Consider the following 57,459-nt stretch of genomic DNA (forward strand, 5'->3'; position numbering starts at 1 on the left):
CTTCGCCAAACCTGATCTGAGGAAGCGTTGCGCATGCTCACCGTCTTTACCGTTTGTGCAAACATCCTGATCTACGGACTTCTGGGCTGGGCCATCGTGCGCTGGTTGGGCCACCGAGGCCATGCTCGTATAGCCGGACTCTTTCTCGCTCTCGGTTTCGCCCTTGGGAGTTTCGGAGGAAATGCGGCTGCGGAGCCCGAGAACGTTCTCCAACTCCGCGCGCTTGGTTCAGTTGTAGGGTTGGGTGCCCTGTCAGCATTGATGTTCTACCGGCGTCGCCGCACTACCCGATAACGTCTACCGAACGGCTGCTCACCTCCCCCTTCGCGACGTTGGCGACCGGCAAAGTAGACCCCAAAGCTGTATGGACCCGAAGCGCCCAAAGTCGGTCATTCCAGACCGATCTTTCAATCCCAAACCCTGCCACTCCGCTCATGCAAAAATCAAATGTTTTGCTCTAGCACTTTGCCATATCCGTCAACTATGTGTTGACCTTGTATCGTCAATGTAAGATTGACGGATCGTCAACAGGAAATTGACGGAGGGTATCATTCAGATTAATGAGCAGCAGGCCGTCAGAGAGCAAACGGCCGCTATCGTACTGAACTGGGCAGCGGGCCGTCAGCCTCCTTTTACCGGTGAGACCGCAGAGGGGTTTGCGAAAGCTATCACGGTAGCGCACCTGGTTGCAGACGAGGGAAGGATCAGCCTTCATCGCTGGATCGATGCAGCACGGCGAACTGGGCTGAGTTGGACGGATATCGGAAACGCCCTTGGCATCTCAAAACAGGCTGCCCAGCAGCGGTTCAAGTCCGCCGAAATGGGGGACGAACTAGCGAGCGGAGAAGGTGAGGAAATTGTTCGTCTTGGGGCAACCGCCTTTAACGAGATGAGCATCCTGCGCGAGGAAGGTGGGAAGGGTAATGAACTGGTCCGTACTGGCGCTCTCGCACTGGTATTTCGGCCAACTACCCACCTGTGGGAATATCGACGTAAAATTGGCAAAGCGTCGATAACTGCGGAGATGAAGAGGGCAGGATGGATATACGTATCTAGCTGGATGCCATTTCACTACTTTAAGCGATCGGTACCTGCGGAGTAATTTTTATAGGCCGCTTCTCGATGATGGTTCGAGAAGCGGCCTCAGTTTGAGCCCATAATGCAAACCCGCAGAGTTTTGCATAAAATATCTATGATATGGGATGCCGTGCGGATCGTTTTAGCCAGCGGCCCATCCGCCTTCTGGCAGCTGTTTCTGCCATTCTTCTTCTTTCGGCCAGCTGCCTGCCAGTCCCTGCCAGTTTTTAGCATACATGACGGTCGTAGGTATTGGCTCGCCGTCTAGAGACGCGCTGCATCGAAGTTTGGTGCTGGTGCTTCTCAGCCACACTTTCAGTTCACCGTCGCCGAATGACGTGAGCCACGGCTCTTGGTATTTTGCGAGAATCGCATCCTGCCGCTGCTGGCGTGGACTTGCTCACCGTTCACCAGCATCCGTTCCTGGCCCCACAACGTCCAGCTGAAGGCGTTATCTACCTGGATTACGGTGTTGCCGATCTGAAACTCCCAGCGTTGGCCGATCAGCCTCATTTGTCGCTTCTCCTCAACCAACGTTTTTGACAGCCAAGGCCAGAATAGGTGAGAACTTGGCGACAAGCTGCAACGTGAGCCTGAGCTTGTCCATCGACCAAAGAGCGGCAGAAACGACGCAACCTGCCGATTCAAAAACCTAATGCGTTTCCCGTGGGCATCCGACGTCGAGTTTCCCAAGGTGAAGTCCAAAAAGCGGTCGGACCGCTCACCACCAGTTTAAGTCGCACAGGTGGCTGATCTAGACGCTCAAAAACTGCAGTTCATCCGGATGAACGAATGTCCGAAAGTAGGAGGCGGGAAAGGGCACTTGAATGTCCACAAGTGGGTCAGAAGCGCAATGTGAGCAATGCGCCCGAAACTAAAGGGCCAGACAAATCACCTAGGAGCTCATCTCAAGATTATCATACCACCAAGCTGAGCAGCAACGTGAACAAAAGCCCGAAAACTCCGACCAGCGTTTCCATCGCCGACCAGGATCGGAACGTCTCGGCCAGGCTCAGGCCGAAATATTCCTTGAACATCCAGAACCCCGAGTCATTGACGTGGCTGAACATCAGGCTGCCCGCGCCGATCGCGAGCACCATCAGGTTGGGATCGACGCCGTGCGCGGCAATCAGCGGCTGGACGATGCCGGCCGCCGTCAGGCCGGCGACCGTGGCGGACCCCAGCGCCACCCGGATCACCATCGCGAGGCCCCAGCCCAGTACCAGCGGCGCAAGGCTCAGTCCGCTCAACCAGGCGGCCAGTGCAACGTCCGCGCCAGCATCGACGAACACCTGCTTCAGCGCGCCCGCGCCGGCGACGATCAGCAGGATGCCGGCGATGTCCTTCACCGCCTCTCCACTGCCCGTCGACAGCCGCGCCAGCGACGTGCCCCGCACGACGCCGAGGATCAGCATCGCGGCTAGCACGGAGATTAGCATCGTCACGACTGGGTTGCCGCCGAACGCGACCCAGCCCTTTGTAACCGGCGGGAGCGCGGGCAGCGTCATCAGGACGGTTGCGACTGCGAGCAGCATGACCGGCAACAGCGCGATCGCGAAGCTGGCGCTCGCGCTCGGCAGTTCCACGACGGCCTCCGGCGTATCGGCGGCGGGGCGGGGATGCGCCGTCATGCCGCGCAGGCTGCGGGCGAACAGCGGTCCGGCGATCAGCAGCGTCGGTATCCCGACCGCGAGGCCATAAATCAGCGTCAACCCGATATCCGCGCCGAACATCCCCACCAGTGCGGTCGGCGAGGGATGCGGCGGCAGGAAGCCGTGCGCGATCGACAGTCCGGACAGCATCGGCACGGCGAGATACACGGTCGGCATGCCCGAACGGCGTGCGACCGACAGGATCAGCGGCACCATCAGGACGAAGCCGACATTGTAGAATAGGGGTATGCCGACGATGAACCCCGCCAGCGCGAGCGCCAGCGTGATCGGCCCGCGCCCGACAGCATGGATCAACGTATCGGCGATGCGCTGCGCCGCGCCGCTGTCCGCGACGATCCTGCCGAACATCGCGCCGAGGCACAGGATTGCGGTCAGCGGCCCCAGCATGTCGGCGACTCCGCGGGTCAGCGATCCTGCAACGTGGTCGAGCGGCAGGCCGAGCAGCATCGCCGCCGCCAGTGCCGCGATCAGGAACGCGACGAACGGGTGCAGCTTTACCACCGAGATGAGCAGCACGAGCAGGCCGACGACAAGCGCCACCGCGAGGATGGTCATGGCGTGTCTCCTGCACGGGCAAAGGGGTCTTCTGCTGGCTCAGGCGACCGTCGCGGTCCTACGGCAGCGGGGGCGGGGCTCTCGTCGACGAGCGCGTACGCGACGATATCTTCGGCGCCGTAAGCCAGATACTGGTCGTGCGACCATCGCAGGTCGCCGGCGCGCGCGAACTTCCGGGGACCATAACGGCAGCGGACCGCGACTGCCGCATCATCGGCTACCGGACATCGTCCCCCGTTCCAGGGGTGCCAGGAGTCCGCGATGTCGGTGTCGTCAATGGCCATCCTCTATCCCGCGCGATCGTCGTCGGGCGCTTGTCGGGCCCGATGTGCCGTAAATCAACTCAGCCGAGATACCGTCCGGCCCAGCCCAAGCCGGCGACAGTCTCCGTCGCGGGCGCATATTCGCACCCGATCCATCCCGTGTAGCCAAGCGTGTCGATCTGTTCGAGGAGCCACGGAAAGTTCAGTTCGCCGGTTCCTGGCTCGTGCCGCCCCGGATTGTCGGCGATCTGGATATGGCCGATGCGCGGCAGCAGGCGCTCGATCGCGCGGGCCACGTCGCCCTCCATGATCTGCATGTGATACACGTCGTAGAGTAATTTGACGTGGTCGCGACCTACTGCGTCCATCACGTCCAGAACGGCGGCCGTGGTGTCGTAGAAATAGTTCGAGATATCGATCCGCGTGTTGATCGGCTCGAGCACGAGCGTGATACCGTCGCCCGCGACCATGTCGGCCGCGATCCGGACGTTGTCGATCAGGGTGCGGGTCCAGACCTCCCGGTCCGCGCCGGGGGCGATCTTGCCCGCCATGACGTGGAGTGTCCGGCATCCGGTCGCGCGCGCATAGGCCAGCGCCGTATCGATGCTCTGGCGGAACTCCTCGACGCATGTCGGGTCGGCCGCGATGCCGCGCTCGCCAGCTGCCCAGTCACCCGGCGGAAGGTTGAACAATGCTACCGTCAGGCCGTGTCGCAGAGCAGCTGCCGCCACCGCCTCGGCGGGCTCGCCATAGGGCGACACGCATTCGATCGCCTTGAAACCGGCCTTGGCGGCGGCGGCGAACCGGTCGAGGAACGGCAGGTCGGTGAACAACATGGTCAGGTTGGCGGCGAGGCGGGTCATGCGTGGTCCTCCGATGGCAGCACGAGCACCGCCCTGAAATCATTGACGTTGGTGCGGGTGGGGCCGGTGACGAGCAGATCGCCGATCGTTGCGAACAGCGTGCCGCTGTCATGCGCGGCCAGATACGTGTGGGCATCGAGACCGATCGCTGCGCACCGGTCTATCGTATCGGGGGCGATCAGCGCGCCGGCGGCCTTGCTGGCGCCATCCTCGCCGTCGGTGTCGCCTGCCAGCGCCCAGACGTCGGGCCGTCCCTCGATCGAACACGCCAGTGCAAGCGCGAATTCGGTATTGCGTCCGCCTCGCCCAGGGGTCTTTCCCGCCAGCGTCACGGTGGTCTCGCCGCCGGACAACAGGACGGTCGGCGTGGGTACCCCGCGGCGTACGAGCGCGGCCATCTCCTGGCCCAGCGCCTGGCTTTCACCCTCCAGGTCATCGCCGAGCAGGATGGGATGAAGACCCAGCGCTCGGGCAGCGTCCGCGGCTGCGTCGAGGGCGGCAGCCGGCGTTCCGATCAGGCGGGCATCATGGTCGCCACTGAAGAGTATGGTTGGCTCCACAGTGAGCAGCCGGGCGGACACCGCCGCCGGAAGCTGGTCGCCGAGCAATGCCACGACATGGCGCAGGTCCATGTCGGCGGTGGGATCGGGGATCGACGGACCCGATGCGATCGCCGCCATGTCGTCTCCGGGGATATCGCTGATCCCGAGTGTCACGACGCGGGCCGGATGTGCCGCGGCCAGCAGCTTGCCGCCCTTGATCGCGGACAGGCGGCGGCGAACGACGTTCATGGTGCGGATGTCGAGCCCGGAGGCGAGCAGCAGGCGGCTGACCTTCTGCTTGTCCGCCAGCGTGATGCCCGGTGCCGGCAGCGCCATGACCGACGATCCACCGCCCGATATCAGAACGAGCACCAGATCCTCGGGCAGCAGCCCGACGACCGCTGCTAAAATTTCGCGCGCGGCGGCCTCGCTGGCGGCATCGGGTACCGGGTGCGCCGCCTCGCGTACCATGATGCGTCCGGCGGGCATGCCGTAGCCGTACGGCACGACAACGATGCCCGACAGGTTGACGTCGGGCCAGGCCGCATCGACCGCCGCCGCCATCGACGCGGCTGCCTTGCCTGCCCCGACGACGATGCAACGTCCCTGCGGTTTTGGTGGCAGATGTTGCGCCAGCACGCGGGCGGGGTCCGCACTCGCCACCGCCACGTCGAAGAGATGGCGCAGCGCGTCGCGAGCGGTCTGGTCGGTCCACGGGCTCAGCTTGGCGATCGGTTCCGCCATCACGCCAAATCCACCGCGACGACTTCGTGTATCTTGATCTGCGGCACCTCGACGATCAGGCGATCGCCCTCCCGCCGGAACGTCGCGTCGCGTTCGGCTTCGAGCAGGCGCACGCGGCGCGGGGTGGTGCCGCGCGGCAGTTGCAAGGTCACCTGATAGGGGCCGGCCGGCAGCACTTCGCGCATATAGCCACGCATCGCCATCGGGTTGGTCAGGTTGACGAGATGTGCCGCCAGCGAACCCCGTTGTCGCCAATAGCTGATGTCGAGCAGTCCGGGGCCCGTCACCGCCATCGGCTGCGGCCCATCCGCCGCCCAGACGACCGCGTTGCGCAACAGCGCGAGATGGTCACCGGTCGAGTTTTCCCAGAACGTCCGATCGAGATCGAACGGAAAATAGACGACCCGGCCTTTGCCGAACCGGCGCGCATACACCATCGGCTCGTCGGTCGTCCGTGTCGCGGTATAGACCTTCTCCATCGGCAGGTCGGGATAGCTCGGGACCAGCGTGAACGCGGCGGGCAGGCTGGCGCCGCGGGGCCGGACGTGCACGCGCTTGGTGCCGGCGATGATGCGCGGCGTATCGTCCAGTCCGACGGTCAGCGGACCCGGTCCGCGCACAGTCAGATAACTGTTCTGGACGCGGCGATCGATCGTGCCGTCGAAGTCGCAGCCGAACAGGTCGGCGAGGCCGAAGTTCGCGCGGCGCTTGCCCCATTCGTCGTACAGCGCGGTTTCGTGGGTCGCGACGATCGCGCCGCCGCGCGCGACATAGCCGCGTAGCGCCTCGCATTGTGCGGTCGAAAGCGCCGCGATGTTGGGCAGCACGATCACCTTGTACCGATCGATCGCCTCGGGCTCGAGCAGCCGTTCGTCGACGAACGCGAAGGGCACGCGCGCTTCCACCAGCGCCTGGTAAAAGCCGTTGGTGGCATCGTCGGAACTGCCGCGCAGCGACTGTGCGTCCTGCGGCCCGCCCGAGCCGCCGTCGGCACGCTGCACCTCCTCGACATAATAGGTGTTGGTCTGCGACGAATGCAGCATCGCGACCTGCGCGAGATTGTCGGTGTTGCGGAAATACGCCTCGTGGCGGGCATGCCAGGCATAGGATTCGGCCACCGCCGGCACCCAGCGCTTGTCGAACACCTCCGCCTTGAATTTGGTCATCCACGGCCGGAAGCCGTGCGCCAGACCGTCGTGAAGGTAGGCGCGGATCTCGGTCGGCGCCTGCACCGAATCCATGAAGCGATAGGGGGTCGCCGTCTCGCCCACCGCGAAGATGCCGCTCATCGGCCGGTCGGGCATTAGGCAGGCGGTTTCCTTGGCGCTGCGGCCGTTCAACCACGCCGGCGCGTTGCCGCTGCGCGCCTGGCGATCCGCGAACAACGCGCGCGCGGTGCGGCGCAGGCGACGCGGATCGAGCCGTCCCCAGGTTCCGGGGGTGAAGAACGCCTGCGGATTGACCGCGGTAACGGTCCGTCCCCACAGCGCCAGCTGCTCGTACCGGACCTCGTCGTCCCAGACGAGATAGGCGCGCACCACCGGGTCGCTAACGTCGCGGAGCGCGGTGGGAAGCGCAAAGCCGCTCGCCGACTTGAATTTGGTCTTGCAGACGGCGCAGTGGCACAGCCCGGCGCCGCCCGCCCAGCGATTGCCGAACAGTCCGTCGACCGGATAGGTGGTGACGATCTCGTGCAGCACCTGCGGCATCCAGTCGAACGTGACCGGGCCATTGGGGCAGGTGAGATACAGATCGCGGTCGGTCGGATGGCGCTTGGGCTGGCCGGCGGCATCGCGCGCCACCCATTCGGGATGCGCGGCCAGCGCGTCGGCGCGCATCGCATGCGGATCGACGCGGCCGAGCACGCGGATGCCCATCGCCTTGCAGGCGTGGACCAGATCGCCGAACATGTCGCCGGTGCTTAGATACGGGCTGCGATAATGATAGGGCACCTTGGTCGGGTAGAAGGCGGTGACCCCGCCCGCGCTCAGGCACACGCCCTGCGTGCTGGTGCGTTTAAGGAAATCGAGCCAGAAACCGATGTCGTAGCGACCGGGATCGTCCTCGGTCGCGCAGATCTGGACCCAGCGCATCGGGCCCCATTCCCATCCTTCGCCCGTCGCAGTCTTGGTCGCCTGTCCGAACGCGACGCCAGGGAGGACCGCCGCGACGCCGAGCGCTGCCGCGCCGATCACGGTACGGCGGTCGATACCGTCCAGGCGCTCCGGCTGATTGCCGACCATTGCATCTCCTCCCATGGCGTATTCTTCTATTGGATAATCTTTATTACCACGACATGCGGCGGCTCTTCAAGCTGATTTAGCAGACGATCAGGAGGGTAATTAGAATATGCAATTACAACGGTCTCAATCCATTGCTCAAATCGAGGTAATGCATTTTTGGCTATATATACTTTCCAATTGAACTAATGGTCATCGCGCCCTAGGATCGCGCGATCGACGCCAGAAGGCGCAGCAGGAGAGGAGGACGAATGTTCCGCCAGTTAGTCACCCCGGTCGCCGATAATCTGGCGCTATCGTTCCTGGCCGCCGCTCTGCCCATCGTGGTCGTGCTCGTACTCCTCGGGATCGTACGGCGTCCTGCCTGGCAGGCGTCCATCGCCGGTGTCCTGGTCGCGCTCGTGCTGGCGGTGACGGTGTGGCGGCTGCCCGCCGGAATGGCGCTGAACAGTATTGTCGCCGGCGCGACGTTCGCGGCATGGCCGGTGATGTGGATCGTGCTCAACGCGCTTCTCCTCTACAACATCGCGGTGGTCACCGGCAGTTTCGAGGCGTTCCGTGCCTGGATGGTCCAGCATCTGCCCAACGACCGACGGGTGGCGCTGGTCGTGGTCGGCTTCTCGTTCGGGTGCCTGCTGGAAGGGGTCGCGGGCTTCGGCACGCCGATCGCGATTACCAGCGCGCTCCTGGTCGCGCTCGGCTTTCCGGCGATCGAGGCGATCGTCTTTACCCTCATGTTCAACACCGCACCGGTCGCGTTCGGCGCGCTGGGCTCGCCGATCATCACGCTGGGGGCCGTGACGCAGCTGAACGACGTCGCGCTCGGTGCGATGGTGGGCCGGCAGCTGCCGTTGATCGCCCTGTTCCTGCCGTTCTACGTGATCGCGGTCTATGGCGGCGTGCGGGCCGTGCGCGGCGTGTGGCCCGTCCTGCTGGTCGCGGGCGGATCGTTTGCGACGATGCAGTTCCTGTCGGCGAACTTCCTTGGCTATGCGCTGACCGACGTCCTGTCGTCGCTCTCGTCGCTGGTCTGCACGCTGATTTTCGTGAAGGTCTGGCGGATCAAGCCCGATCCCGCGTTCGCGCTGCGCGGCCCAGCCACGGCATCCTTAGGCGCGACATCGTCAGAAATGGCATCGAGCGCGACGGCCGCGCCCGCCGTTCCCGGCAACAGCCTGAAGGGCTGGCTGCCATGGCTGGTGCTGTCGGTCACCGTCATCCTGTGGGTGCACCTGAAGGTGAACCTGATCGGCGAGATCAAGGTGGCGTGGCCGGGGCTGCACGAGGCAATCTTCATCACGACCTATGGCAAGCCCTATGCCGCGATCTGGGCGTTCCAGCCGCTCGCCACCGGCACCGCGATCCTGGTCGCCACGATCATCACCGCGCTGCTGCTCCGGTTGACGCCTGCCCAGCTGGTGACGGCGATCCGGCAGACGCTCCGCCAGATCCGGCTGCCGCTCGCGACAACGATGACGATCGTCGGCCTTGCCTATCTGATGAACTATTCGGGTATGGCCTATACGCTCGGCGTCGGGGTCGCGTCAGTCGGACCGCTGTTTCCGTTCCTGTCCGCGTTCCTCGGCTGGCTAGCGGTGTTCCTGTCGGGCAGCGACACGTCGGGCAATGCCCTGTTCGGCAACCTTCAGGTTGTCGCTGCGCGCCAGCTCGATCTGAACCCGGTGCTGATGGCGGCGACCAACGCGTCGGGCGGCGTGCTCGGCAAGATGATCTCGCCGCAGAACATCTCGACCGGCACCAGCACCACCGACTGTCGCGGACAGGAAGGCGCGATCCTGGCGCGGACGTTCAAGCACAGCGTGTTCCTGACGCTGGTGCTCGGGGTGATCGTCATGCTGCAGCAATATGTCTTCCCCGGCATCATCCCGTCATGAGGCGCAGATGGCATGTGCTTGTGTCGGCGGTGACCGTGGCCACGCTTGCCGGGTGCACGACTGACGGGGCCGATCGCACGTATCTCGGGCCCTTCATGGCCGCCGAGCGCGCCGCCACGCCGTTCGATCCGATAACCGCGCGCCGGCCGACGACGGATTTCGCCAGCGCTTACCGCGTCCAGCACCGCTATGTCCGCCACCGACTCCGGGCTGGCGATACCGTGGCAGGCTATAAGGGCGGCCTGATGTCGCACGCATCGCTGAAGGCGCGGAACGTCGCCGAGCCGCTGGTGGGCGTCTTGTTCGCCTCGGGCCGGGCCGACGACGGCGCGACCATTTCGCTGTGCGGATACCGCAAGGCGTCGTTCGAGCTGAAGCTGGGCTATCTGCTGCCTTCGTCCTCGGCGGACCACAGCCGGGGCGTCACGGTCTTGCCGGTGATCGACCTGCCAGACATCGCCTACCGCGATCCCGATCAATACAGCGCAATCGACATGGTGGCCGCGAACGTGTCGGCGGCGCGCTACGTGCGCGGGGCGATGCGCGATGCCGATGGCGTCGATCTCGACGGCGTCCGCGTATCGCTGACGCGCGATGGGCAGCCGATCGCGTCCGGGCTCAGCGACCAGTCGCTCGGCGGCCAGCGGCAGAGCCTCGACACGGTGGTGACGCTGGCGCGAAGGACCGGACGCGCTGCACGTGCGAGGGACCTGATCGTGACGGGCAAGATCGGCGATCGCGGCTGGCTGCTGCCGGGACGGTATGCAGCGGATTACGGCCCGCTTGGTACGGTCCGCTTCACCGTCGTTGCGTGCGTCGTCCGCGGATAGGCGGCAGCCCCTGATCCTCCCCCGCAAGGGGGAGGTGGCGCCGAAGGCGTCGGAGGGGGAGGACACGGAACAGAGGTTTCGCTTTCCGCCCCCTCCGTCAGGCTGGGGCCTGCCACCTCCCCCTGGCGGGGAGGATCGTTCGCCTGTCGCTTCAGGCGTCGCGGCCGCGGGACCGTGGGGGGGCGACGATGTCGCTGCGCGCCAGCCGGCGGATGCTGGCCTCGAGGCGACGTTCGGCATCGTAGATCTCGCGCTGGGTGCGCATCGCCGTCGTCATGTGCAGCCGGGATGCCTCGCGCGCGCCGGCGACGTCGCGCGCCATGATCGCGTCGTAGATCGCCTGATGCTCGTGCAGCTGCGAATCCTTCTGCCGGCGATGCTCGTACAGGTTCTTGCGGTTCAGATAGACGTTCGAGCGCAGGATGCCTTCGATGCTGCGCATGAAGTGCAGCATCATCAGGTTGTGGCTGGCTTCGTAGATCGCGAAGTGGAATTCCGCATCGGTTCGGGCGATCTCGTCGACGTCCTGCGCCTCGTGTGCGACCACCATCGCCTCGAAACAGGAGCGGATGGCGTCGCGATCGACATCCGACGCACGCTCGGCCGCAAACGCCGCGGCGGCGGCCTCGATCTCGGACCGGAGTTCTAGGCAGTCGATCCGCGCCTCGGGCGTGTCCATCAACTGCGCGAGCGGATCGCGCAGGCTGCGGCCGATATCCTCGCTGACATGCGCCACGCCCTGGGCATTGGTGGTCAGCAGGCCCGCCGCGATCAGCTTGTCGAGCGCCTCGCGCAGCGACGGCCGCGACACGTCGAGCTTGGCGGACAGTTCGCGCTCCGACAGCAGACGCTCGCCGGGGCGAAGCGACCCCTCGAGGATCATCTGCTGGACGTGCTCGGCGATCGCGTCCGCGAGCTTTGCCGGCCTGATCGATGGTGCATTCATGAAAGGGGATCCGACATCATGCCATCATATAGCGTGCCCCGTGTCCGCCCGGAAGTACGGGCCGCACCGGTCATACCGGAATCAGCACCGCTTCGAATGCACCCACCGGCGGGAGATCGAACCAGCTTCGACCGGCATCGCCGGGACGCGCGCGGATCGTCTGGCCGCCGACCAGCGCACGCGCCTCGCCCGCCCGCGACCCGAGCACGCCGATACTCAGGCCGTGCAGCGGTGGCGGCGAGACGTACGTGCCGTTGCGCTGCCCCGCATAGTTGACGACGGTGACGAGCGAGGTGCCGTCGTCGCGGCGCATGACCATCAGTTCGGCGGGACCGGCGCCGGTCAGGGCGAAGCGCTGCGGGGGCGCGTAACGGGCGATGATGGCGGCGATCAGTTCGCGGTGCGCGGCCAGGCCGTCGCGGTGATAGTGCCAGCCCATGAACCACGGGATGTGGACCGTCTGCCCCTTGCCATGCGCGCGCACCGACACGCCCGGATCGGTGCGCGCGGCGACGCCCGGAATGGCATAGCTGAATTCGGGCGGGCCAAAGCGCTGGTCGGGAGCAAAGCGCATTAGCGTCTCCGCGTCACGCCGCGCCGCGCCACCGAAATAGAGGCCATCGAGCGGCACTCGACCGGCGATTTTCAGGATGCTCTTGGCGGGGTCGAGCGTCCAGCCCGCGATCGTCCGTGCCGCCGCGTAGCGCGCCAGCGGGAACGAGGCGAGGGGCATCTCTGTGCGTGCGTCGCCGCGGTCGTCGAACCCGGCGAACAGGCCGGTGGTGACCAGCACGCCACCATCCTGCACGAACCGATCGAGTGCCGCCGCTTCGCCATCCGACACGACCATGACGTTGGGCGCGACGATGACGTCGAACTCCCGGTGCAGCTTGGCGGCATCGGCCGCATTTCGGGGCTGGCGGACGAACCGGAACGGGATGCGTGCGTCAACCAGCGCCGTATAGAGCCCGCGAAACTCGTCGCTCTGGTATTTTGCGTACGGCGTCATGCCGGCCAGCCGACCGGTCGCGCCCGACTGATAGATCCCGACGCGCGCCGACTCCGCCATGCCGGCATAGCTGTCGGCGTTCGCGGCGCGCCATCTGAAGAGGCGGGACACCGGGGGAAGATACGAGGGATCGTCCTGACCGGCGAGCGTACCCATCAGGTACAAATCGAGCTTCGCGCCGACCCCCATCTGTTGCGCCATCCGATTCTCGTGACAGGCGCCACTCTCGGTCACCTGGCGCCACGGATAGTCGATGTGCGCGGTGGAGGTCGAGGACCAGGGCTTGCCGGGGCTGCGCGCGAGCGCGGACCGGCACTGCTCGCCCGACTGATACGCCCATTCCGGCGCGGCACGGTCGACCCGCCGCTGCACCTCGCCGCGGCCGACCTGCTCGACGCTGTCGTGCTGGGTAATCGGCACGCCGGGCGCGAGCTGATTGATGTGCGCCGAAATCCGCTGGCGCAGCGCCTCCGACGTGCGCGCCTGAAACGCCAGGTAATCGCGCCAGTTCGGGTCCGCGAACCCTTCGCGCGCGGGCAATTCCTTGCCGTACATCGCGCGAAAGCCGCGCCGGCAATTGTCGCAGACGCAGATGCCGTGATCGACATTGGCGTAATCCGTCCGCGGATAGCCGGTCATGTTGAAGAAGATGCCGTCCGGTTTGTACCGCGTCAGCCCCTCGGTCAGGATGCGCAGGCCGTAATCGAGCGCCCAGGCGCCGTTCGGGCAAGCCTGGTACGTGCCCGCGAATTCGCGCGGCGTGCCGTCGCGGTTGCGCATGAACCAGTCGGGATGCGCGTCATAGACCGGCTTCATCGCCTTGGAGAGATCGAAGCGGCCGATATAGGCCAGTCCCTCCTCGCGCGCCTCGGCGATCATCGCCTCGACGAAATCGCCCTTCATATACGGGTTGCGACGCTGATAGGGCAGGGCGGTGGGATAGAAGGCGACGATCCCGCCGATGTTGGAGACGATGACGTTGCCGCCGAACTGACGGATCGCGCGCGCGATCGTGCGCGGATCCTCGCGGATGTCGATCTCGCGCAGGTTCGTCTGGACGATACGGTAATCCTGCGTCCACCAGGTCTTCGGATCGAACCGGATATCGATACCGGGCCGCCCCTGCGCGAGTAGCGGGCCGGTCCCCGCCGCGATGCCTAGCCCTGCCAGCGACAGCGTCTGCAATACCCCGCGCCGCGATGCTGCCTTGAGGTCGAACCCGTCCATCACCGTCTCCCGTCGCGCGTCGCGCTCAAACCTTCGCGATCTCGTGATCCGCCAGGACCTCCAGCGCGCGCACCATCGCCGAATGATCCCAGTCGGCGCCGCCGCGCGCGACGCAGGCGCTGAACAATTGCTGTGCCGAGGCCGTGTTGGGCAAGGCCATTCCGAGCGACCGCGCCGTGTTCAGCGCGAGATTGAGGTCCTTCTGGTGGAGCGCGATGCGAAAGCCCGGCGCGAACGTCCGGTCGATCATCCGCTGGCCATGCACCTCCAGCACGCGCGATGCCGCAAACCCGCCCATCAGCGCGCTGCGGACCTTGTCCGGATCGACGCCGGCCTTCGCCGCGAACAGCAGCGCCTCGGCCACCGCCTCGATGTTGAGCGCGACGATGATCTGGTTGGCGACCTTGGTCACCTGGCCCGCGCCGACCGGGCCGACATGGGTAATGTTCTTCCCCATCAATTGGAAGAGCGGTTCGGCGCGCGCGAACGCCGTGTCGGAGGCGCCGCACATGATCGTCAGGCTGGCCGCCTTGGCGCCCACCTCGCCGCCCGAGACGGGGGCGTCGACATAGTCGCAACCCAGCGCCTCGATCCGCGCGGCGAACCCGCGCGTCGCGATCGGGTCGATCGAGCTCATGTCAATCACGCACCCGCCCGGCCGAAGCCCGGCGGCGATGCCGTCGGCCTCGAACAGCGCAGCCTCGACGTCGCCGGTATCGGGCAGCATCAGGATGACGATGTCCGCCCCGGCGGCGAGTTCGGCGGCGGACTGGCAGACGGTCGCGCCCGCCGCCAGCAGTTCGGCGGGCAGGGGCGAACGATGCTGGACCAGCAGCAGTTCGTGGCCTGCGGCCTGCAGGTGTCCCGCCATCGGCCGGCCCATGATGCCCGTGCCTGCAAATCCGATCTTCATGCTATTGTCCTCATCGATGCTGCGCGGTTTCAGAACCGCAGGCGTCCGCCCAGGCCGAATACCCGTCCGCGGAGGTCGTGATATTGCGACAGGGTGGCCAGTGCGACGGTGATGCTCGCCTCTGCCAGCAGGGGCGGCGCGGTGTTGGTCAGGTTCTCGACCTTGGCGAAAATCTGCAAGGTCTTAGTGATGTCGTACTGCGCGGAGATGTCGGTGTAGACATAGGCCGGGTAGTGGTTGCGGTTCAGGTCGAGCGGACCGAAATTATTGTCGAAGGTGCCCGGGCCAATATAGTTGAACAGGACGCGCAGGTTGAGCGGTCCCTGGTCGTAGGACAATGTGGTCGAGCCGCGCCATTTCGGCACTGCGAAACCGCCCTGCAGCTGGCCGGCCGTATCAACCTGGCCGCCCGCGGTCGTCGAGATCAGGCGATCGACATAGGTGGCCAGCGCACGCGTCGTGAGCCGTCCCTGGAACAGCTCGAACCGGTAGCTTGCCTCGAAATCGATCCCGCGGGTCTTGAGCCGCTGCGCATTGAACGAGTTTGCGTTGACCTGGGTGATTTCGCCCGATGCATCGCGGATCACGCCCGTGCAGAAGATGCTCTCGCCGCGGCCGCACCGGTCGACAACTTCCTGCTGGCCGGGCGTGACGATCGCATCGCGCAGATTGATATCGTAGAAGTCGGCCGACAGCTGCAGATTGGGAATGAACGACGGTTGGAGGACGATGCCACCCGTGAAGGTATATGCCGTCTCCGGCCGCAGATTGGGGTTGCCGCCGATCAGAAAATTCACGTTGGCGGTGCGATTGTTCAGATAATCGGTCACCGTGCCGATGCGGATATTGGCCTGCGCGAACAGATCGTTGATCTTCGGTGCGCGGAAATCGCGGGAATAGGTGCTGCGGAGGCGGATGCTGTCGTTGATCGCGTAGTTCACCCCGGCCTTCCACACCGTGGCGGATCCGACCGTGCTGTAGTCGACGTACCGACCGGCGAAATCGACGTCGAGGCTGCGCGCGAAGCTGGTGTCGCGGGCCAGCGGTATCGAGATTTCGCCGTAACCCTCCTTGACCTCGAGGCTGCCGTAATAGGAGCCGAACGTGCCCTGCCGCCATCCGTTGATGTCGGATATCGGGTCGGATTTGTTGTCGACCGTATCGCGCCGATATTCCGCACCGACCGCCACCTTCACCGGCCCCGCCCAGGTGTTGAAGAGCTGCCCAGAGGTGTTGGCGTTGAAGATGATGCTGTCGGAACGCGAATCCTGGCGCGACGTGCCGAGCACATACTCGTTCACCGCCGAGGTCACCGCGCCGATCCCGAAGACGTTGGCCGGGACGCAGCCATTGCCCGGGTTGGTCAGCGTGGACCGGCATACCGGCTGGCCATTGGGTCCGATGACCGAGTCCAGCGCCAAGGCCCATTTTGCCTGGTTGCGGTTGTTGCGGCCGAGCGTCAACGATCGCGCATAGGTGTAGCTGTTGCCCAGCTCCCATTTCCAGGTATTCGAGAACGATCCGCTCAGTCCGGCGCCGATTCTGATATAGGTGTTGCTGGTCGAGTTCTCGTTCCGGCCCTGTTCGGGATTGTAGCGCCCGATCCGGATCGTCGTCAGATTGTTCGCGATCATCGCGTCGCGGATGTTGGTCGGCAGGAACGCATTGTCGCGCCGGATCGTGATGTCGGCGTTGTTTGTGTTGTAGTTGCCGGTACTCTGCGCGCGCGTGTTGGCGGCGAGCACGTCGACGCGCGCGGTCATGTCGTTGGAGAAGTCATAGGTCAGCCGGCTGAAACCGCTGAACTGCCGCGAGGCGACCTGCAGCGGGGCGAAGTCGGGCTGCGGCATCAGCCCGTCGCCGCCCTGCATCCAGACCGTGCCGACATTGGTGCCCTGCCGGAACAGGCTCTGCGCACCGTTCTCGCCGAACTGGATGTTGCGCAGCGCGCCGGGCGTAGTGATGACGCCGCCGGCTGTCATCTGCGAATAGCGGACGTCCGGCACGATCAGCTGGCGGAATTCGCCGTTTGTCGGGGTGTAGGCGGCGTTGGGTATGAACGTCACGCCGCGGCGACCCCAGGGGCGGGCACCCTGATAGACGATGTCGGGCTGCTCGAAGTAGGAGGCGGCGACCACGAAATGTCCCCGGCCATCATCGAACTTGCCGCCATAGATCCCGCTCAGCGAATACTGGGGAATGTCGCCATACGTGGATATGTTAAACTGGCCGTCGATCTTTCCGCCGACGATCTTGTCGTTGAGGACGACGTTGACGACGCCGGTGATCGCGTCGGATCCATAAACCGACGAGGCGCCCGACGTGACGATATCCAGCTGCGACACGAGCGGCGCGGGGATGATGTTGATGTCGAACCCGTTGGCGATCGGGCTGCTGTCGAGCACGCGTTGCCCGTCGATTAGCAACAGGGTGCGGGTGGAGCCAAGCGCACGCATGTTGAAGGTCGCGAGACCGAGGTTGCGACCGCTGCCGTTGTTACGGTTGGGACGTAGAGCCGGCACGTCGCGCAGGAGATCGACCACGTTGGTCGCTGCTTTCTGCTCGAGTTGCTTCTCAGTGAAGGTCGTGATTGGGGTCGGCGTCTGGAATGTTGAGCGTGGAATGCGGCTGCCAGTGACGATGATGTCTTCGACCGGCGTCCTCTCCGTCCCGTCAACAGGCAAGGTAGCGACAGCGGGCGGATTTACTTCGGTTTGGGTTTGTGTGGGTGCAGGTGCGTCAACCTGAGCTTGCACATCCACCGGTTGACACAGTGCGATGGCGCTGACGCCGATCGCAAAAGACGTCAGACGAGCCTTGGTGTCCAATTTTCCTCTCCCCGTGATGCTCTGAGCACCTTTCGATTGTGAGTTATGGATAGATCATATTACCAAGTAAAGCAACGGAAGATTATTATTACCTAAGTGCAGGGCCGTGCGTCTGCTTCTGCACGCCTCGCCGTTCCGGAAGGTTGGTCATCCGCGACGCAATTCGGCTTCAAGAACGCCCGCTCCCTTTAGATGTTGGCCCCGAGCCGCAGGGATCGGGATCGGCGTTTATAAGAAGGGTGCCGATAGGAGAGAGTTACGGCGCGGAATTGTCGAAAAGAGCGCTTGCTTGGCGGCGCTGGTACCGACGCCTGTAATCGGCGTTGCGCAGACCGCAGCGTCCAACGCAGTGTTATATGTAGTACAGCTGGTCGCCCGGTCGGAAGGGCTGCGTGCTCGATCCGGTCTACAGCGAAAAGGCTTTTGCAGGTCTCATCGCCGCCATCCGAAACGATTCGTGATGCAATGAGGAACCGGTGTTGTTCGTCATGACCGGCAGCTTGCGCGGCCTGTTTGCATATGTGCCGGCGTTCCGGTGCGATCAGTCTTGCTGACCCTTAGACAACGTTGAGCTTCTGACCTGAACGAATGTCCGAACTTCGGAAGCGGTAAGGGCGGGCTGAACGTCCGGTTATGGGTCTCGTAAGTCGAAGGGTCTCGTAATTATATCGTGAGCCGGACGCTCAGGTTTGACGATCCGTGCGCTCGAAAGCCGCCATTCGGCAGGCCATCAGCCGGATCAGTGCCCCGGCAGCGGGTGCTCGGCTTGCAGCAGGCGAACCGTGCGGCGTATGCCATCGCCACTGGTGGGGGTGAATGGATGGCGAACGGCAGAAGAAGCCGCGGAAACTCGGTTGTCGGAGAGCGCTGGCCGCTCTTCTGGACAGGCTGTACGGCAATCAGCGTTGGGGTTGCCCTTCACTTACCGATGCTCGCGATGGCCCATACGATGGGCAATCACCTGTCGGGTATGCCTATGGACGGATGGATGTACATGGGCATGGCGCTGATCGGCATCGGCGTGCCGGCTGCTATATTTGGCGCTTTACCCAAGAAACGGCCTGATCACAGGGCAGGCGCTGGCGCCGCATTTGAAGCGCCCGATGATACCCCTCTGACGCGCTCGCATGCGGCCGTTCTGCTGGTGCTCACCCTTGGCCTAATCATCGACACAATGAAGCCAGCAACGCTTGGCTTTGTGCTCCCCGGGATGCGTGGGGAGTATGGTCTTGCAAAGTCGACCGTTGCCCTGCTGCCGTTCGTTGCCCTTACGGGAACCACAGTCGGCTCGTTCCTGTGGGGGTGGCTTGCGGACATCTACGGTCGGCGTGTGTCGATCCTGTTGTCTACGATTCTGTTCGTCTCGACCTCCATCTGCGGAGCCATGCCTTCCTACAGCTGGAACCTGGTCATGTGTTTTCTAATGGGGTGCTCGGCTGGCGGCATGCTGCCCGTCGTCTACACGCTGCTGGCTGAAATCATGCCCCCGCGGCACAGAAGCTGGGTCCTTGTGCTGGTTGGCGGTACGGGACTGGTCGGGGGCTACCTCGCGGCCAGCGGTGCCGCGCATCTGTTCGAGCCATTGTTCGGCTGGCGCAGCTTGTGGTTGCAAGGCTTTCCAACCGGTTTGCTGCTGCTTGCAATGGCAAGGTGGATTCCGGAATCCCCGCGCTTTCTGATGGAACGTGGCATGGACGCGGAGCTGGCCGACATGGCTCGTAGGTTCGGCATCGTCAGGCGTGCTCCACAAGCAGCGCCAGCGGACGCTGGCAGCGCAGCGGCTCACCACCGCGAGTTGACCATCGCCCTGGTGATCACGGCCCTGTCTTGGAGCTTCGTCAACTTCGGCTTGCTGCTATGGCTGCCTTCCGATCTCCAGGATCGAGGCTTCAGTGCTGAGATTGCGAGCGGCATCATCGCCAGCTCAGCACTCGTTGCCCTGCCCACGATCATGATCGCGGCCTTCCTTTACAGCCGGTGGAGCAGCAAGCGCACCCTGATCGGCACTGTGCTTCTCACACTTGCCGGGCTTGTTGGAGCCCTACTGCCGGCGCCTACGCTGGCTTGGCCACCACTGCTGATCGCTGTGATCGCGCTGCTGGTGGTTGGCACAAACGGATTGATCGCCGTGTTGCTTCCCTACGCAGCCGAAAACTACGCATTGCGTGTCCGTGGACGTGCCACCGGGCTTATCGCGGGCAGTAGCAAATTTGGTGGCGTTGCTGTCCAGCTAGGAGCCTTCGCTGGGCTGATCCCGACGATGGGGGGCGCGGCAGTTGCGCTGATCATACCAATGACGCTGTCAGCGGTACTGATCGGACGCTCAGGTAGAGAGACGCGCGGCCGCAGCTTACGTGAGCTAGAAGCGGCGGCTTAGCTGCCGGCAGAACATAGGCCGTGCGGAGCGTCGCCTACCGGCACCTCCCTCTTTGAAAGCGCACTGTCTGCTATCCTGACTCGCTGCGCCGGTGCCTGATTTGGGGCCTACTTAGCTGCCGTTCAATCAGATTAACGAATGGCTGCAATTGGGAGGCAGGGAAGGGAGCTTGAACGTCCGTTTGTGGGTCCTCCCAGCAACTGAGCGGTCGATGACAGCATTATTCAGCGTCAGCGGCTTCCTGACAGGCGCCGCCTTCCAGTTTTCTGTCGGCCTCTCAGCGTCGGGAACCCACCCACACTCTGGCCGACGGCGCATCAACCAAGACCGGTAGGAAAACAACGGCTTGAAGCTACAGCCCAAGTTCCTCCAGCCCCGGATGATCCTCGGGCCGTGGCCCGAGCGGCCAGTGGAACAGTCGCCCCTTTTCGGAAATCGGAACGTCGTTAATGCTCGCCATCCGGCGCGCCATCAAGCCATCGAGCGTGAATTTCCAATTCTCATTGCCGTAGGAGCGATGCCACGCGCCGGCATCGTCATGCCACTCATAGGCGAAGCGCACGGCAATTCGATCGCCGTCATGCGCCCACAGGCCCTTGATAAGCCGATACTCGTGCTCGCGACGCCACTTTGCGGTTAGGAAGGTGACGATAGAATCCCGTCCCCGAAGGAAATCAGACCGGTTTCGCCACTGGCTGTCCTCGGTATAGGCGAGCGCGATCCGCGCTGGATCGCGGCTGTTCCAGCCGTCCTCGGCGGCGCGGACCTTTAGCGACGCAGTCTCATGGGTGAAGGGAGGGAGGGGCAGTCGTGGCATCGAACGGATCCTTTCAGTCAAAGGGCGTGGCAAACTCCAGACGGATCCCGCCCGGAATGAGGATCAGGAAGTGGCGCGCCGTTGATCCGGGACGGATGGCGCCCGGCGCTGCGTCGACCACGACTTCTGGATGCGCCGTCACGGCGGCCCACGCCGCTGCCAGTGCAGCATCGTCGGCGACCGAGAGCGAGAGATGATGGAGACCGATATTGGCGCGCCGGTCAAAGGCGCGGGCCGTCACGGGGTCGGCCGCGCGCCACAAGGTCAGCAGGATTGTGCCGTCCGATACGAAGATAGCAGGATAGTCGGGCACGCCGCCTACTTCATCGAATCCGAGCGTGTCGCAGAAGAAGGCGCGTGCCTGATCGAGGTTGGGCACGGTTAGCCCGACATGGTGGACGCCGCGTGTGAGTTTGCTGGTCATGATGCTGCCCGTTCAAGTTGAGCGATGTGGGCTCGAAGCACCGCAATCTCGTCAATGAGCGGCTGGGAAGTGCGGCGCACTTCCGCCTCGGTGAAACGCGGCGTGATATGCTGCGGGCAGTTCCAGTCGAACCCGACGACATCGATCAGAAAGCCACGCTCCGGCTCGGCCGCGTAGCCGGACGGCATGAGCGCTGCGATGACGGCGGGGTCTTTGCTCACGTGGGCATGGCCGATGATCTTGAGGCGCCGGCGGTTCGGATAGTCCATTAAGAACAGCGCAACCCGGTCGTCGGCCGCAATATGCGCGACGGAGAGATATTGTCGGTTGCCGCGAAAGTCGGCGAACCCGAAACAATTGCCCCCGAGGTGTCGGACGAAGCCGGTTGCCCCGCCGCGATGCTGGACATAGGGCCAGCCATTTTCGGACGTGCTCGCCAGGTAAAAGCTGTCGCGGGCGGCGATGAACGCAAGTTCTTTGGCCGTAATCCGGTCGACCGTCTCCGCGCCGGCTTCCATGCGTGCGTAGGACGCTCGCGACCCCGCTGCTTCTTGCAGCGCGCGAGCGCGTGGTCCGAAAAGGGTGTGGAGATATGCCTGCGCCATGGCCACGAGGATGGCGAGTTGCCCGCGATGTGATAATTCGCAATTACTGATACGGACTATTGCGATACGGGGAATAATGGACCGCTTCGAGAGCCTTTCCGTCTTTGTCGCGGTGGCAGAGCAGCGCGGCTTCGCGGCTGCGGCGCGCGTCCTCAATCTGTCGCCTCCTGCCGTGACCCGTGCGGTCGCGGCGCTGGAGCGGCATCTGGGCGTGACGCTGTTCCACCGCTCGACGCGAGCGGTGTCCCTGACGGACGACGGGGCAAGCCTGCTCGATCGGGCGCGGCGCATACTCGCGGACATTCGCGAGGCGGAGCAGATCGCCATGGGCGGTCGCTCGGTTCCCCGGGGGCAGCTCTACGTAACTGCGCCGGTCATATTCGGGCGGCTGCATGTGTTGTCGGTCATCAGCGCGCTGCTGGCCAGCCACACCGGCCTCAACGCGCGCATGATGCTGCTCGATCGTAATGTCCGCATCGTCGAGGAGGGTGTCGATGTGGCGGTGCGGATCGGGACGCTGGCGGACAGCACGCTGCGCACCGTGACGATCGGTTCGGTCCGTCAGACCATCGTGGCAAGCCCGGGCTATCTTGCCGAACATGGCTTGCCCATCGATCATGGCGACCTGGCCCAGCATCGGTGTATCATGGGTAGCGGTGTGCGCGCCGGCACCCGATGGTCGTTTGGCGCGCGCGGCGAGAGGCTGTTGGAAATCGTCCCCCGCCTGACCGTCAACGGCATCGATGCGATCCTCGCTGCTGCGGAAGCAGGCGTCGGCCTTGCCAATGTACTGAGTTACCAGTCGGCCGCGCATATCGCGAGCGGGCGACTCATTGAGGTTTTGGCCGATCATGCTCCGTCCGCCATGCCGGTAAGCCTGCTCTATGATCCCGGTCGAGCCGCTATGCCCGCGGTCAGGGTGTTCATCGATGCGATGCGGGAACAAGGGCGGCGGGGCGTGTGGTCCTGACCGGGACCGCCGGACAAGCTATTTCGCGGCGAAGGCTCGGCAGATTTCCATTTCAGCATTCCTCCCGGTAAAGGCTCAAACGCAGGCCGGCGGCGTTCCGGCGGCGTTCGCCCATTGATCGCGGCGTCGCCGGCGCCTGAACGAACTGCAAATGTGTGGATGGGCGAGAGCGGTTCGGCAATGTCGCTTTCTGGGTCGGAGCGGTTGAAGGGCAGACGATCCGCACCTAGCCCACCTGGCGCCATTCACTTAATGCGCTGGCGTAGTCATAAGCGGACAATTGTTCATAACCGGATCCGGCGTAGGTATGTCTCTCATCGATCGGTTTGAACTCTCGGTGCCCTTGATCCAGGCGCCGATGGCAGGCGTCGCCACACCTTCGCTGGCGGCAGCGGTATCCGAGGCGGGAGCCTTGGGATCGATCGGAGTAGGCGCGACCGACGCCGCCGGCGCACGGGCGATGATCGAGGAGGTGCGCAGCAGCACGACCCGCGCGTTCAACGTCAACGTCTTCGTCCACGCTGGCCCAAAGGCCGATCTGTCGCGGGAAGCGCAATGGCTGGATTGGCTTGCCCCGCTGTTCGCCGAGTACGGCGCACAACCCCCGACGGCACTCATGACCATCTACAAGAGCTTCGCAGATGATCCCGACATGGTGGCGGTACTGCTCGACCTCGCGCCGCCAGTGGTTAGCTTCCACTTCGGGTTGCCGTCCGCCGACGTGCTCTCGGCGTTGCGAGCGCGTGGTATCTATCTCATGGCGACCGCAACCAGCCTCAACGAAGCACACGCGATCGAGGCCGCCGGGATCGATGCGGTGGTCGCGCAAGGGATCGAGGCTGGCGGGCATCGGGGTGTCTTCGACCCCATCGCGCCTGACGACGCGCTCGGCGTATTCGCGCTGACCCGGCTCCTGGTGCGCAAGAACAACCTACCAATCATCGCTGCTGGCGGGATAATGGACGGCGCCGGCATCGCCGCGGCGCTCGACCTGGGCGCATCGGCAGCGCAACTGGGAACTGCCTTTGTCGCGTGCCCGGAGTCGGCCGCAGACGATGCATACCGGGCGGCCCTCACCGGTGAGGGCGCTTACCACACCGTCCTCACTTCGCTAATTTCTGGTCGACCCGCGCGTGCGCTGGCCAACCGGTTCACGGCTCTGAGTCAGTCGGTTGATGAACGCCGACCGCCTGATTATCCTATCGCCTATGATGCGGGAAAGGCCTTGCACGCGGCTGCCAAGGCGCAAGGCGAGCACGGTTTCGGAGCGCAATGGGCGGGGCAAGGTGCGCCGCTTTCTCGTGCCATGCCGGCAGCAGCCTTGGTCAGGGTGCTGCGAGAGGAATTTGAATTGCGACGGATTAGAGGCTCGGTTGAGCGTTGCGACGTTCCTTGATCGGACTGGCCGTTTCCCCACTAGAAGCCGTATAAGCAGACCTTTCAGCGTACTGAAAGCCTCAAATCATGATGAACCAGCGCCCGAAGTTAAGAAGCAAGGTAAGGGGCGCGGGCGTCCTTTTGTTGGTCTCCGCGGCCGCTGGTCGCCTGATCGCTGCATGATCACGCTCGTCTGCTCCCAAGGTCTTTCGCATCCTGGAACTCGCTGCTTTAAAAGGCTCAAAGCCTTTCCGTTTCTCCGTGTCCACCAGCCCATGTTGGGAAAGTGTATGCGGGAAAGGGTTTAGGGAAAGCGGTTTACGATGGTGAACGGTCGCGTGGTAAGCACGGGCGGCATACCAGTGAGAGGGCAGTAATGACGGACGCCACAAACGTAATTGCCGTGGACCACACAGGCTTCGCTGTATCTTCTTTGGACGAAGCCGTTCGGTTCTGGACGGGAGCGCTCGGTTTCACACTTGAGCGGCAATCGGAGATGGGGGGCGACTTCCTGCATCAGGTGACAGGTGTCGATGATCCGAAAGTGAGAACGGCAATCGTCAAGGCACAAGACGGCTACGTGGTCGAACTGTTGGAATATTCAAACGGGCTCCAGAACGGGACGGTGCCCAGCGGCGCGGGATCGATCGGAGCGGCCCACCTGGCTCTGACCGTAAAGGACATTCATGTCGCCATTGCCCGTGTCGAGGCAGCAGGATGGAAGGCGAAAGGTAATCCGCTGCCGATCCCAGGTGGTCCACGGAAGGGAACGTTGGTGGCCTACGTTTCAGGCCCCGATCATATCACGATAGAGCTTATGCAGCCGACAGCCCGTTAATGGGCCGGCAAAAGCTTTGCCGCCTCATCATCCTTTGAAAGCTGGCGAGTCAGCGTGCAGGGCCGAGGCTCAGCACCTTCTCTGCTGCAATACTGAATGGATGGCAGAAGTTGGGGAGCCAGAAAGAGGCCGCGAATGACCGCAAGTGGGTCTTTTTAATTTAAACCGAAAGATCGGTGCTATGTTGTAAAAGCTGCTGCTGCTTTCGATCATCAATATCGATGTTGATACCCAGCCACCTGACGATCTGTCCGTCCTTGGTGCGCAACGGGACGGCATGCACACTCATCCAACGGTACTGCCCGTCCTTCCCTCTTAGCCGGTACTCCGCGTCAACCGCTTGCCGATCGTGTACGGTCTCACGCCACTTCTGCATCGTAGCTATTCGGTCGTCGGGATGGATGGCGGTTAGCCAACCATATCCTTTCCAATCGTCATAGCTTTGACCGGTATAGGCCCGCCAGCTGGGGCTGTCGGTCTCAATAAGACCATCCGGCGCACTCTCCCAAGTTGTTGCGGCGATGCCGGTAGCGGCTAATCGTCCATACGCTTCGCCATCACTGAGCATGTCGTGCGCGACCGAATGGCTGTCTGTGCGTCCTTCCGCGACCGAGACGTAATCAATCGCATCACGTTGTTTGGGACTGCCGGTATTGACAGGCGGACTTCCATGGCGGCTTTTTCGCTCTGCCTTTCTCCGCCTCAGCACTTCGTCCGCAGCCACCAGAAGGCAATTCATGCTCTGATTGTTACCAGTAGAGCGGCTTGATCCGACGCTGGCGGCACAGTTAACCGAATGGCCCTCTAACACATAGGAGCGGTTCAAGACCTGTTCGATGCGTAATCCTTGTTGCTCAACGTCAAAGTCAGACTCGGAGTCCATTTGCACGACGACAAATTCGTCGCCTCCAAGCCGAACAACCATGTCGTCAGGATTTATAGATGTCCGCAACCTATCGGCGACCAAGCACAGCAAGCTATCGCCTACCTGGTGACCAAGCCGGTCGTTGACCGGCTTGAAGTCGTCGAGGTCGACATAGTGAAACGCGATACGTCCGTGTCGCTCTGGCCGGGCGTTTGTCTCAAATGCCTCGGCGAGAGCCAGCCGGTTGCCAAGCCCAGTGAGGTGATCCGTTTTGACCTGACGAGCAAAGGCGTGTCGCGTTGTCGTCTTTGCCAACTGCGAACGATATCGTTGGCTAGCGCTACGAAGGCCGCCTGTGAGCAGCGCAAATAGGCAAAGAGCCGAAACGATCGCGTTCGGATCTCCCCGCAGTAGAAGAACTAAAGCTGGCGGGATTACAGCGACAATCAGGCTCGTAATAACGATGTAAGGGCGCATCGCGATCGTAGATGCTGCTCCTGCGGCGTATCCCACGACGAGAATGCCGATGGGCATCTGCCATTCTGCAAGCGGCAGCATGTACGATCGTGCGGCAAATAGACCGAAGACAGTCGCAAAGGCCCAATAGGTGAGTGCAAACCGGCGCTCAAAGCGCTTGGCAGTGAGTAAGGGCATTTCGGGGTTATCGCACAGCCGTCTCCCGCGGATCAAAACGGCAAGGCGGGCTACGCTCGCGATCGTTCCTATAGCGACCAAGCTCGCTAGAGCGATATCCCGTGAGGCGTGAACGCTGAGCACACCAACCACGAGGAACAGCAACGTCATGATCGCTGCGGGCATGCGCGTGCCGCACAGACTGGCAACAAGCTCGACGTACGTTCCGTCAGGAATGTCGCGAACGAATGGGCTCTCAGTGGCTTTCACACGTCTCTAATTAAACGCAAAAGGTGAAGGCATTCTATCTGAACGCTTCCCTCAAGACACGGGGGCTGGCTTAATTGACGCGAAACACATGAGCCGGTGTTCGAAGCTGGGAAGCGTACCGTCCGCCGTAGACGGCGGTTGATGGGTCGAGGCCGACAGAGCCGTGGTGTTTCCGATCTAGCGAGGCTGTTGGTCGGCCGGCCCGATTGCTCCCAATCGCGGCTCATCCTGACGCTCAGCAGAAGGCAGGCGCTGCATACTGGACCAGATCATATGGTCCGCCATAACGCCGACGATGATCGCAACCGCGTAGGCGACCAGGTCCCATAGCGAGAACACGCGCCCAAGGAGAAGCTTGCCGGGCAAGGTCAGCCGAAAGGCGTCGAGCAGGGGCGTGTGATAGAGTTTGAACAGTTCGACGCAGAACGCGATCGCGCTCGATACGAGAGCGCCGCGCATGAGCTGCCAAAGTGGGCGAACGGACGAAACGATCCAGTAGATCATTAGCGCCCACATCAGCGATCCGCCATATTTGACGAAGGCGTTCGGCAGCCCGAGCGGCGCTAGTCTGATCGTAAGACCAGTCGCGATGGTGGCGACGATCAGTAGCGCCGACAATGCGAGTGGCCTTCCCCGCACCATCTATGCCTTCCGCGTCGGTGCGACGGCGCATGAAGGCAGCGTGACGAGGAAGACCGCGCCCCTACCGTTGTCCCGGTCTAGGGATATCGTGCCGTGGTGCGCCTGGAGAAGCGAGCGGATGATTGGCAGCCCAAGTCCGGTGCCGCCCGATGTGCGGCGGCTGGTGAAGAAGGGCTCGAAGATGCGGTCGCGATCACCCAGGGGGATGCCTGGACCGTCATCTCGGAACGCCAGTTCTACAAACTCACCTGACGCCCGCGCTGCGATCGAGACGCGGAATGCTGCGGCCTGTCGGCTGTTCTCGATGAGGCCGGTCATCACCGTTTCGATCACCGCTGGCGGCACAGCGACGCTCGGCAGCCCCGCGGCCGGTTCCGGCACGACGTCGAAGTTGGCACCCGTGAAGGCATCCGCCACACGGCGCATGACGTCGGACAGGTCGGTGGCGGCACCCTCAACCATCTCGGCCATGTCGGCGCGGGCGAGGTCGAGCAGGCGACTGACGAGCCGGTTCAGGCGCGCCGCGTCCGCGCCGATGTTGGCGAGAAAGCGTTCGCGATCCGCTGCGCCCATGTCGGGATGGTCCTGGAGCAACTCGACCGCACCGCCGATCCCGGCCAGGGGGGTCTTGAACTCATGGCTGACCGCGTGCGCGAAATCGCGCAGGTAGCGGGAGCGCCGTTCGATCGCCTCGGCCATTACGCCGAAGTCTCGGTAGAGCGCCTGGATCTCGACGGCGGCGGTGGTCGGGGCAGGCGGCACCGAACCCCCGCCGCTCGCGACCGCCCGCGTCGCGTCGCCCAGCGCCTCGACTGGCCGGACGATGCCGCGCGAAAGCAGCCCGCTCAGAACAACTAACGTCGCGAAGATCAGCACGATGCCGAGCGCGATCTTGCCCCGATCTTCGTAGATCCCGGCAAACAGCACGCGCGGGGAGCGTGACAGCAAGAGCACGCCGATGACGCGCCCGTCGGCGACGATCGGGTGGGCGTGATGGATGCGCAGGTCCGACGCCCGGCTCAACCATTCGAGGAGGTAGTGCTGCCGGTAGGCGCTATTGCGGCGGAGCGTCGTCGCCCGCTGGCCGTCCAGCGCCGATCGCACCTCGGGCAGATCGGCGTAGGAGGCTCCCGTCTGTGAACCAACCAGGATGCGGCCGTTCGCGTCGAGCAGCAGGATCGATGCCAGCGTAGTGCGCGAGGTCAGCTGCAGGACTGGCCGCATATGATGGCCCCAGACGATCGGTGCGCGCCCCTGCGGTCCTGCCGAAGGCCGGGGCTCGGGTCGCTCCGGCAGGATGCGCGTCATGCGCAGATCGACCGACGGCGGCTGTGGGACAATCTGCTGCGGCAGCGCGCGCGCATGAACGCCCGGCCATTCGACGATTGCCGCGGCCGCCAGTGCCGCGCTCTGGCCGACCAGCTCCGCTTCCGTCTGGCGAACGAGTGAGTTCTCGTAGACCCGGAGGAACAGCGCGCCGACGCCCGGCAGCGCGGCCACGAACAGGAAGGTAAGCAGCAGGATCGTCCGCAGACGCAGCCGTGGCCAGTGGTGGCGGACGACGCTTTTAACCCGCTCGATCATCTGGCGCCGCACACCCCGAGACGATAGCCAATGCCGGCGCGCGTCTCGATCACGTCCTGGGCACCGACGGCTGCGAACTTGGCGCGCAAATTGCGCACGTGGCTGTCGATGGTGCGATCGGTGATGGCAAAACCAGGGCCATGCAGCCGGTCGATGAGCGCATCGCGGCTGAACACCTTGGATGGCATCGTAACGAGCGTGCGAAGGATGCCAAATTCGGTGGCGGTCAGCGGCACCGGCTGATCCGCCCAGCTCGCCTGCCAGCCATCCGGGTCGAGATGCAGGCGGCCATGGCGGAGCGGCGGGGCGGCATCGGCGACCGCCGGCGGACGCCCCGCCGTGCGGCGCAGGATCGCCATCACCCGTGCAACGACCTCGCGTGGGCTGAACGGCTTGGTCACATAATCATCCGCGCCGAGCTCGATGCCGAGCACGCGGTCGAGCTCGTCGTCGCGGCTGGAGAGGAACAGGATTGGAAGGTCGCTCCGCGCGCGTAAGCGGCGGCACGTCTCGATCCCGTCCATCCGCGGCATGTTGATGTCGAGCACGACGAGATCGGGCGCATGGCTCTCCACCGCGGCCAGCGCCGCCTCGCCATCCTCAGCCTCGATCGTGTCAAGCCCGGCCTTGGCGAGCGCGAAGGCGAGAAGCTGTCGGATGTGGGGATCGTCGTCGGCGATCAGGATCGTGCGGGGCATGGGACACTGGATCATGGCTGGCGCTCGCGCGGTCAAGGCTGGGCCGGCGGTGCCGGATGTTCGATCGAGCCGTCGCAGTTGCGCCATGCAGGCTGGTCCACCGCCAGCGGTCGAGCAGGGTTGGGCCCGAGCATCGTCGTCGCCCGGGCCAGGCGACGCGCGCCACGGGGCGTCCACTCCGTCCAGCTGTCCTGCCGTGCCAACAGGTTGGTGAAGATCAGATCACGAGCGTAGCGCACGCGGTCGCGTGTCACCGCATCCATTCGACGGTGCTCCAGCGCGATCAGCGGCAGCAGCGCCCCATCGCCGACCTGACCGATATAGCAGAGGTCGATCGCTGCCGGTGCCTGCTGGCGAACGTTCCACGATGCCGCGAGTGCGCCCAAGTCGACGAAGCTGCACACCGTCAGCACGACCGCAGCGACGAACGCGTTCCAGTTGATCAGCCACCGCGCGCTGCGCCCGCGCAGGATGCGCCAGCAGATCAGCACCAGCCCAAGCGCCACCAGCGCCATCCATGCAAGCGCGGCGATGCGCCACGCCGTCAGCATCGAGGCTTCGACATAGTCGATCGTCCGGAGTATGCTGGAGGCGACCAGAACCAGGTTCTGCACCACCCACAAGGTCACGAGTCGCCGTGCCCAGGGGTGGTGCGCGCTCGCGCTGCCCGGGCGAAGCATCGCCAGCGCCATCACGCCGGCGATCAGTGCGGTGCCGATCAGCGGATAGGCGCCGCGATGCACGTATTCGGTCTGGGTCATGCCGGCAGGCAGCGCTCCGCCATTCCACAGGAACGCAATGTCCAGCCCGTTCTGAACGGCGAAGATCGCGTTGAATAAGGCAAGCGCGATCAGAACCGACGGCAGCGACGTGCCGGGCAGCACCGGCTCGGGATCGGGCAGACGACCCGCCAGGCGCATCACCGCCGCCTGCGGCCGCAGGCTCGGCCAGACGCAAACCGCTACAAAAGTCCACAGCAGGATTTGCCACACCGACGGCAGTCGAATCGCCGCAAGGGTCTGCGCGATCAGTGGATTAGCGGCGGCGAACAATGTGACGAACAAGGCGCCGCCCACCAGCGGTAACCCTAGCATTGCCATGACGGAGCCGGCATTGGCGCGCTTGCGTTGCCTGGACCGCCCGAACCGCCGAAGATCGGCGAAGGGCTTGCCGATCCCCCCAACTGCATGGATCATTAGGCGCGCACCCCAATGCCAGGCATCGTCGAAGCCACTGACCTTTGGCAGCAGCACGGCGACGGAGAGCGCACACCAGAAGAGGGCCCAGGCAAGCGGCCCCGGATCGTCGAATAGCGACCCCGTGAAGAGCGCCGCGACCGCAAGTGCGATGCATGCGCGCTTGTTCCGCCTGACATCGCCCCTGCCCAGAACGAGGCCCATCAGCCAGACGCCCGCGAACCCACCGATGCGGGCGCCCGAGAAGCTATCAGGAAACAGCCGATCGAACAGCACCACTAGGGCGATGACGATCGCAATCTTGCAGAGAAAACTAAAACGCACGATCCGCTCCTGCCGTTTGAAGCGGGTGATCTAAGCGGACGGTATGGAAGGATGATCGCGGCTATCGGGAGTCCTGAGGGAGAAAATGTGCAGAACCAGTGCAGCAAGTCGGTCATGATGCCGATCTCTTCTGCCGACGAAGTTACTCCGAACGACAGTGAGGCTGGCGACCATACCGGGCAATCATGGGACCTGAACAGAAGTCTGGTTTCGGCAAGCAGCCAAGGCGCGCTGAACGTCCAAAGCTGGGTCCCCCACCGCCGCGCCATGGTTCGCCCGGGTCGGCCTGTAGTCAAGTCGCGGCGGTCTCGCTTCCGGCAGCAGCTGTACGCCGTGGCAGTTTCCACTTTGGCCGGACGTAGTGACACGTGTATCCCTTGGGTCTGCGCTCGAGATAATCCTGATGTTCCGGCTCGGCCTCCCAGAAGTCGCCTGCTGGGGACAGCTCCATTACGACCTTGCCCGGCCAGAGCCCCGACGCCTCGACGTCCGCAATAGTATCCTCAGCGACGGCCTTCTGGACGTCGTCGGTGTAGAAGATTGCCGAGCGGTAGCTCGCGCCGCGGTCGTTGCCCTGCCGGTTCACCGTTGTCGGGTCGTGGATCTGGAAGAAGAATTCGAGCAGCGCGCGGAAGTCCATGCGGGCGGGGTCGAAGACGATCTCGATCGCCTCAGCATGGTTGCCGTGGTTGCGGTACGTCGCGTTTGGCAACTCGCCGCCCGAATAGCCAACGCGCGTCGAGACGACGCCCGGAAGCTTGCGGATCAGGTCCTGCATGCCCCAGAAGCAGCCGCCGGCCAGCACTGCACGCTGTGTGGTCACGGGTGGTTCCTCAATCTGGTCGAGATAGCCGCCATAGCCCTCCGCAGCCATGTCGGCACGTGCCACGAAGCGAAGTGCGGCCGAGTTGATGCAGTAGCGCAAGCCACCGCAGTCTCGCGGTCCATCCTTGAAGACGTGGCCGAGATGGCTATCGCCCCGCGCGGAGCGCACTTCCGTGCGCGGGATGAGCATCGACCAGTCGCGTGTTGCCTTTACGCTGGCGGCATCGATTGGTTTGGTAAAGCTCGGCCATCCGCAGCCGGACTCATACTTATCGGTGCTGGCGAACAGCGGCTCGCCCGAGACGATGTCGACATAGATGCCCGCCTGCTTGTTCTTTAGCAGCAGGCCGGTGCCGGGACTCTCGGTTCCATTCTGTTGAGTAACACGGAACTGCTCGGGTGTGAGGGCGGCGACGGCCTCGCTAGTCTTGGGATAGTTGGTCATGATCGGCCGAATGTGGTGCGCCGTGTCTCTGGTGTCGAGGTGCTGGACGGCCGCAGCCGCGCGTTGACGCTAAGCAAGAAGCTGCAGGAGCTTGCGTTCAGGCGATGGCACATTCTAGACAACATGCGCGTCCTTCGGGATGCTCGGCCGATACCTTCCGATCCTGAAACCTGAACAAATGACCGGTTCCAGCGAGGTGATAGGATGCCCTGAGCGTCGCCTTCTGGGTCATTTTTTAATGGGTGACGACGTTCGACTTCATTACCGCAAGCTTGGCGAGGAAGGCGTTTTGGGCTGGAAACGTCACACCCTCGTGACGCATGGCGCCCTGGAGGTTTTCAACCAGCGCATTCATGTCCTTCGCCTGGATCCCGAGATCCTTGTGCGCGGTCGCCATGTCGCGACCGGTATAGCTACAGCCGCCGTTCAACAGCACGCAGAACTGCTCCTTCAGCGTGCGGCGGAGGCGGACCATGTCCTGCCCCTTGAAGATGTCTCCGATCCGCGGATCGGCCTGGCTCGTCTTCACCAGATCGTCGACGATCCGGTCGATGCCAGCCACCCCGTGAAACGCCTCAAGCATGGCAACGCCCTTGAACGGACCACCGCCGACATTGGCGTCGCTCATCGCATAGGGCGCGACCGGGTCCTCGCCCGGTGGCGTGGGTGCGGTCTGGAGGAGGACGAGCAGGGCAAGCAAGATCATCGAAAACGCTCCCTAGAAGGCCGTCTGGAGCGACAGGAAGCCGCCGCGTTGGCGCTCGGCCGTCGCGATCGATCCGAGATCGACAAGGGCCGCGGTCGCAGTCAGGTTTTTACTGATCGCATAAGCGGCATAGACGGTCTTCCAGTCATTTTCCGTGGCGAACCCGAGATTGTCGGGTTTCGACCGGTATTCGCCGCCGACGACGAGCTGGCGCGAAATTTGATACCCGAGCGTGCTCTCGATCTGGACGCGGCGATTTGCACCGCGATCGCCACCGAACCCGAGCAGGCCGTTCTGGTTGGCCTTGGTGTAGCGGATCGTGGTGCCGAGCAGGATGCTCTGCCGCAGCAGGAGCTTGGTGGCAGCGACGTAGAGGTCGGTTCCGCTGGTGTGGCGCCCGCCAACCGCGGCGACGATCTGCGGATCGGAACTGCGCTTGTACTGCATGCCGATCGCGATCTGGGGCAGGTAGGGGCTGCCATAGACGGCATCGCCGGCGACGCGCAGCTTGGCACCGAACACGTCCTGGTTGAGCGTGTAGCCGCGGCCGATACCGAGCGTTGCACCGACGTCGCGTGTGTCGAGATTCTGTCGGGCGTAGCTCAGTTCCAACCGGTCGTGGACGCCGATGGCTGCGCCGTGGCTTTCCCAGCGATAGTCCGGCAGCAGGATGACCGAGACATGCGCGGACCCGCCGATCCCGTCGACGGTTTCGTTGCCGGCGATCAGAGCCCAGGTGGAGATGCCGCCACCCGAACTGCCTTCGATCGTGGTGACGCCGTTGGTCAGCATCAGCTTGCCGCCGGCGCGACCCTCGCGTGCCGCGGCGGGGGTCGTCGTCATGACGGCGGTCGCCACCGCGACCTTCGCGATACATCCGGCAACAGTCGAAAGCGGAATACGAATCATCCGGCATCTCTTGGAGACCATTGGTTAATACTCGGTCTCCCTCGCCAGGCCATCGCCGCGTCGCCCGGTCGAAAAGGCATGACAAGCCGATGACGTTTACCGGTTTGCAATTCTCCGACTGTTAGAAGCCGATGCATGCACGTATCCGTCCTCCGCCTGAGTTTGCTGTTCGCGGCGTCTGCGCTGCCTGTCGCTGCGCATGCCGCCCCGGTGGTGATCGATGTCCGTGGTTTCGACGGCAAGCCGCTGCCGGGCGCGGTGGTCACGATCGAGACGCCCAAGGCGCCGGGGGTGACGGTGCGCGGGCCATACATGATCGAGCAGCGGGACATCGCGTTTCAACCGCATGTGCTGATCGTCCCCGTCGGCGCGACGGTCGGCTTCCCCAACCGCGATCGGGTGCGTCACCACGTCTATTCGTTTTCGAAGGCCAGGAAGTTCGACCTTAAACTCTACGGGCAGGAGGAGTCGCGGACCGTCCTGTTCGACCGTCCGGGCGTGGTCCCGCTCGGCTGCAACATTCATGACTCGATGAGCGGGTTCGTGTTCGTGACCGCCACCCCGTTTGCCGAACTGACCGACCAGGCTGGGCATGTCAGCATTACCGGCGTGCCCCCAGGCACAGCGACGGTCCGCGTCTGGCACCCCTCGATCCGGGCGCCCGGCAGCACTGCGTCCCAGCCGATCGATGTTGCCGCCACCGGCTTTGCCACGACCTTCGTGCTGCACCGGTGATGCCTTTGCGCCCGCCGCGGTTTCGCCATCTCCGGACCAAGCTGTCGGTGCTGTATGCGAGCCTGTTCGCGGTGACGCTGGTGATACTCGCGTTCGTCGCGCAGGCCATGATCTGGATGCATGCGCGCGACTCCGTGCGCCAAGAACTCATTGCCAGCGGCAGCGTCTACGATCGAATCTGGTCGCTCAGGTCGCAATCCTTGATTGCGTCCGCGAACCTGTTGTCGCGAGATTTTGGATTCCGGGCCGCGGTCGCCAGCGGCGATCGGCCGACGATCGCGTCCGCGCTCGCCAATATCAGCCACCGGGCCGAGGCCACCGCCGCGTTCGTGGTTGATCAGGACGGGCAGGTTACCGGCCCCTCGGGCGCACTTGCCGCGACGGCTGCCCGGTTCCCCTTCGCGATGCCGGACGGCCGGCGCGACGCGGTCGTGGTCGTGGCGGGGCAGGTGTACCGATTGATCCTGTCACCGGTTATGGCACCGACGCAGGTAGGCTGGGTGGTCTTCGCAGTGCGGCTCGACGGCACCGAGATGCGCGCGCTCGAACGCTTGTCCGCGATCCCGCTGATCGCAACGATCCTGCGAAGCGATGGCGCAGGGCGCTGGCACGCGGCGGACAGGTCGATCGGATCCGACTCCGCGATCGACGATCTGGTCGACGCATCGCAATCAACCCGGACTCTGGCAACGCTCAACCTGTCAATCGGCCGCGCTTTCGCGATCGCAAAGCCGCTTGCCGGTCTGACACGTCGACCGCAGGCGGCAATCCTGATCCGCTATCCGCTCAACGCCGCACTGACCCCGTACCTGCCGTTGCAGGCGGGCATCGCGCTCGCCGGATTGGCCGGGCTGATCCTCGTCGTGCTCGGCAGCAGGCGGCTGGCGAGGGGGATCGCCGGACCGATCGCCGCGCTGGACGCCGCCGCGCGAGCGCTGGAGGAGGGCGGGCGTGCCCATATCGTCGTGAAGGGGCGCGACGAGATCGGCAGGCTCGCCGCCAGCTTTAATCGGATGTCGGTCGGTATCGTCGAACGCGAGAACCGGATCACGCATCTCGCGTTCCACGACGTCCTCACCGGCCTGCCCAACCGGACGTATTTTCGTCAGTCGCTTGACCAGGCGATCCTTCAGGTCGGGCGGACCGGCGGGGCGATCGCGGTGCTGTGTCTTGATCTTGATCGCTTCAAGGGCGTGAACGACACGCTCGGCCATCCGGTCGGCGATGCGTTGCTGAAAGCGATCGGCGCGATGTTGAGCGAGGTCGCGCCCGACGGGCTGGTCTCGCGGCTCGGCGGTGACGAATATGCGGTGATCCTGTCGGGCCAGTTCGATGCCGATCGCCCGCGCGTCCTCGCCCAGAGCATCCTCGACATGATGCGCCAGCCGGTCGAGGCCGATGGCCACCGGATCGCGACGGCGGTCAGCATCGGCATCGCGATCGGCCCGGTCGACGGCGAGGACGCCGACGAGCTCCTCAAGAATGCCGATCTCGCGCTGTATCTCGCGAAAGAAGACGGTCGCGGCGTCTTCCGGTTCTTCGAACCCGCGCTCGACGCCGCGGCGCGCTGGCGTCGGCAGGTCGAGCTCGACCTTCGCGAGGCGATTCAGGCGGGCCATTTTGTCCTCAACTACCAGCCGGTGTTCGACCTGAAGGCGGACCGGATCGGCGGGTTTGAAGCGCTGGTGCGCTGGCATCATCCGGAGCGCGGCATCATTCCCCCGGCCGAATTTATTCCGATCGCCGAGGATACCGGGCTGATCATCGCGATCGGCGAATGGGTGATGCAGGAGGCCTGCCGTCAGGCGATACACTGGCCCGAGCATGTCCGCGTCGCGGTAAACGTGTCGCCGCTGCAGTTTCGCAACACCGGGTTCCAGGCGATCATTCTACAGGCGCTCTCGCGTAGCGGGCTGGCACCCGATCGGCTCGAGATCGAGATCACGGAATCGGTCTTCCTTGACGGCGAGGGGCCGGTGATCGCGTTGCTGCACAAGCTGCGCGCGATGGGCATCCGGGTTGCGCTTGACGATTTCGGCACCGGCTATTCGTCGCTCAGCTACCTCCGCAGCTTCCCGTTCGACAAGATCAAGATCGACCGCTCGTTCATCACGAGCATCGCCAGCGATCCGAGCGCCGCGGCGATCGTCCGCGCGATCGTAGACCTGGCGACCGCGCTGCACATGGAAACGACCGCCGAGGGCGTCGAGGATATCGGGCAGCTCGACCTGCTGCGCGGCGAGGGCTGCGGTAATATCCAGGGGTATCTATTCAGCCGACCAGTTGCGAGTTGCCGTATCGCCGGGCTGCTCGAGAATAGAACGAGCCAGGCTGCCTAACGGATGGAAGAGGGGGCATCCCCTCAAGGCGGCGCACGACGTCTGAAGATGGCCAGATATCCGAAACCCGACTTTCAAGCCAGATTACCCGGACGACGGTTTTGTCTCACTTTTTGCTCTCCGAGGCCGGCTTTGGTGGCCGGTCGAGACCGTCTGGCTAAGATTAACGAGCGTCTGAAGTTGGGAAAGCCGGGGAGGGCTCTGAACGGCGACTTATGGGTCTTCGATGCCAAGGAGCGTATGGCGCATGTCTACGACAACCGATGGTACGAGCAGTTCGCGATGAGCGCCGACGTTGCGTGCGCATTTCCAATTCGCGTGTCTAAAGGCCTAGCGGACGCAACTCGCGAATGAGTTCGATCAAAAGTTTCAGGCCAGTCGGCACTTGGCGACGGCTGGAATAATAGATGTGGTATGCCGGGCCCATCGTTGACCATTCCTCTAGCACCGGGCGTAGTTCTCCGCGCGCGAGATAGGGGGCGAAGGTTGCCTCCATGCCGTACATAAGTCCGGTCCCCGCGAGAGCCATGGCCAGCATCGCGCGCCCCCCGTTGACGAGGACCTTGCTCGCGACGGGGACCGAGAATTCGCCCTCGGGGCCTTCGAATTCCCAGCGGTAGATATGCGCATTTCCGAGGCGGACGCCGAGACAATGGTGGTGTTCCAAATCCGACGGGTGCTGCGGAACGCCGAACTTCTCGAGATAGGCGGGGGATGCGACGACTATCCAGCGAAGCTCGCCCGAAAGACGTTGCGCCACCATGTCCTCGGGCACCGTTCCGGCGTAACGGATCCCGGCGTCGAAGCCATCTTCGATGACGTCGGTCATCTGGTCCCGCGCGGCGATGTCGATCTCGATATCGGGATACCGCTCGATGAAGATCGGCATGACCGGCGCGAGCAATAAGGGCGCCGCTTCGGCGGCGACGTTCAGACGAACCCGCCCGGTTGGCGCGTCGCGATAGCGGTTGAGGCTCTCGACAGCCTGATCGATCGTGCCGAACGGCTCAGCCACCTTGTCTCGCAACTCCTCGCCAGCGGCAGTCAGGGTGACGCTCCGGTTCGTGCGGTGGAGGAGGCGGACGCCGAGCCGTGCCTCGAGCCCCTTCAAGGCATGGCTGAGCGCCGATGCGCTGACCCCGAGTTCGAGCCCGGCGAGCCTGAAACTTCGATGTCGGGAGATTGCCAGGAAGTAGGTCAGGTCGGCGAGATCGGATCGGCTGGTCGGCATAGTGTATCCTGGGCTCTATGGTTTAGCCTCGCAAGCGATCGACGGGCGACTGCGGGATCGGCAGGGGCGTCCTCCCTCGAAGGATCAGCGTTCGGTCGGAGGAGCGACGCGCTGTCGAATTGTAACCTTCACGGCACCGGGGCTCGCGAGATCGGCGTAAGGGCCGTCGATCCGACCGAGGATCACGAGGCCGGGAGAGTGCGGGCCGTCCTTGTGGTAAAGCGCGATGTTCCCCCACGGCGCGTAATAGCCGATCTCTCCGGCGCGCGGCGTGACCGCGGCCGGGGCGCCGTCGCGGGTCAGCGGTCGGGGCAAAGTGGCGACCTTTTCCGTCGCTGCATAATCGGTCAGCGTCAGGTCGAGCGGCAGCTGCGCGAGGAAATCGCGTGCCGAGGGGGAGTCCGCAATCTGCGCAGTCCACTGACGCGTCCCGGCATCGATTTCGATAGTCGTCATTGTTCGTGTCTCTCGCGCGCTGTTTGCATACGATATCAAGGCGTTGCTTGCCTTCGCGGTCGCTGCTGGTTGGCCGCATGCCGTCAGCAGAGCCAACAGACAGAGAAGGGGGCGTCCTGCCTCGATAGCGCGCATCGTCACCTTCCCCTTACGCCCGCATGGCACGCGACCGCCGGATCATCGCCAAGCTGAAGCAGCAAGCCGTGGCGTCGCGGTTTGGTCGCCAGCGTATCGGCAAGGGCGGCTTCAAGCGCGGCGATCCTCGGCCGGCACGTGTGTCTATCTTGATCTAACCGCCGCCCCCGACCCGAACAACACGGTCTTGCGTTGATGCCATGATGAGCGGCGCTCAGCGTGCGACGGTGTCCGCGCCACGTAACGGCCGTCATGACGCCTGCTCATCCGGGCGTTGAGCAGCCGCCATGCCGCGATTGCGCGGGCGGATCGTAGGACAGTCTTCTCCCATCGATCGGGCACGTCGCTCGTCCGGCGATCGCACAAAGGTGAAGTCTTGGATATCGAACCACAGGCGCGCGCCGAGCGCGATACGCTCCCCGTTGGCGCGCTCATCCTGCTCGCGCTGACCGGGTTCACCGCGATCGTGACCGAGACGCTCCCCGCAGGTCTGTTGCCCCAGGTCGCCGATGATCTGAACATTTCGCGCGCGCTCGCCGGCCAGATGGTGACGGTCTATGCCGTCGGATCGGTGATGGCGGCCATTCCGCTCGTCAGTGTCACGCAGAGCTATGCGCGCAAGCCACTCCTGCTCGCGGCAATCTTCGGCCTGCTGGTGTTCGATGTCGTGACCGCGCTCTCCCACAGCTATGCGGTAACGCTCGTCGCGCGGTTTGCGGCGGGCGTTTCCGCCGGGCTCGGCTGGGGCATCCTCGGAGGCTATGCGCGCCGGTTGGTAGTGGATCGGTTGAAGGGCCGCGCGCTCGCACTGGCGATGATCGGCACCCCGCTGGCGCTGTCAGTCGGCGTGCCGCTGGGCACGTTCGCGGGCGGGGCGATCGGCTGGCGGATCGCGTTCCTGGTGCTAGCCGCGCTCGCGCTATGCCTGGCCGGGGCGGTCGCGTGGAAGATGCCGGACAGCGCCGGCCAGCCGCCCGAGCGCAAGCTGTCGAACCTGGCCGTGCTGCGGATGCCGGGCGTGGCGCCGATCCTTGCCACCGCGTTCGCTTGGGTGACGGCGCATTACATCCTCTACACCTATGTCGCGCCGTACGCGGAATGGGCCGGCGACGGTAGCCGGGTGAGCTTGCTCCTGCTGGTGTTCGGATGCGCCGCGCTCGCAGGGATCTGGATCGCGGGTGCCGCTGTGGACCGCCACCTGCGCCTCCACGTCCTCGCCAGCCTCGCGGTGTTCGCCGCTGCGACTGCGGTGCTCGGCTTTCTGCCGCACAGCAACAGCGTCATCCTTGTCGGCGTCGTCCTGTGGGGCCTGACGTTCGGCGGGGCTGCGACCTCGATCCAGACGGCGGCCTCCGACGCGGCGGGCGAGGGCGTCGATATCGTCGGCGCCATGCTGACGACGGTCTGGAACGTGAGCATCGCGTGCGGCGGCGCGGTCGGCGCGCTGATCTATCGCAGCGCAGGCGTCGTTGCGTTTTTCCCCGCGATGCTGGCCTTGCTGGGCGTCGCCTTCGCCATTGCCTACGCCGCTTCAGCCAACGGCTTCACGCCGGGTGCTCGAACCGAACATTGACGCGATGGCGGCTGCGTGCACGCTATAGCGTACCGGCGTGGACGACCGCAGCCGCGCCCCTCGCAACGCAGCTGCAGATCTGTCGCGTCACGCGATTTCCGGCAGGCCTGCGAAGTGCTTGTCGAGCGTCACCGGATATTCGCGCACCCGAACGCCGGTCGCGTTGTACACCGCGTTGGCGATCGCCGGCGCGACGCCGACCAAACCCAGCTCGCCGACCCCCTTTGCCTTCAACGGCGACATCGTCGCATCGACCTCGTCGATGAAATGCGCCTCGAGATGCGGGACGTCGGCGTGGACGGGCACCTCGTAGCCGGCAAGGTCGTGATTGACGAAGAAGCCGACGCGGGTGTCGACGGCCATTTCCTCCATCAGTGCGGCGCCGATCCCCATCGTCATCCCCCCGATCACTTGGCTGCGCGCCGTGATCGGGTTGAGGATACGCCCGGCGGCGCAGACCGCCAGCATCCGTCGGACGCGGACCGCGCCGGTATAGGCATCCACTCCAACCTCGGCAAAATGCGCGCCGACGGTCTGCTGCGCATACTCCTTGTTCAGGTCGCCAAATTCCATGACATCCTCGGCGACGATCTCGCCGTCCCTGGCGGCATCGGCCAGCGGGACCGAACGGCCCGCCGAACTGACGCGCCCGTCCGCGAACGTCACGTCGGTCGTGTTGAAGCCCATCCGCTGCGCCACCAATTCGCGCAGCTTCGCGCACGCGGCATATACGCCAGCCGTAGCCGACGCGGCACCCGCCTGGCCGCCCGAGCCGGGTGTTTCGGGGAAGGTGGAATCGCCGAGCTTGGCGGTCACCCGTTCGAGCGGAACGCCCATCATCTCGGCGGCGGTCTGCGCGACAATCGTGTAGCTGCCCTGGCCGATGTCGGTCATGTCGGTCTCGACCGTGACGTGTCCGTCCTTGCCCAGTCGCACGCGGGCGCCGGCCTTCATGATCGGTGCTCCACGGATCGCGCTGGCGACGCCCATGCCGATCAGCCACTTGCCTTCGCGACGGCTGCCGGGTTTGGCGACCCGCGCATTCCAGCCGAACCGGTCCGCGCCCTCTTTCAGGCACTGCACGAACGGCCGGGTGGAGAATTTGCGCTCGGGCTTCGAAGGGTCGACCTGCGTGTCGTTAGCGATCCGCAGAGCGACCGGATCCATTTCGAGCTTTTCCGCAAGCTCGTCCATCGCGACTTCCAGCGCCATCATCCCCGGGGCCTCGCCCGGCGCGCGCATGGCGTTGCCCTCGGCGAGATCGAGAGGGCTGAGATAGCGCCGCAACTGGCGGTTCTCGCCGGCATACATCAACTGCGTCGGCAGGTTGGTGGGCTCGGTGCGGCCACCCGCCAGGTTGCCCGACCAGCTATCGTGACCGATGGCAACGAGACGGCCGTCCTTGCCGGCGCCCAGTCGAACGCGCTGGATCGTCTTGGGGCGGTGAATGGTATTGTTGAACATCAGCGGGCGTTGCAGCACGACCTTGACCGGACGGCCCGATACCCGCGCGGCGATCGCCGCGAGTGCCAGATCGCTCTGCGTCGTGCCCTTGCCGCCAAAGCCGCCGCCGATGAAGGGGGAATGCAGGCGGATATTTTCTTTTGGCGTGCCGATGATGAGGCCCAGGTCGCGACAGCCCCAGTTCATCGCCTGAACCGACGTCCAGCAGGTGAGCTTGTCACCATCCCACCGCGCAATACTCGCATGGGGTTCCATCATCGCATGCGCCTGATCGGGGACCGTATAAGATTCGTCGACCTTGACCGGCGCGCTGGCAAACGCGCTTGCGAAGTTGCCGACCGACGCGTTCGTCGAGCCACCGAACGGTTCCTCCGGCGCGATCGGGGCCGATGATTTTTGCGCGGCCAGATCGAAGCGCCCCTTCCCGCGCGCATACGTGACGCGGATCAGCGACGCCGCCGCGCGCGCCTGTTCGAAGGTGTCGGCGACGACGACCGCGACCGCCTGATGATAATGATCGACCATCGGGCCGGCCAGAATGCGCTGGGTGTAGAACTCGCCCTTGCCGATCGGGCCCGAATTTTCATAGGTGACGATCGCACGGACGCCGGGCGCGGCATGTGCCGCCGCGGTATCGATGCGGTCGATGCGTCCCTTGCCGATCGCTGCACCCAGGATGTAGCCATGGGCCGCATCTGGCACGAAATCGTGATGCTCGGCGGCGTAGCGTGCCGTGCCGGTCGTCTTCAGGGGACCTTCGACGCGCGTGTGTGCGCGTCCGACCACGGTCAGGCGGTCGATTGGAGTCGTGCCCGCAGGCGTGTCGAACTTCATGCACTCGTCTCCAGATCGGCCAGGAACTGGTCGTGCGTCATCGGCTTGGAGAACATCGGGAAGTTCTTCGTGACCGCAGCGTGCTGCTCTTCGGGGCTCAGCGTCGCCGTGCAGTCGGTCAGCGTGACGACGCGGAAGCCGCGTTCGTACGCCGAGCGCATGGTCGATTCGACGCAGCAATTTGTCAGGAACCCGGCGATCGCCAGATCGGTGATGCCACGCTGACGCAGGATGAAGTCGATATTGGTGCTCGCGAAGCAATCGAGGCCCCGCTTGCCCTCGATCACGATGTCGCCGTCGACCGGTGCCATCGCATCGGCAATCGCCGCGCCCCAGCTGTCTTTCCGGAACGCGTTAGCCTGCTTGATGCCGGCGAGGATACCGTAAGGATCGGACGGGATCTCCGGATAACCCTCCGCGAAGGTGATTGGCGCGTGCATCACCGTCACGCCCTGCGCGCGCGCTCGTTCGACGACGGCCCGGCTGTGCGCCAGCATGTCGGTGTCGGCCATCACCGCCTTCACCGCATCATGCTGGGCGCCGCCTTCGCTGACGAAGTCGTTCTGGTACTCGATCAGCAACAGGGCGGTCTTTTCGGGTATCATCATCTTGTCTCCCATTCGCCCTAGAGCACATTCGACCAGTGCGGCGTGGCTCACGCCACCGCCGGCAGCCGATCGAAATGCTTGTCGAGGGTCAGTGGATAATCGCGAAGGCGGACGCCCGTCGCGTTGTACATGGCGTTCGCTACCGCCGCGCCGACGCCGCACAGGCCGAGCTCGCCGATGCCCTTAGCCTTCATCGGATTGGCCTTGTCGTCGGCCTCGTCGAGGAAGATCACGTCCTGGTGCGGGATGTCGGCGCGGACCGGCACCTCGTAGCTGGCCAGGTCGTGGTTGACGAAGAAGCCGAAGCGCTTGTCGACCGCCAGTTCCTCCATCAACGCTGAGCCGACACCCATCGTCATCGCGCCGATCACCTGGCTACGCGCCGAGGTCGGATTGATGATCCGCCCGGATGCGCAGACCGCCAGCATGCGACGCAGGCGGGTCGCGCCCGTATAGCTATCGACGCCGACCTCGACGAAGTGTGCGCCGAAGGTTGACAGCTGCCAGCTCTTGTCGAGATCGCCATATTCGATCTTGTCCTCGGCAACCAACTCGCCTGAGGAGGCGGCTTGGCGAAGGTCGGCCGAGCGATTGCCGCTCGTGACCTTGCCGCCGTCGAACACCGCATCGGCCGAATTATAGCCGAGACGCTGGGCGACGGCCTCGCGCAGCTTGACGCACGCCGCATACACCCCCGCCGTCGCGTTGGCGGCGCCGAACTGGCCGCCCGACCCGGCGGAGACCGGGAATGCCGAGCTGCCGAGCTTGACGACGACCGCGTCGAGGGGGACGCCCATCATCTCCGCCGCGGTCTGCGCGATGATCGTGTAGCTGCCGGTGCCGATGTCGGTCATGTCGGTCTCGACGGTGACGATGCCGTCATTGCCGAGCCGGACGCGAGCACCCGACGTCATGTTCATGTGATTACGGAACGCGGATGCCACGCCCATCCCGACCAGCCAGCGCCCGTCGCGAACCTGGCCGGGCTGCGCGTTGCGACGCGACCAGCCGAACTGCTGTGCACCCTCGGTCAGGCAGCGGACCAGCTCACGCTGCGAGAAGCGTCGCTTGGGATCCTTCGGATCGACCTGCGTGTCGTTCTTCACGCGGAAGGCGATCGGATCCATGCGGAGCTTTTCCGCCATCTCGTCCATCGCGATCTCAAGCGCCATCAGGCCCGGCGCTTCGCCCGGCGCGCGCATCGCGTTGCCCTCGGGCAGGTCGAGCACCGCGAGGCGCATCGACGTCAGGCGGTTCGCTCCAGCATAGAGCAGGTTCGTCTGCAGGACTGCCGCTTCCGGACTGCCGTTCGGCTGGTCGCCCGAGCCGCTCTCATGCGCGATCGCGGTGATCGTGCCGTCCTTCGCTGCGCCGATGCGGATGCGCTGGCGCGTCGCCGGCCGATGCGTCGTGTTGTTGGCCATGAACGGCCGGCTCATCGCCAGCTTGACCGGACGCCCTGCCGCCTTCGCGCCGAGCGCCGCGAGGACCGCATCGCTGCGCAGGAACAGCTTCCCGCCAAAACCGCCGCCGACATAGGGCGAAAGGAAGGTGACCTTCTCCTTCGGCATATTCAGCGTGGTGGCGAGATCGGTGCGACCCCAGTCGATCATCTGGTTCGACGTCCACACCGTCAGCGCGTCGCCGTTCCAGGCGGCGATCGAGGCGAACGGCTCCATCATCGCATGGCTGTGATCCGGCGTGGTATAGTGCGCATCGAGCTTGACCGGCGCGGATGCGAAGGCGGTTTCGAACGTGCCGACCCGGTCTTCGCCCTTGCCGGGCTTGTCCGCGTCGGTCAGCGGCGCCGTCTTCAACGCCGCATCCAGATCGAACCTGCCCTTGCCGCGCGCATAATCGACGCGGACCAAGTCGGCCGCGGCGCGGGCCTGCTCGAACGTTTCGGCGACGACGACCGCCACTGCCTGGTGATAATGATCGACGTCCGGCCCGGCGAGTAGCTTGACGGTGTTGAACTTACCCTTGCCAAGCTTGTCCACATCCGCGGCGGTGACGATCGCGATTACGCCCGGTGCAGCCTTCGCCGCGACCGTGTCGATCGCGTTGATGCGGCCCTTGGCGACGGCTGTGCCTACGGCATAGCCATAAGCGGCGTTCTCGATCTCGCGATGATGCTCATAGGCATAGGGCGCCAGCCCGGTCGTCTTGAGCGGGCCGTCGATGCGGGTATGCGCGCGCCCGACAACCTTCATCCGGTCGATCGGGTTGGCGACGGCGGGTGTATCGAACTTCATGCGATTATGCCTTCGCTTCGGCGATGACCGAGGCCAGTGCGCGGGTGGCAAGCGGGAGCTTGAACGCGTTGTCCTTGGTCGGCGTCGCGCCCTGGAACGCACGCGCGGTCACCGCGGCGGCACCGCGTGGCAGCAGCGCGTCCGCTGCCTCGACACGCCAGGGGCGGGGGGCCACGCCGCCGAACGCGACGCGCCCGGTACCGTCTGGCTGGATCACCGCCGCCACTGACACCAGCGCGTAGGCGTAGGACGCACGATCGCGCACCTTCTCGTAGAAATGCTTGCCACCTAGCGGCTTGGGCAACGTCACCGCGGTGATCAATTCGCCCCGCTTCAGCACGGTATCCTGCTGGGGCGTGTCACCCCATAGCCGGTGGAAGTCGGCGATCGCGATCGACCGGCGCTGGCCGGTCGCATCGACCGTCTCGACCACCGCATCCAGCACGCGCATCGCCACGGCCATGTCACCCGGGAACGTCGCGATGCAGCTGTCGCTGACGCCGATGACGCCCAACTGGCGCGAGTATCCGCCGATCGCGGCGCAGCCCGAACCCGGCTTGCGCTTGTTGCACGCCATGTTGGTGTCGTAGAAATACGGGCAGCGCGTGCGCTGGAGCAGATTGCCGGCGGTCGACGCCTTGTTACGCAACTGGCCCGATGCCCCCGCGACGATCGCGCGCGTCAGCACGCCGTAATCGCGCATAACCCGCTCGTCGGCGGCGAGGTTAGTGTTGGTCACCAGTGCGCCGATGCGCAGCCCGCCTTCACGCGTCGCCTCGATCTTGTCGAAACCGAGATCCTGCACGTCGACGAGATGCGTCGGCGTCTCGACCTCGATCTTCATCAGGTCGAGCAGGTTGGTCCCGCCGGCGATGAACTTGGCCGCCGGGTTGCCGGCGACCGCGCGCGCCGCGGCGCTCGCATCCTTCGCGCGCTCATAGGTGAAAGCTCTCATGCTTTTGCTCCCGCGACTTCGGCCATGGCCTCGGCGATGTTGGAATAGGCACCGCAGCGGCAGATGTTGCCGCTCATGCGCTCGCGCATCTCGACGTTCGTCGCGGTCGGCTTGGTCATCAGGTCGCCCTGCGCATGGCTGGGCACGCCACGCTTGATCTCGTCGAGGACCGCGACGGCCGAGCAGATCTGACCCGGCGTGCAATAGCCGCATTGATAGCCGTCATGCTTGATGAAGGCCGCCTGCATCGGGTGCAGCTTGTCCGGCGTGCCGAGGCCCTCGATCGTCGTGATCTCGTCGCCTTCGTGCATCACCGCGAGGCTCAGGCAGGAATTGATGCGGACCCCATCGACCATCACGGTGCAGGCGCCGCACTGGCCATGATCGCAGCCCTTCTTGGTGCCCGTCAGGTGCAGGTGTTCGCGCAGCGCGTCGAGCAGGGTCGTCCGCGGATCGAGGCTGAGCTCGCGCTTCTCACCATTGACCTTGAACCGCACCGGCATGGTCGGCGTGGCGCTAGCCTGGGGCGGCGTCGTCGCGACGGCGCCGGCCGGCGATGCGGCGATCACGGCTGTCGCCGCGCTGCCCGCGAGGAGCCCACGGCGCGAAAGCTCTACTTCAGATATGCTGGGCATGGGCTTCATCTCTCTTGCTGCCGTACCGCGCGTCCGCGGTAACTGTCTGATCTACATCAACGATTGTCTCGGACTGTAACGCGTCGCCGTGCCGTTTGGAGCGTGCATGATGTTCAATGAAACCATGAGGATGGCTCATGGCCCAACTCTCCGGGCGAGGCTTTTCGAGCGCCGTTGTCGCTTCATAGGCCTGGACCAATTGCGCCATGATCGAGAGCGCTAGCGTCTGGGGATCGCGTGTCGCCTTGATCAGACCGACGGGGCCGACAACCCGCGCGATATCATCGCGCTCCGCCCATGCTTCCAGAAGGCGCCGCTGACGCTCGATATGCGTTTTCATGCTGCCCATCGCGCCGATGAAGAACGGGCGTTGCTCCAGGACCTGGAGCAGGAGTGGCGTCTCCCAGTCGTGATCGTGGAACAGCGTCACGACCGCGGTCCAGGGATCGATCGCCAATCCGTCCACGCGGCCGACGAACCGGAGAAGATCCGCGGATCGTCCCTGCCGCCGTGTGTCCTCGACGAGCGAGGCCTGGGGGCTCAACAGCGTCGCGTCGGCGCCATAGGCGTGGGCGATGTCGAGCATCGCGGCGGGCTCTGCGCCATGTCCCATGACGACCAGCCGAAGGACCGGATCGTGACGTACGCTGAAAATCGTATCGAGCCACCGCGTGCGATCACCGTCGCGAGACCAAGCGGCAATGATAGTCCCGTCGAGCGAGAGGTGGAGCACGACCGGCTCGCGCCGTTCCAGAATGGCGATGGCGCGATCGATCTGCCGACGATCCGGTGTCGGCGTGAACAGCAGGTCGATGCCCCCGCCGCAGGGCAGCCGAATGTCGATGTAGCGCGAACCGTCGCCATAGCGCACGTGACGTGCGCGCCCTTCGGCAAGGGCCTCCTGCGCCTCTGCGATCACGGCGGCTTCCACGCACCCACCGGAAAACGAGCCCAGCGACCGTCCGCTTTCGGCCACCGCCATATGCTCGCCCGGCGCGCGGGCCGCGCTGCCGGTGACGTCGGTCAGCGTCACCAGCGCGGCCCGCTCTCCCCGTTCGTCACAGTCGCGCAGGAAGCGCAGGATCGCCAGCGCCTGCTTCATGCCGCTACGGCTTGGGCAGGGGCGGCGGGGCGACGATCGGCTCGGCCGATCGCGACCGCGGCGAGTGCTGCAATCGCAAGAAGGCCGGCGCTGGCGAGAAACTCGGCGCGCGGACCCGCTGCATCGAAGACGATGCCGCCCATCGTCGCGCCCAGCGTAATCGCGAGCTGCACGATCGCCACCATCAGCCCGCCGCCAGCCTCGGCCTCGTCGGGCACCGTGCGCGCCAGCCATGTCCACCACGCCACCGGCGCGGACGTGCCTGCGAAACCCCAAACCGCAAGCAATATTCCGACCGCCACGACGGACGTACCAAGCACCGTCAGTGCCGCCGCCGTTGCCGCCATTAACGCTGGCAGCACGGCAAGGGTGAGGAACAGGCCCCCGTTCAGCACCCGCCCGATCAGGACGGTGCCGATGAATCCGGATACGCCGAGAATGAGCAGCATGATCGACAGCATGGCCGGCGAGACATGCGTCACCTGCTCGAGGAACGGGCGGAGATAGGTGAACAGCGCGAACTGCCCGACGAACAGCATCGCGACGGTCAGCAGGCCGAATACCACGGGCGGCCGGCGCAGCAGGGCGAACATGCCGCGGGCGCTCTGTCGTTCTGCAACCGGAAGCGGTGGCAGCGTCAGCGCCTGCCAGATCACTGCCGCGACGGCGACCGGTACCACGCAGAAGAATGCGCCGCGCCACCCGATCAGGCTGCCGACGAAACTGCCCAGCGGCGCCGCGAGCACGGTGGCCAGTGCATTGCCGCCACTGATGACCGCGAGCGCTTTGGGGACCGCGTGGCTCGGCACCAGTCGCATGGCGATCGCAGCCGACATCGACCAGAACCCGCCGATGGCGATACCGAGCAGCGCGCGGCCGGCCATGAAGACCAGATAGGTCGGCGCAAACGCGACGATGGCACCGGAGACCACCAGCAGGCTGGTCAGGACGAGCAGCACGATCCGACGGTCCGTTTTCCCCAGTACGGAGGACAGCGACAGGCTAGTGATGACCGCGAACAGCCCGGATATGGAAATCGCCTGTCCGGCCTTGCCCTCGGTCAGATTCAGCGTGTGTGCGATCGGGCTCAGCAGGCTGACCGGCATGAACTCGGACGCGATCAGCACGAAGCTGCACAGCGCCATTGCATATACCGCGCCCCAGCGGGCGGGCCGATCGTCGATGCGCGCGGCATCCGTGTCCGCAACCGCGGCGATGGGACTTGCCATGATGGCTCTCCTGATTGTGCCAAATGCGCCCGGACCCGTCGTGGAGGGGGATCGCGACGGATCCGGGCGCTCGTGCCGTGCCGGTTCGGGGACGAACGGTTGGCTGCGAAGAATGCTAATTTAGGGAAGGACGATCCGACCGACAATTCAGCCAGACGTTGATGCCTTGGTGAGCGCTGCTCATGCACACGCCCGTAAAACCGCGAACCGTCAGGCTGGAGTGACCCGGTACCGAAGCCAGACGGTCCCGCCGTCCATGACGTCATGACTCATCAACGCCAGAGTATCGATCGGCAACCGTTCCGAAGCCGCCGTGCCGGAGCCTTCGAAAACGGCCGGAGCGCCCGATGCCCCGTCGATCGCAGGCACGAGCATCAGGCTGATCTCGTCGATGAGGCCGGCACGGAGAAAGCCGCCGTTGAGGTGACCGCCGCCTTCGAGGAGCAGGCGGTCGATCCCCAGTTCGGTATTCAGAATTTCTACGACCTCGTGCGGGTCGAGGTCGGTCTCGCCGGCAAAGACATAGCCGACGCCGTCCTCGCGCAGTCCCGCGAGATGCGCGTCCGATACCGCCTTGGTTAGCACGACCACGATAGGATCGCCGCTTACATCGCTACGCCCCCACGCGATCTTGCCATGAGCGTCCAACACGATGCCATACGCTTCCGCCGCGTGGTTCGGGAGCCAGGCGGTACGGAGAAAGCTCGCCTCCGGCTGGTCCGGATACGCGTCGCGCTTGGCGAACTCTTGGCCGGTGACACGGCCGACGAGCCATGACCCGCCTCCGAGCCTGTCATGCAGGTCCTCGTAAATATCATGCGAATGCGCGCCGCTTGGCGTCCAGCGTTCAGGCAGGATCCTGCCGTCGATGCTGCTGGCCATGTGACAGATGATATGCGGCTTCATGTACGGGAATCCCGGGCTTGTCTTTAAATCTAGTCACGAGGAACGACCGCAGCGGCCTGTCGGCCCAATGAGGCTACTGCACCGGATCGGTGAGGGGATTTCATGGAAGCGGCATCGACCGACTTCGTTCTGAACCATATCCGCGGCGATCGAGCCGCTTCAGCGCGAAGGAAATCGAGATGGCCGACCAGAACCAGAATTACGCAGGCAAGATTGCCTTCGTCACCGGCGCCGCCAATGGAATTGGGCGCACCACTGCCATCGCCTTCGCCGAGGCTGGTGCACATGTCGCCGTCGTTGATCTGAACGGAGACGGCGTTGCCGAGGTCGTCGCGGCGATCGAGGCAGCGGGGGGCAGCGCGGTCGGGATCACCTGCGACGTCTCGAAGAGCGAGGACGTTCGTACCGCGCTCGACAAGACGGTCGAGGCCTTTGGCGGCATCGACATCGCGTTCAACAACGCCGGTATCGAGCAGCAGCAGATCCCGCTGGCGGACCTCAGCGAGGAGGATTTCGACCGCATGACCGCGATCGATCTGCGCGGCGTGTTCCTCTGCATGAAATACCAGATTCCGCTGATGCAGAAGCGGGGCGGCGGCGCGATCGTCAACACCTCGTCGGGCGCAGGCGTCGTCGGAATTGCAGGGCAGGCCGGGTACGTTGCCGTCAAGCACGGCGTGATCGGAATGAGCAAGTCGGCTGCGCTCGAATATATCGGCGACAATGTCCGCGTGAACGTCATCTGCCCCGGCATCATCGAAACGCCGATGATCACCGACCGGGTGTCTGGCGGTACCGAGGAAGGCCAGAAGAAGATGATCGCGCAGGAGCCGATCGGCCGCATGGGCAAGCCCGAGGAGATCGCCGCCGCGGTGCTCTACATTTGCTCCGACTCGGCTGCGTTCATGGTCGGTCATGCGATGGTCGTGGATGGTGGACAGACGGTCGGTCTTGGCGGTTGATCAGGTACTGGCAGCGCGCGCAGCGGCCAGTCGTGGCGCCGCTGCCTCGTTCCGAGCGCCTGGAAATCGTTGAGATCCAGTCGTTGCCTCTGCTTTACCAAGAACCGCTATGTGGGATCGACCCATGACGACTGACCTTCCGATCACTCCTGACGGGCTTGCCCAGGTTCGCGCGATGCTGGCGACCGGGCGGCAGCCTCCGCTCGGGGAAAAGCTCGGCATCTCGCTGGTCGAGGTCGAATACGGGCATGCCGTCTTCGAAGCCACGCCGGACGGCACGTCCTACAATCCGATGGGAACGGTGCACGGCGGGTATATCTCGGCAATCCTCGACAGTGCCTGCGGCATCGCTGCGCACACCGGGTTGAAACCGGGCTTCGGCTATACGACGCTGGAGTTGAAGGTGTCGTTTCTACGCCCGCTGAACGATTCCAGCGGGAAGATCCGGGCGGTCGGACGCCTTGTGTCGATGGGCGGTCGCGCCGCATTTTCGGAGGCGACCCTGGTCAACGAGAAGGGGCAGCTCTGCGCGACGGCGACGTCGACGCTGCTCGTCTTCGAACTTCGACCACGAAAAGCGGTAGCAAATCCGGCTGATGGCGCCTCCTAAGAGCCTGGCCTCGCTTTAGTCGCCACCGGCAGGCGTCGGGCCGTCACGCCGCCCTGGGTCAGAACGACCGGCGCTATGCTGCCGTCTTTACGGAAATGCATCCGCTCGATCGCGACCTGACGATGATTGCCGTTCGTCTCACCCAGGGGACGTCGGTGATAGACGATATACCAATCATCCGTTCCAGGGATGCATACAGCGGAATGATGCCCCGCGCCGCGAGCGACGCGCGCGTCCTGCTCGAGAATCTTGCCGCGCGGTGTGAACGGTCCGAGAGGGTTGGAAGCCGTAGCGTAGGCGACGCTGTACAGCGGTCCCGTCCACTCGCCTTCCGACCACATCAGGTAATAGATTCCGCGCCGCTTCAGCATGAACGGTCCCTCGACATAGTCGGCGGAGGGGGTGATCGCCTTGTACGTCTCGCCGTCCGCGAACGGGGTGAGGCTGGTGAGGTCTCGCGACAGCTTCACAACGTTGCAGTGTTTCCAGCCGCCATAATACAGGTAGCAGGTTCCATCGTCGTCGCGGAACACCATCTGGTCGATCGGCTGCGCGCCGTTGACGATGCTGCCGATCAGGGGTTTGCCGATCGCGTCGCGGAACGGGCCTTCCGGGCGGTCGCTGACCGCCACGCCGATTCCGCCGCGCTGTCGGTCGGTCTTGATGTCGTTCGCGCCGAAGAACAGGAAATAGCGGCCATCCTGCTCGATCGCCGAAGGGGCCCACACCGCATAGGCCGCCCAGTCGACGTCCTTGACGTCGAGGACGCGCGGATGGCGGGTCCAGGATACCAGGTCTGGCGAGGAGAACGCGTCGAGAAACGTCTGTCGCAGAAACGGGCTCCATATCGTCGGCGAGGCGCGTTCATGGGTTTGCCAACGGGTGAACCGGCTGGGCGGGGCGGGGACGGGCCCGTCGGCGGAATAGGTCGGATAGATCCAGTATCGATCGCCGAAAATGCGGATCTCCGGATCGGCGTACCAGCCCGGCAGAACGGGATTGGCTGCCCACGCAGTCCTCGAAGTGGCAGCGCCAACGGCGAGTCCCGCCAACAGCATTCGTCGATCGATCAAAGGCATTACTGGGTCCGTTGCAGTTTGGACGGGTGTGCTTTGAAACGGTATTCGCCGTATTTAACGCGAATGACCAGCGTGTCATCCAGACAATCTTCCGGATTTGTCGACCAATCGATCGCGGAGTCGCGTTGGATGCTGATGGTTCGGATTGATGAAATCTGTTCATCGAAGCATCAACCAGATAGCGGGTAATCTAGCCTGCCGCGTGTCCCATATTCCGTCTGCAACGTAAGCACATCGAGGTCGGCGTATCGCCGCCCCGATCAATTGCTGAAATGGAGGGCAGTGAAATGACTGACCGTATCAAAGATAAGGTCGTCGTGATTACCGGCGCCTCGAGCGGCCTCGGCGAGGCGGCGGCACGGCATCTGGCGGCGTGCGGCGCGACGGTCGTGCTCGGCGCGCGCCGTACAGGTCGCCTCGAAACGCTCGTCGCAGAGATCGTGGCGGCGGGCGGACAGGCTCTGGCTGTGCAGACCGACGTTACCGACCGTGCAGCGGTCGCCAACCTCGTCGACACCGCCGTACAGCGCTTTGGCGGGATCGACGTCCTCATCAACAATGCCGGGATTATGCCCCTGTCGGCTTTGGAAAGCCTCAAGGTGGATGAATGGGACCGCATGGTCGACGTCAACATCAAGGGCGTGCTGTACGGAATCGCGGCCGCGCTGCCGCATATGAAGGCGCAGAAATCGGGCCAGGTGATCACGACCTCTTCCGTTGCCGGCCACGTCGTCTTCCCAGCATCGGCGGTCTATTCCGGCACGAAGTTCGCGGTCCGCGCCATCTGCGAAGGCTTCCGTCAGGAAGTGAAGGACTACAACATCCGGACCACTATCCTGTGCCCCGGCGCGGTGAAGACCGAGTCGCTCGAGCAGATCTCGGACGAGGGCGTCCGCTCCGCAAACAGCGATTATGTCGGCAAGGTCTGTATCTCAGCCGACAGCTTTGCCAGGATGGCGGCGTTTGCGATCAGTCAGCCCGATGATGTCGACATCAACGAGATCATCTTCCGCCCGACCGCGCAGCAATTATGATTTTTGGCTTCACAGCAGAGGGCCACCGCAGCGTTGCGCACTGTTTATCGAGGACGATGATGATCAGAGTTCTGACAATTTCGGCAATTCTCCTGGCGTCCAATGGCGTCGCACACGCACAGCAAGGAAAGAGCAAGATGGATATATCCCGCAAGGCAGACCTGAAGACGGTCCCCGGCCCCGACGCGTATTTCACCGGCAAGGTCACGATCACCGGACAATTCCAGCGGCCCGAGCCGTCGCGCGTCGGCGGTGCCGTGGTCCATTTCGAGCCGGGCGCACGCACCGCCTGGCATACCCACCCGGCCGGGCAGACGCTCATCGTCACCGAAGGTGTCGGCTGGACGCAGGTCGAGGGCGGACCGAAGCTCGAATTCCATGCGGGCGACCAGCTCTGGTGCCCCCCTGAACACAAGCACTGGCATGGCGCGACCGCGCATGACGCCATGACTCACATCGCCATCCAGGAATCTGTGAATGGCACACCCGTAACCTGGATGGAAAAGGTGAGCGACGAGCAATATCTCGCGCCGTTGGCGAAGGGCTGAGTGGTACCGCACGTCATCGTCAAGCTATGGCCGGGCAAGTCGGACGATCAGAAGCCGGCTTGCTGACGCGATCACGGAGAGGGTGACCAGCATCCTCGGCTATGGCGATGACGCAATATCGATCGCGTTTGACGAGGTCGTGCGAACGACTGGAGCGAACCGGTCTACAAGGTCGATATTTTGGGTCGATGGAACGATCTCGCCAAGCGACCGGGATACGGCGATCGCCCTCAGGACAGAGGCGCGACGCCTGATCCGGACGAAGCCTTCACGCGGGCGAACAGCGGCGCCATCCTAAACTGAGGCTTGGCACGCGGTCGATGGCGAGCGATCGCGTCTTATAAGTTCGCTCCCGCGTCGGCAGCCCGGAAGCCGACCACAAATATTTCGATGAACAAATGTCTGAAGTTGGGAAGCCGAAAACGAACCGCGAATGACCGGCTATGGGTCAGTACTCTAGGCCGCTCCTATGCCGTAGCCAGAGAAATGCGGCTTCTGTGCCTTGACGTCACGCGAGGGCGCCAAGCCAAACAGCCGGGCATATTCACGGCTGAATTGCGATGCGCTCTCGTAGCCGACGGCATAGCCTGCAGCGGCGACGTCTCGCCCTGCGACGATCAGCCGGCGGGCTTCCTGAAGTCGCAAGCTTTTCTGATATTGCAACGGGCTCATCGCAGTGGCGGTACGAAAGTGGCGATGGAACGAGGCAGGGCTCATGCCCGCCGCCTCCGCCAAGGACTCGCTGCGGATCGGCTGATCGAACCGATTGCGGATCATCGCGATCGCGCGGCGCACCTGCGAGAGGCGGCTGTCCGCCCGTGCGATCTGGCGGACGATCGATCCCTGGGGGCCCTGCACCAGTCGGTACAGGATCTCGCGTTCGTAAAGCGGCCCGAGCGCGGCGATATCCTGCGGCGTGTCCAATAGGCGAAGGAGCCGTAGCCACGCGTCGAGCAGATCGGCTGTGACCGGATTGACCGCGAAGGCTGGCTCGGCTGAGCGAATTTCCGTTTCGACGTCCGCCAGCACCGACGCAAGTAGCTCGCTGTCCAGGTCGAGGCTGACCGCCAGATAGCGTTGATCCGGGAGATCCAGCTTGACGCAGCCCGAGGCTGGCAGTTCGACCGTAGCGATAAAGTAGCTGGCTGGGTCATAGCGGAGGTGGCGGTCGCCGATCGCGATCTCCTTGGCGCCGCTGACGATCAGCGCCATCATCGGCTGGTAGACGCCCGCGACCGGCTGCGGCGCGGCGCCGTCCTTGTAGAGCGCCACGCGTGGTAGTGCACTGGGCTGATAGCGACCGGCGGCATGCCGATCGACGATGGTACAGAGGCTATCCAACATCTCTTTCATCCAGCCAACGTGTGTCGATCCGCCGCTCAGGACAAGGTGACTGATCGGATCAGGCAAGTTCTCGCGCGGATCGCGCATGCCGCACGCCAGCGACATCCCATCTGGAGGTCACCTTCTGGAGGAACGACTATGACGGACAATCGAACGGCTCTGGTGACGGGAGCGAACAAGGGTATCGGACTGGAAATCGCGCGGGGGCTCGGCAAGCTCGGCTACACCGTCTGGCTGGGCAGCCGCGACCAACGGCGGGGCGAAGCCGCGGCAGACGTGCTGCGGAACGAAGGTCTCGACATCCGCTCGCTGACGATCGATGTCGCCGACGACGTCAGCGTCGAAGCGGCTACCGAAGCGCTGGCGGGCGCGACGGACAAGCTCGACGTGCTCGTCAACAATGCCGGCATATCCACGGGTTGGGTTGCGCCGAGCAACGACCGGATCTTGGATGTGCGGACGATCTACGAGGTGAATGTGTTTGGCGCGATTCGGGCAACACAGGCCTTCTTGCCCTTGCTGAAAGCCTCCGACGCCCCGAGGATCGTCATGATGTCCAGCAGCCTGGGCTCACTGGCGTGGGCGTCGGACTTCGACGCACCGATGGCGCACGAGGCGAACCTGCTCGGTTACAACAGCTCGAAGTCTGCTCTGAACGCCGTGACGGTGGCGTTCGCCAAGGAACTGGCGCCACTCGGCTTCAAAGTGAATGCCGCCTGTCCCGGCTACACGGCGACCGATCTCAATCAACACACCGGGCCTCGCACCCCGGAGCAGGGTGCCGCCATCGCTGTCCGCCTTGCCACGCTGGCGGACGACGGCCCAACCGGCGGGTTCTACGATGATGCAGGCGTGGTAGCCTGGTAGCCACCGCGCACGCGGACGCTTGTTCGTGTCGTGAACAAGCGTCCGCTTTAGGTTGGCGCTCGGCACCGCTTGAATTACGGTTTCTGGGTCAGCCGTACGATTCACCGAGACCGGCCTTATCCTGTTATTCGTGCAACCTTCTTTCATAAGGTCGCAGTTTGTTTTTAGGCTCGAAGAGCGGATGCAATCATTCGGGCCAACTGCTCAACATGAGTTCGATCCGATCGTCTGCCCAAAACCGCCAAACGCCAATAAAGCGGGGCTGCGACAAGGTCTGCTGCCGTCTCGCGATCGATAGAGGGCGCTACCTCACCCCGCTCGATAGCGCGATCGATCAATGCATTGATCCGCTCACGCCGGGCACGCTGGAACGGCCGTATCGTCTGTCCTAGCGCTGGGGTCCGTTCCATCTCTGCGTGAAGATCCATGACGATGCGCCTCACCTGAC

Annotated in this window: 49 protein-coding genes (1 of these 49 only partly in view); 16 read left to right on the top strand and 33 right to left on the bottom strand. The window is 64.3% G+C overall.

Annotation, left to right across the window (positions count from 1 at the left end; translation table 11 throughout):
* The first annotated feature begins 535 nt into the window (after positions 1-535).
* On the top strand, positions 536-1,102 hold the full coding sequence (locus NEF64_RS08325; RefSeq protein ID WP_056409513.1) for a hypothetical protein: 567 nt from the start codon (positions 536-538) through the stop codon (positions 1,100-1,102).
* A 290-nt stretch (positions 1,103-1,392) separates the two neighbouring features.
* On the opposite strand, the gene NEF64_RS08330 is transcribed toward NEF64_RS08325, so the two are convergent.
* The 5 genes from NEF64_RS08330 to NEF64_RS08350 form a co-directional block, all read right to left on the bottom strand.
* Entirely contained in the window at positions 1,393-1,590 is a 198-nt protein-coding gene (locus NEF64_RS08330; protein WP_056409511.1) for a hypothetical protein, read from the bottom strand.
* A 404-nt stretch (positions 1,591-1,994) separates the two neighbouring features.
* The gene (locus tag NEF64_RS08335; RefSeq protein ID WP_056409509.1) at positions 1,995-3,305 is read right to left on the bottom strand and encodes a gluconate:H+ symporter; all 1,311 of its coding nucleotides are present in this window, start codon (positions 3,303-3,305) and stop codon (positions 1,995-1,997) included.
* 343 nt (positions 3,306-3,648) lie between these two features.
* Positions 3,649-4,431 (bottom strand): 2-oxo-tetronate isomerase, encoded by a 783-nt coding sequence (gene otnI / locus NEF64_RS08340; protein ID WP_056409507.1) that lies wholly within the window; start codon positions 4,429-4,431, stop codon positions 3,649-3,651.
* The gene (locus NEF64_RS08345; RefSeq protein WP_252574811.1) at positions 4,428-5,717 is read right to left on the bottom strand and encodes a glycerate kinase type-2 family protein; all 1,290 of its coding nucleotides are present in this window, start codon (positions 5,715-5,717) and stop codon (positions 4,428-4,430) included. Before NEF64_RS08345 ends, otnI begins: the two co-directional genes overlap by 4 nt.
* Positions 5,717-7,960 carry an alpha-amylase family protein gene (locus NEF64_RS08350; RefSeq protein ID WP_056409504.1) on the bottom strand — a complete coding sequence of 748 codons (2,244 nt, stop codon included), beginning with the start codon at positions 7,958-7,960 and terminating at the stop codon, positions 5,717-5,719. The genes NEF64_RS08345 and NEF64_RS08350 overlap by 1 nt, the downstream gene beginning before the upstream one ends.
* Positions 7,961-8,208: 248 nt before the next feature.
* On the opposite strand from NEF64_RS08350, the gene NEF64_RS08355 reads away from it, so the two are divergent.
* Together NEF64_RS08355 and NEF64_RS08360 are read left to right on the top strand one after the other, a co-directional pair.
* Entirely contained in the window at positions 8,209-9,852 is a 1,644-nt protein-coding gene (locus NEF64_RS08355) for an L-lactate permease (RefSeq protein WP_056409502.1), read from the top strand.
* A complete protein-coding gene (locus NEF64_RS08360) occupies positions 9,849-10,682 on the top strand; it encodes a hypothetical protein (RefSeq protein ID WP_156360498.1) in 834 nt (277 codons plus the stop codon). Before NEF64_RS08355 ends, NEF64_RS08360 begins: the two co-directional genes overlap by 4 nt.
* Before the next feature lie 151 nt (positions 10,683-10,833).
* On the opposite strand, the gene NEF64_RS08365 is transcribed toward NEF64_RS08360, so the two are convergent.
* From NEF64_RS08365 to NEF64_RS08380, 4 genes are all read right to left on the bottom strand, one after another.
* On the bottom strand, positions 10,834-11,628 hold the full coding sequence (locus NEF64_RS08365; protein WP_056409498.1) for an FCD domain-containing protein: 795 nt from the start codon (positions 11,626-11,628) through the stop codon (positions 10,834-10,836).
* A gap of 70 nt (positions 11,629-11,698) precedes the next feature.
* A complete protein-coding gene (locus tag NEF64_RS08370) occupies positions 11,699-13,864 on the bottom strand; it encodes an alpha-amylase family protein (protein ID WP_252574812.1) in 2,166 nt (721 codons plus the stop codon).
* A gap of 25 nt (positions 13,865-13,889) precedes the next feature.
* Positions 13,890-14,777, bottom strand: a complete 888-nt coding sequence (locus NEF64_RS08375; protein WP_252574813.1) for a 2-hydroxy-3-oxopropionate reductase — start codon at positions 14,775-14,777, stop codon at positions 13,890-13,892.
* A gap of 29 nt (positions 14,778-14,806) precedes the next feature.
* Positions 14,807-17,539 carry a TonB-dependent receptor plug domain-containing protein gene (locus tag NEF64_RS08380; protein WP_338112128.1) on the bottom strand — a complete coding sequence of 911 codons (2,733 nt, stop codon included), beginning with the start codon at positions 17,537-17,539 and terminating at the stop codon, positions 14,807-14,809.
* A gap of 1,003 nt (positions 17,540-18,542) precedes the next feature.
* Between NEF64_RS08380 and NEF64_RS08385 the strand changes: the two genes are divergently transcribed.
* Positions 18,543-19,982 (top strand): MFS transporter, encoded by a 1,440-nt coding sequence (locus tag NEF64_RS08385; RefSeq protein ID WP_235516534.1) that lies wholly within the window; start codon positions 18,543-18,545, stop codon positions 19,980-19,982.
* A gap of 352 nt (positions 19,983-20,334) precedes the next feature.
* Here the strand turns inward: NEF64_RS08385 and NEF64_RS08390 are convergent, their stop codons facing one another.
* The 3 genes from NEF64_RS08390 to NEF64_RS08400 are packed head-to-tail and all read right to left on the bottom strand — an operon-like array spanning position 20,335 to position 21,828.
* Positions 20,335-20,799 (bottom strand): nuclear transport factor 2 family protein, encoded by a 465-nt coding sequence (locus NEF64_RS08390; RefSeq protein WP_056409491.1) that lies wholly within the window; start codon positions 20,797-20,799, stop codon positions 20,335-20,337.
* 13 nt (positions 20,800-20,812) lie between these two features.
* Positions 20,813-21,223, bottom strand: a complete 411-nt coding sequence (locus NEF64_RS08395; protein WP_056025071.1) for a VOC family protein — start codon at positions 21,221-21,223, stop codon at positions 20,813-20,815.
* On the bottom strand, positions 21,220-21,828 hold the full coding sequence (locus tag NEF64_RS08400) for a pyridoxamine 5'-phosphate oxidase family protein (RefSeq protein ID WP_056409489.1): 609 nt from the start codon (positions 21,826-21,828) through the stop codon (positions 21,220-21,222). The genes NEF64_RS08395 and NEF64_RS08400 overlap by 4 nt, the downstream gene beginning before the upstream one ends.
* Before the next feature lie 76 nt (positions 21,829-21,904).
* On the opposite strand from NEF64_RS08400, the gene NEF64_RS08405 reads away from it, so the two are divergent.
* The 3 genes from NEF64_RS08405 (at position 21,905) to NEF64_RS08415 (ending at position 25,013) form a co-directional block, all read left to right on the top strand.
* Complete coding sequence (locus tag NEF64_RS08405; protein ID WP_252574814.1) at positions 21,905-22,798, top strand: LysR family transcriptional regulator; 894 nt, start codon at positions 21,905-21,907, stop codon at positions 22,796-22,798.
* A 307-nt stretch (positions 22,799-23,105) separates the two neighbouring features.
* Positions 23,106-24,194, top strand: a complete 1,089-nt coding sequence (locus tag NEF64_RS08410) for an NAD(P)H-dependent flavin oxidoreductase (protein WP_056025079.1) — start codon at positions 23,106-23,108, stop codon at positions 24,192-24,194.
* A gap of 357 nt (positions 24,195-24,551) precedes the next feature.
* The gene (locus NEF64_RS08415) at positions 24,552-25,013 is read left to right on the top strand and encodes a VOC family protein (RefSeq protein ID WP_082441320.1); all 462 of its coding nucleotides are present in this window, start codon (positions 24,552-24,554) and stop codon (positions 25,011-25,013) included.
* Between the two features lie 160 nt (positions 25,014-25,173).
* Here the strand turns inward: NEF64_RS08415 and NEF64_RS08420 are convergent, their stop codons facing one another.
* The 8 genes from NEF64_RS08420 to NEF64_RS08455 form a co-directional block, all read right to left on the bottom strand.
* A complete protein-coding gene (locus tag NEF64_RS08420) occupies positions 25,174-26,697 on the bottom strand; it encodes a diguanylate cyclase domain-containing protein (RefSeq protein ID WP_252574824.1) in 1,524 nt (507 codons plus the stop codon).
* A 261-nt stretch (positions 26,698-26,958) separates the two neighbouring features.
* Positions 26,959-27,399, bottom strand: a complete 441-nt coding sequence (locus NEF64_RS08425) for a ribosomal maturation YjgA family protein (RefSeq protein ID WP_200912178.1) — start codon at positions 27,397-27,399, stop codon at positions 26,959-26,961.
* Between the two features lie 24 nt (positions 27,400-27,423).
* The gene (locus NEF64_RS08430) at positions 27,424-29,019 is read right to left on the bottom strand and encodes a sensor histidine kinase (RefSeq protein ID WP_252574825.1); all 1,596 of its coding nucleotides are present in this window, start codon (positions 29,017-29,019) and stop codon (positions 27,424-27,426) included.
* Positions 29,004-29,705: a response regulator transcription factor gene (locus tag NEF64_RS08435; protein ID WP_252574827.1), complete on the bottom strand. Its 702-nt coding sequence runs from the start codon at positions 29,703-29,705 to the stop codon at positions 29,004-29,006. The genes NEF64_RS08430 and NEF64_RS08435 overlap by 16 nt, the downstream gene beginning before the upstream one ends.
* Before the next feature lie 32 nt (positions 29,706-29,737).
* Complete coding sequence (locus NEF64_RS08440) at positions 29,738-31,225, bottom strand: DUF4153 domain-containing protein (protein WP_252574830.1); 1,488 nt, start codon at positions 31,223-31,225, stop codon at positions 29,738-29,740.
* Positions 31,226-31,517: 292 nt separating this feature from the next.
* On the bottom strand, positions 31,518-32,495 hold the full coding sequence (locus NEF64_RS08445) for a bifunctional methionine sulfoxide reductase B/A protein (RefSeq protein ID WP_082446860.1): 978 nt from the start codon (positions 32,493-32,495) through the stop codon (positions 31,518-31,520).
* A gap of 235 nt (positions 32,496-32,730) precedes the next feature.
* Positions 32,731-33,201, bottom strand: coding sequence for a group I truncated hemoglobin (locus NEF64_RS08450; protein WP_252574832.1), 471 nt, complete (start codon positions 33,199-33,201; stop codon positions 32,731-32,733).
* Between the two features lie 12 nt (positions 33,202-33,213).
* Positions 33,214-34,110 (bottom strand): DUF3034 family protein, encoded by an 897-nt coding sequence (locus tag NEF64_RS08455; protein ID WP_082446640.1) that lies wholly within the window; start codon positions 34,108-34,110, stop codon positions 33,214-33,216.
* A 135-nt stretch (positions 34,111-34,245) separates the two neighbouring features.
* Here NEF64_RS08455 and NEF64_RS08460 point away from each other — a divergent pair, with 135 nt between their 5' ends.
* The gene (locus NEF64_RS08460; protein WP_056678003.1) at positions 34,246-34,845 is read left to right on the top strand and encodes a cupredoxin domain-containing protein; all 600 of its coding nucleotides are present in this window, start codon (positions 34,246-34,248) and stop codon (positions 34,843-34,845) included.
* Complete coding sequence (locus NEF64_RS08465) at positions 34,845-37,184, top strand: putative bifunctional diguanylate cyclase/phosphodiesterase (RefSeq protein WP_252574922.1); 2,340 nt, start codon at positions 34,845-34,847, stop codon at positions 37,182-37,184. Before NEF64_RS08460 ends, NEF64_RS08465 begins: the two co-directional genes overlap by 1 nt.
* A gap of 322 nt (positions 37,185-37,506) precedes the next feature.
* On the opposite strand, the gene NEF64_RS08470 is transcribed toward NEF64_RS08465, so the two are convergent.
* The gene (locus NEF64_RS08470) at positions 37,507-38,415 is read right to left on the bottom strand and encodes a LysR family transcriptional regulator (RefSeq protein WP_056405799.1); all 909 of its coding nucleotides are present in this window, start codon (positions 38,413-38,415) and stop codon (positions 37,507-37,509) included.
* Between the two features lie 84 nt (positions 38,416-38,499).
* A complete protein-coding gene (locus NEF64_RS08475; protein ID WP_056024445.1) occupies positions 38,500-38,871 on the bottom strand; it encodes a cyclophilin-like fold protein in 372 nt (123 codons plus the stop codon).
* 158 nt (positions 38,872-39,029) lie between these two features.
* On the opposite strand from NEF64_RS08475, the gene NEF64_RS19260 reads away from it, so the two are divergent.
* A complete protein-coding gene (locus NEF64_RS19260) occupies positions 39,030-39,164 on the top strand; it encodes a hypothetical protein (protein WP_261362621.1) in 135 nt (44 codons plus the stop codon).
* Positions 39,165-39,382: 218 nt separating this feature from the next.
* Positions 39,383-40,579 (top strand): MFS transporter, encoded by a 1,197-nt coding sequence (locus NEF64_RS08480; RefSeq protein WP_200912158.1) that lies wholly within the window; start codon positions 39,383-39,385, stop codon positions 40,577-40,579.
* An 87-nt stretch (positions 40,580-40,666) separates the two neighbouring features.
* Here the strand turns inward: NEF64_RS08480 and paoC (NEF64_RS08485) are convergent, their stop codons facing one another.
* From paoC (NEF64_RS08485) to NEF64_RS08520, 8 genes are all read right to left on the bottom strand, one after another.
* Positions 40,667-42,877 (bottom strand): aldehyde oxidoreductase molybdenum-binding subunit PaoC, encoded by a 2,211-nt coding sequence (paoC, locus tag NEF64_RS08485; RefSeq protein WP_252574834.1) that lies wholly within the window; start codon positions 42,875-42,877, stop codon positions 40,667-40,669.
* On the bottom strand, positions 42,874-43,482 hold the full coding sequence (locus NEF64_RS08490) for a cysteine hydrolase family protein (protein ID WP_056024818.1): 609 nt from the start codon (positions 43,480-43,482) through the stop codon (positions 42,874-42,876). Before NEF64_RS08490 ends, paoC (NEF64_RS08485) begins: the two co-directional genes overlap by 4 nt.
* A 50-nt stretch (positions 43,483-43,532) precedes the next feature.
* On the bottom strand, positions 43,533-45,740 hold the full coding sequence (gene paoC, locus NEF64_RS08495; RefSeq protein WP_252574836.1) for an aldehyde oxidoreductase molybdenum-binding subunit PaoC: 2,208 nt from the start codon (positions 45,738-45,740) through the stop codon (positions 43,533-43,535).
* Positions 45,741-45,744: 4 nt separating this feature from the next.
* The gene (locus NEF64_RS08500; protein WP_056405796.1) at positions 45,745-46,695 is read right to left on the bottom strand and encodes an FAD binding domain-containing protein; all 951 of its coding nucleotides are present in this window, start codon (positions 46,693-46,695) and stop codon (positions 45,745-45,747) included.
* Positions 46,692-47,330, bottom strand: coding sequence for an aldehyde dehydrogenase iron-sulfur subunit PaoA (gene paoA, locus NEF64_RS08505; RefSeq protein WP_056405795.1), 639 nt, complete (start codon positions 47,328-47,330; stop codon positions 46,692-46,694). The genes NEF64_RS08500 and paoA overlap by 4 nt, the downstream gene beginning before the upstream one ends.
* Positions 47,314-48,432: an XdhC family protein gene (locus NEF64_RS08510; RefSeq protein ID WP_056024456.1), complete on the bottom strand. Its 1,119-nt coding sequence runs from the start codon at positions 48,430-48,432 to the stop codon at positions 47,314-47,316. Before NEF64_RS08510 ends, paoA begins: the two co-directional genes overlap by 17 nt.
* On the bottom strand, positions 48,429-49,661 hold the full coding sequence (locus tag NEF64_RS08515; protein WP_252574838.1) for an MFS transporter: 1,233 nt from the start codon (positions 49,659-49,661) through the stop codon (positions 48,429-48,431). The genes NEF64_RS08510 and NEF64_RS08515 overlap by 4 nt, the downstream gene beginning before the upstream one ends.
* A gap of 210 nt (positions 49,662-49,871) precedes the next feature.
* Complete coding sequence (locus NEF64_RS08520) at positions 49,872-50,567, bottom strand: RibD family protein (RefSeq protein WP_056024461.1); 696 nt, start codon at positions 50,565-50,567, stop codon at positions 49,872-49,874.
* Between the two features lie 179 nt (positions 50,568-50,746).
* Between NEF64_RS08520 and NEF64_RS08525 the strand changes: the two genes are divergently transcribed.
* Positions 50,747-51,529, top strand: coding sequence for a glucose 1-dehydrogenase (locus NEF64_RS08525; protein ID WP_056024464.1), 783 nt, complete (start codon positions 50,747-50,749; stop codon positions 51,527-51,529).
* Positions 51,530-51,653: 124 nt separating this feature from the next.
* Positions 51,654-52,139, top strand: a complete 486-nt coding sequence (locus tag NEF64_RS08530) for a PaaI family thioesterase (protein WP_056024468.1) — start codon at positions 51,654-51,656, stop codon at positions 52,137-52,139.
* Here NEF64_RS08530 and NEF64_RS08535 read toward each other — a convergent pair.
* Positions 52,136-53,218, bottom strand: coding sequence for a glycoside hydrolase family 43 protein (locus NEF64_RS08535; RefSeq protein WP_243693490.1), 1,083 nt, complete (start codon positions 53,216-53,218; stop codon positions 52,136-52,138). The genes NEF64_RS08530 and NEF64_RS08535 overlap by 4 nt on opposite strands.
* A 287-nt stretch (positions 53,219-53,505) precedes the next feature.
* Between NEF64_RS08535 and NEF64_RS08540 the strand changes: the two genes are divergently transcribed.
* A complete protein-coding gene (locus NEF64_RS08540) occupies positions 53,506-54,252 on the top strand; it encodes an SDR family oxidoreductase (protein WP_056405834.1) in 747 nt (248 codons plus the stop codon).
* Between the two features lie 137 nt (positions 54,253-54,389).
* Positions 54,390-54,800, top strand: coding sequence for a (R)-mandelonitrile lyase (locus tag NEF64_RS08545; RefSeq protein WP_056024474.1), 411 nt, complete (start codon positions 54,390-54,392; stop codon positions 54,798-54,800).
* Positions 54,801-55,256: 456 nt separating this feature from the next.
* Here NEF64_RS08545 and NEF64_RS08550 read toward each other — a convergent pair whose 3' ends face one another.
* Positions 55,257-56,231 (bottom strand): AraC family transcriptional regulator, encoded by a 975-nt coding sequence (locus tag NEF64_RS08550; RefSeq protein WP_235516313.1) that lies wholly within the window; start codon positions 56,229-56,231, stop codon positions 55,257-55,259.
* A 51-nt stretch (positions 56,232-56,282) separates the two neighbouring features.
* Here NEF64_RS08550 and NEF64_RS08555 point away from each other — a divergent pair, with 51 nt between their 5' ends.
* On the top strand, positions 56,283-57,011 hold the full coding sequence (locus NEF64_RS08555) for an SDR family oxidoreductase (RefSeq protein WP_056405792.1): 729 nt from the start codon (positions 56,283-56,285) through the stop codon (positions 57,009-57,011).
* A 164-nt stretch (positions 57,012-57,175) separates the two neighbouring features.
* Here the strand turns inward: NEF64_RS08555 and NEF64_RS08560 are convergent, their stop codons facing one another.
* Positions 57,176-57,459, bottom strand: the 3' end of a protein-coding gene (locus NEF64_RS08560) for a TetR/AcrR family transcriptional regulator (protein ID WP_249403404.1). It continues 331 nt past the right edge of the window; 284 of the gene's 615 nt are visible here — the last part of the coding sequence; its start codon lies beyond the right edge, outside the window; it ends in the stop codon at positions 57,176-57,178.

Origin of the sequence: Sphingomonas aerolata, assembly GCF_023935825.1 — a bacterium.
Classification (GTDB): Bacteria; Pseudomonadota; Alphaproteobacteria; order Sphingomonadales; family Sphingomonadaceae; genus Sphingomonas; species Sphingomonas aerolata.

What these genes read in the sequence shown, in the direction of transcription:
- NEF64_RS08390 (WP_056409491.1), bottom strand. Translation starts at nt 20,799, where the DNA reads ATGCCACGACTGCCCCTCCCTCCCTTCACCCATGAGACTGCGTCGCTA.
- NEF64_RS08335 (WP_056409509.1), bottom strand. Translation starts at nt 3,305, where the DNA reads ATGACCATCCTCGCGGTGGCGCTTGTCGTCGGCCTGCTCGTGCTGCTC.
- NEF64_RS08405 (WP_252574814.1), top strand. Translation starts at nt 21,905, where the DNA reads ATGGACCGCTTCGAGAGCCTTTCCGTCTTTGTCGCGGTGGCAGAGCAG.
- NEF64_RS08540 (WP_056405834.1), top strand. Translation starts at nt 53,506, where the DNA reads ATGACTGACCGTATCAAAGATAAGGTCGTCGTGATTACCGGCGCCTCG.
- NEF64_RS08500 (WP_056405796.1), bottom strand. Translation starts at nt 46,695, where the DNA reads ATGAGAGCTTTCACCTATGAGCGCGCGAAGGATGCGAGCGCCGCGGCG.
- NEF64_RS08515 (WP_252574838.1), bottom strand. Translation starts at nt 49,661, where the DNA reads ATGGCAAGTCCCATCGCCGCGGTTGCGGACACGGATGCCGCGCGCATC.
- NEF64_RS08360 (WP_156360498.1), top strand. Translation starts at nt 9,849, where the DNA reads ATGAGGCGCAGATGGCATGTGCTTGTGTCGGCGGTGACCGTGGCCACG.
- NEF64_RS08555 (WP_056405792.1), top strand. Translation starts at nt 56,283, where the DNA reads ATGACGGACAATCGAACGGCTCTGGTGACGGGAGCGAACAAGGGTATC.
- otnI (WP_056409507.1), bottom strand. Translation starts at nt 4,431, where the DNA reads ATGACCCGCCTCGCCGCCAACCTGACCATGTTGTTCACCGACCTGCCG.
- NEF64_RS08545 (WP_056024474.1), top strand. Translation starts at nt 54,390, where the DNA reads ATGGATATATCCCGCAAGGCAGACCTGAAGACGGTCCCCGGCCCCGAC.
- NEF64_RS08420 (WP_252574824.1), bottom strand. Translation starts at nt 26,697, where the DNA reads ATGCCCGCAGCGATCATGACGTTGCTGTTCCTCGTGGTTGGTGTGCTC.
- NEF64_RS08435 (WP_252574827.1), bottom strand. Translation starts at nt 29,705, where the DNA reads ATGCCCCGCACGATCCTGATCGCCGACGACGATCCCCACATCCGACAG.
- NEF64_RS08350 (WP_056409504.1), bottom strand. Translation starts at nt 7,960, where the DNA reads ATGGTCGGCAATCAGCCGGAGCGCCTGGACGGTATCGACCGCCGTACC.
- paoC (WP_252574834.1), bottom strand. Translation starts at nt 42,877, where the DNA reads ATGAAGTTCGACACGCCTGCGGGCACGACTCCAATCGACCGCCTGACC.
- NEF64_RS08370 (WP_252574812.1), bottom strand. Translation starts at nt 13,864, where the DNA reads ATGGACGGGTTCGACCTCAAGGCAGCATCGCGGCGCGGGGTATTGCAG.
- NEF64_RS08525 (WP_056024464.1), top strand. Translation starts at nt 50,747, where the DNA reads ATGGCCGACCAGAACCAGAATTACGCAGGCAAGATTGCCTTCGTCACC.
- NEF64_RS08410 (WP_056025079.1), top strand. Translation starts at nt 23,106, where the DNA reads ATGTCTCTCATCGATCGGTTTGAACTCTCGGTGCCCTTGATCCAGGCG.
- NEF64_RS08395 (WP_056025071.1), bottom strand. Translation starts at nt 21,223, where the DNA reads ATGACCAGCAAACTCACACGCGGCGTCCACCATGTCGGGCTAACCGTG.
- paoC (WP_252574836.1), bottom strand. Translation starts at nt 45,740, where the DNA reads ATGAAGTTCGATACACCCGCCGTCGCCAACCCGATCGACCGGATGAAG.
- NEF64_RS08475 (WP_056024445.1), bottom strand. Translation starts at nt 38,871, where the DNA reads ATGACGACTATCGAAATCGATGCCGGGACGCGTCAGTGGACTGCGCAG.
- NEF64_RS08415 (WP_082441320.1), top strand. Translation starts at nt 24,552, where the DNA reads ATGACGGACGCCACAAACGTAATTGCCGTGGACCACACAGGCTTCGCT.
- NEF64_RS08355 (WP_056409502.1), top strand. Translation starts at nt 8,209, where the DNA reads ATGTTCCGCCAGTTAGTCACCCCGGTCGCCGATAATCTGGCGCTATCG.
- NEF64_RS08455 (WP_082446640.1), bottom strand. Translation starts at nt 34,110, where the DNA reads ATGATTCGTATTCCGCTTTCGACTGTTGCCGGATGTATCGCGAAGGTC.
- NEF64_RS08465 (WP_252574922.1), top strand. Translation starts at nt 34,845, where the DNA reads ATGCCTTTGCGCCCGCCGCGGTTTCGCCATCTCCGGACCAAGCTGTCG.
- NEF64_RS08400 (WP_056409489.1), bottom strand. Translation starts at nt 21,828, where the DNA reads ATGGCGCAGGCATATCTCCACACCCTTTTCGGACCACGCGCTCGCGCG.
- NEF64_RS08365 (WP_056409498.1), bottom strand. Translation starts at nt 11,628, where the DNA reads ATGAATGCACCATCGATCAGGCCGGCAAAGCTCGCGGACGCGATCGCC.
- NEF64_RS19260 (WP_261362621.1), top strand. Translation starts at nt 39,030, where the DNA reads ATGGCACGCGACCGCCGGATCATCGCCAAGCTGAAGCAGCAAGCCGTG.
- NEF64_RS08530 (WP_056024468.1), top strand. Translation starts at nt 51,654, where the DNA reads ATGACGACTGACCTTCCGATCACTCCTGACGGGCTTGCCCAGGTTCGC.
- NEF64_RS08385 (WP_235516534.1), top strand. Translation starts at nt 18,543, where the DNA reads ATGGCCCATACGATGGGCAATCACCTGTCGGGTATGCCTATGGACGGA.
- NEF64_RS08375 (WP_252574813.1), bottom strand. Translation starts at nt 14,777, where the DNA reads ATGAAGATCGGATTTGCAGGCACGGGCATCATGGGCCGGCCGATGGCG.
- NEF64_RS08330 (WP_056409511.1), bottom strand. Translation starts at nt 1,590, where the DNA reads ATGAGGCTGATCGGCCAACGCTGGGAGTTTCAGATCGGCAACACCGTA.
- NEF64_RS08445 (WP_082446860.1), bottom strand. Translation starts at nt 32,495, where the DNA reads ATGACCAACTATCCCAAGACTAGCGAGGCCGTCGCCGCCCTCACACCC.
- NEF64_RS08345 (WP_252574811.1), bottom strand. Translation starts at nt 5,717, where the DNA reads ATGGCGGAACCGATCGCCAAGCTGAGCCCGTGGACCGACCAGACCGCT.
- NEF64_RS08450 (WP_252574832.1), bottom strand. Translation starts at nt 33,201, where the DNA reads ATGATCTTGCTTGCCCTGCTCGTCCTCCTCCAGACCGCACCCACGCCA.
- NEF64_RS08520 (WP_056024461.1), bottom strand. Translation starts at nt 50,567, where the DNA reads ATGAAGCCGCATATCATCTGTCACATGGCCAGCAGCATCGACGGCAGG.
- NEF64_RS08460 (WP_056678003.1), top strand. Translation starts at nt 34,246, where the DNA reads ATGCACGTATCCGTCCTCCGCCTGAGTTTGCTGTTCGCGGCGTCTGCG.
- NEF64_RS08510 (WP_056024456.1), bottom strand. Translation starts at nt 48,432, where the DNA reads ATGAAGCAGGCGCTGGCGATCCTGCGCTTCCTGCGCGACTGTGACGAA.
- NEF64_RS08535 (WP_243693490.1), bottom strand. Translation starts at nt 53,218, where the DNA reads ATGCCTTTGATCGATCGACGAATGCTGTTGGCGGGACTCGCCGTTGGC.
- NEF64_RS08550 (WP_235516313.1), bottom strand. Translation starts at nt 56,231, where the DNA reads ATGCGCGATCCGCGCGAGAACTTGCCTGATCCGATCAGTCACCTTGTC.
- paoA (WP_056405795.1), bottom strand. Translation starts at nt 47,330, where the DNA reads ATGCCCAGCATATCTGAAGTAGAGCTTTCGCGCCGTGGGCTCCTCGCG.
- NEF64_RS08470 (WP_056405799.1), bottom strand. Translation starts at nt 38,415, where the DNA reads ATGCCGACCAGCCGATCCGATCTCGCCGACCTGACCTACTTCCTGGCA.
- NEF64_RS08490 (WP_056024818.1), bottom strand. Translation starts at nt 43,482, where the DNA reads ATGATACCCGAAAAGACCGCCCTGTTGCTGATCGAGTACCAGAACGAC.